The sequence below is a fragment of the Caballeronia glebae genome, assembly GCF_001545035.1.
Taxonomy (GTDB): domain Bacteria; phylum Pseudomonadota; class Gammaproteobacteria; order Burkholderiales; family Burkholderiaceae; genus Caballeronia; species Caballeronia glebae.
This window is the reverse complement of sequence record NZ_FCOJ02000050.1, coordinates 1-54,833: the sequence shown is the minus strand read 5'-3', so window position 1 is coordinate 54,833 and position 54,833 is coordinate 1. Positions and strand designations below refer to the sequence as shown.

The 54,833-nt window shown below is 62.2% G+C and carries 51 protein-coding genes and 1 pseudogene; 25 read left to right on the top strand and 27 right to left on the bottom strand.

Annotation, left to right across the window (positions count from 1 at the left end; translation table 11 throughout):
• On the top strand, positions 1-630 hold a 630-nt coding region (locus AWB82_RS27395), incomplete at its 5' end, for a beta-ketoacyl synthase chain length factor (protein WP_086972476.1).
• Positions 627-1,094 (top strand): hotdog family protein, encoded by a 468-nt coding sequence (locus AWB82_RS27390; protein ID WP_086972475.1) that lies wholly within the window; start codon positions 627-629, stop codon positions 1,092-1,094. The genes AWB82_RS27395 and AWB82_RS27390, both read left to right, overlap by 4 nt.
• Here AWB82_RS27390 and AWB82_RS27385 read toward each other — a convergent pair.
• The 4 genes from AWB82_RS27385 to AWB82_RS27370 form a co-directional block, all read right to left on the bottom strand.
• Positions 1,067-1,852, bottom strand: a complete 786-nt coding sequence (locus AWB82_RS27385; protein ID WP_086972474.1) for a class I SAM-dependent methyltransferase — start codon at positions 1,850-1,852, stop codon at positions 1,067-1,069. The two genes, AWB82_RS27390 and AWB82_RS27385, sit on opposite strands and share 28 nt — an antisense overlap.
• A gap of 67 nt (positions 1,853-1,919) precedes the next feature.
• The gene (locus tag AWB82_RS27380; protein WP_086972473.1) at positions 1,920-2,519 is read right to left on the bottom strand and encodes a LysE family translocator; all 600 of its coding nucleotides are present in this window, start codon (positions 2,517-2,519) and stop codon (positions 1,920-1,922) included.
• Positions 2,520-2,594: 75 nt separating this feature from the next.
• Positions 2,595-3,296, bottom strand: coding sequence for a hypothetical protein (locus tag AWB82_RS27375; RefSeq protein WP_235023460.1), 702 nt, complete (start codon positions 3,294-3,296; stop codon positions 2,595-2,597).
• A 241-nt stretch (positions 3,297-3,537) separates the two neighbouring features.
• A complete protein-coding gene (locus AWB82_RS27370) occupies positions 3,538-4,119 on the bottom strand; it encodes a flavin reductase family protein (protein ID WP_086972472.1) in 582 nt (193 codons plus the stop codon).
• A 151-nt stretch (positions 4,120-4,270) separates the two neighbouring features.
• On the opposite strand from AWB82_RS27370, the gene AWB82_RS27365 reads away from it, so the two are divergent.
• Entirely contained in the window at positions 4,271-5,011 is a 741-nt protein-coding gene (locus AWB82_RS27365) for a PadR family transcriptional regulator (protein WP_407643052.1), read from the top strand.
• A 16-nt stretch (positions 5,012-5,027) separates the two neighbouring features.
• Entirely contained in the window at positions 5,028-5,858 is an 831-nt protein-coding gene (locus AWB82_RS27360) for a siderophore-interacting protein (RefSeq protein WP_086972471.1), read from the top strand.
• Between the two features lie 4 nt (positions 5,859-5,862).
• Here the strand turns inward: AWB82_RS27360 and AWB82_RS27355 are convergent, their stop codons facing one another.
• The gene (locus AWB82_RS27355) at positions 5,863-7,410 is read right to left on the bottom strand and encodes a UxaA family hydrolase (RefSeq protein WP_086972470.1); all 1,548 of its coding nucleotides are present in this window, start codon (positions 7,408-7,410) and stop codon (positions 5,863-5,865) included.
• 109 nt (positions 7,411-7,519) lie between these two features.
• Between AWB82_RS27355 and AWB82_RS27350 the strand changes: the two genes are divergently transcribed.
• Positions 7,520-8,395: a LysR family transcriptional regulator gene (locus AWB82_RS27350; protein ID WP_086972469.1), complete on the top strand. Its 876-nt coding sequence runs from the start codon at positions 7,520-7,522 to the stop codon at positions 8,393-8,395.
• Between the two features lie 147 nt (positions 8,396-8,542).
• A complete protein-coding gene (locus tag AWB82_RS27345; RefSeq protein WP_086972484.1) occupies positions 8,543-10,300 on the top strand; it encodes an IlvD/Edd family dehydratase in 1,758 nt (585 codons plus the stop codon).
• Between the two features lie 24 nt (positions 10,301-10,324).
• Here AWB82_RS27345 and AWB82_RS27340 read toward each other — a convergent pair whose 3' ends face one another.
• On the bottom strand, positions 10,325-10,825 hold the full coding sequence (locus tag AWB82_RS27340; RefSeq protein WP_086972468.1) for a universal stress protein: 501 nt from the start codon (positions 10,823-10,825) through the stop codon (positions 10,325-10,327).
• 159 nt (positions 10,826-10,984) lie between these two features.
• On the opposite strand from AWB82_RS27340, the gene AWB82_RS27335 reads away from it, so the two are divergent.
• From AWB82_RS27335 to AWB82_RS27325, 3 genes are all read left to right on the top strand, one after another.
• Positions 10,985-12,253, top strand: a complete 1,269-nt coding sequence (locus AWB82_RS27335; RefSeq protein WP_086972467.1) for a LysR family transcriptional regulator — start codon at positions 10,985-10,987, stop codon at positions 12,251-12,253.
• Positions 12,254-12,372: 119 nt separating this feature from the next.
• Positions 12,373-13,038 carry an O-methyltransferase gene (locus AWB82_RS27330; RefSeq protein ID WP_086972466.1) on the top strand — a complete coding sequence of 222 codons (666 nt, stop codon included), beginning with the start codon at positions 12,373-12,375 and terminating at the stop codon, positions 13,036-13,038.
• Between the two features lie 176 nt (positions 13,039-13,214).
• Complete coding sequence (locus tag AWB82_RS27325) at positions 13,215-14,054, top strand: alpha/beta fold hydrolase (RefSeq protein ID WP_086972465.1); 840 nt, start codon at positions 13,215-13,217, stop codon at positions 14,052-14,054.
• Here the strand turns inward: AWB82_RS27325 and AWB82_RS27320 are convergent.
• Positions 14,044-14,898, bottom strand: a complete 855-nt coding sequence (locus AWB82_RS27320; protein WP_086972464.1) for a polysaccharide deacetylase family protein — start codon at positions 14,896-14,898, stop codon at positions 14,044-14,046. The two genes, AWB82_RS27325 and AWB82_RS27320, sit on opposite strands and share 11 nt — an antisense overlap.
• Entirely contained in the window at positions 14,895-15,980 is a 1,086-nt protein-coding gene (locus tag AWB82_RS27315; protein ID WP_086972483.1) for a glycosyltransferase, read from the bottom strand. The genes AWB82_RS27320 and AWB82_RS27315 overlap by 4 nt, the downstream gene beginning before the upstream one ends.
• Before the next feature lie 520 nt (positions 15,981-16,500).
• Here AWB82_RS27315 and AWB82_RS27310 point away from each other — a divergent pair.
• Positions 16,501-16,911 (top strand): hypothetical protein, encoded by a 411-nt coding sequence (locus AWB82_RS27310; protein WP_086972463.1) that lies wholly within the window; start codon positions 16,501-16,503, stop codon positions 16,909-16,911.
• 15 nt (positions 16,912-16,926) lie between these two features.
• Here the strand turns inward: AWB82_RS27310 and AWB82_RS27305 are convergent, their stop codons facing one another.
• Complete coding sequence (locus tag AWB82_RS27305) at positions 16,927-17,673, bottom strand: FadR/GntR family transcriptional regulator (protein WP_086972482.1); 747 nt, start codon at positions 17,671-17,673, stop codon at positions 16,927-16,929.
• A 59-nt stretch (positions 17,674-17,732) separates the two neighbouring features.
• Here AWB82_RS27305 and AWB82_RS37330 point away from each other — a divergent pair, with 59 nt between their 5' ends.
• Positions 17,733-17,927 (top strand): hypothetical protein, encoded by a 195-nt coding sequence (locus tag AWB82_RS37330; protein WP_143756878.1) that lies wholly within the window; start codon positions 17,733-17,735, stop codon positions 17,925-17,927.
• Positions 17,928-18,270: 343 nt separating this feature from the next.
• Positions 18,271-18,693 carry a hypothetical protein gene (locus tag AWB82_RS27300; RefSeq protein WP_086972462.1) on the top strand — a complete coding sequence of 141 codons (423 nt, stop codon included), beginning with the start codon at positions 18,271-18,273 and terminating at the stop codon, positions 18,691-18,693.
• A gap of 30 nt (positions 18,694-18,723) precedes the next feature.
• Here AWB82_RS27300 and AWB82_RS27295 read toward each other — a convergent pair whose 3' ends face one another.
• Positions 18,724-18,999: a hypothetical protein gene (locus AWB82_RS27295; RefSeq protein ID WP_407643051.1), complete on the bottom strand. Its 276-nt coding sequence runs from the start codon at positions 18,997-18,999 to the stop codon at positions 18,724-18,726.
• Positions 19,000-19,122: 123 nt separating this feature from the next.
• On the opposite strand from AWB82_RS27295, the gene AWB82_RS27290 reads away from it, so the two are divergent.
• The gene (locus tag AWB82_RS27290) at positions 19,123-21,789 is read left to right on the top strand and encodes an excinuclease ABC subunit UvrA (RefSeq protein ID WP_096031467.1); all 2,667 of its coding nucleotides are present in this window, start codon (positions 19,123-19,125) and stop codon (positions 21,787-21,789) included.
• On the opposite strand, the gene AWB82_RS27285 is transcribed toward AWB82_RS27290, so the two are convergent.
• Together AWB82_RS27285 and AWB82_RS27280 are read right to left on the bottom strand one after the other, a co-directional pair.
• Complete coding sequence (locus AWB82_RS27285) at positions 21,765-22,325, bottom strand: HD domain-containing protein (protein WP_086972461.1); 561 nt, start codon at positions 22,323-22,325, stop codon at positions 21,765-21,767. The two genes, AWB82_RS27290 and AWB82_RS27285, sit on opposite strands and share 25 nt — an antisense overlap.
• Before the next feature lie 46 nt (positions 22,326-22,371).
• Positions 22,372-23,088, bottom strand: coding sequence for a YdcF family protein (locus AWB82_RS27280; protein ID WP_086972460.1), 717 nt, complete (start codon positions 23,086-23,088; stop codon positions 22,372-22,374).
• A gap of 414 nt (positions 23,089-23,502) precedes the next feature.
• On the opposite strand from AWB82_RS27280, the gene AWB82_RS27275 reads away from it, so the two are divergent.
• The 5 genes from AWB82_RS27275 to AWB82_RS27255 all read left to right on the top strand — a co-directional run bounded on the left by AWB82_RS27275 (position 23,503) and on the right by AWB82_RS27255 (position 29,621).
• Positions 23,503-23,754 (top strand): acyl carrier protein, encoded by a 252-nt coding sequence (locus AWB82_RS27275; protein ID WP_086972459.1) that lies wholly within the window; start codon positions 23,503-23,505, stop codon positions 23,752-23,754.
• On the top strand, positions 23,751-25,004 hold the full coding sequence (locus AWB82_RS27270; RefSeq protein WP_086972458.1) for an acyl-CoA dehydrogenase family protein: 1,254 nt from the start codon (positions 23,751-23,753) through the stop codon (positions 25,002-25,004). The genes AWB82_RS27275 and AWB82_RS27270 overlap by 4 nt, the downstream gene beginning before the upstream one ends.
• A gap of 4 nt (positions 25,005-25,008) precedes the next feature.
• On the top strand, positions 25,009-26,076 hold the full coding sequence (locus tag AWB82_RS27265; protein ID WP_096031466.1) for an amino acid--[acyl-carrier-protein] ligase: 1,068 nt from the start codon (positions 25,009-25,011) through the stop codon (positions 26,074-26,076).
• Entirely contained in the window at positions 26,073-27,077 is a 1,005-nt protein-coding gene (locus tag AWB82_RS27260) for a DUF1839 family protein (protein ID WP_086972457.1), read from the top strand. Before AWB82_RS27265 ends, AWB82_RS27260 begins: the two co-directional genes overlap by 4 nt.
• 69 nt (positions 27,078-27,146) lie before the next feature.
• Positions 27,147-29,621 (top strand): glycosyl hydrolase 2 galactose-binding domain-containing protein, encoded by a 2,475-nt coding sequence (locus AWB82_RS27255; RefSeq protein WP_086972456.1) that lies wholly within the window; start codon positions 27,147-27,149, stop codon positions 29,619-29,621.
• An 11-nt stretch (positions 29,622-29,632) separates the two neighbouring features.
• Here the strand turns inward: AWB82_RS27255 and AWB82_RS27250 are convergent, their stop codons facing one another.
• The 3 genes and pseudogenes from AWB82_RS27250 to AWB82_RS27240 all read right to left on the bottom strand — a co-directional run bounded on the left by AWB82_RS27250 (position 29,633) and on the right by AWB82_RS27240 (position 34,746).
• Positions 29,633-30,571: a Gfo/Idh/MocA family protein gene (locus AWB82_RS27250; RefSeq protein WP_086972455.1), complete on the bottom strand. Its 939-nt coding sequence runs from the start codon at positions 30,569-30,571 to the stop codon at positions 29,633-29,635.
• A 99-nt stretch (positions 30,572-30,670) separates the two neighbouring features.
• Positions 30,671-31,204 (bottom strand): annotated as a pseudogene (locus tag AWB82_RS27245) (MFS transporter); the annotation flags it as partial.
• A 5-nt stretch (positions 31,205-31,209) separates the two neighbouring features.
• Positions 31,210-34,746 carry an indolepyruvate ferredoxin oxidoreductase family protein gene (locus tag AWB82_RS27240; protein ID WP_086972454.1) on the bottom strand — a complete coding sequence of 1,179 codons (3,537 nt, stop codon included), beginning with the start codon at positions 34,744-34,746 and terminating at the stop codon, positions 31,210-31,212.
• Between the two features lie 104 nt (positions 34,747-34,850).
• On the opposite strand from AWB82_RS27240, the gene AWB82_RS27235 reads away from it, so the two are divergent.
• Positions 34,851-35,756: a LysR family transcriptional regulator gene (locus tag AWB82_RS27235; RefSeq protein WP_086972453.1), complete on the top strand. Its 906-nt coding sequence runs from the start codon at positions 34,851-34,853 to the stop codon at positions 35,754-35,756.
• Between the two features lie 20 nt (positions 35,757-35,776).
• Here AWB82_RS27235 and AWB82_RS27230 read toward each other — a convergent pair whose 3' ends face one another.
• From AWB82_RS27230 to ampC, 4 genes are all read right to left on the bottom strand, one after another.
• Positions 35,777-37,219, bottom strand: a complete 1,443-nt coding sequence (locus AWB82_RS27230; protein WP_096031465.1) for an MFS transporter — start codon at positions 37,217-37,219, stop codon at positions 35,777-35,779.
• Positions 37,220-37,281: 62 nt separating this feature from the next.
• Complete coding sequence (locus AWB82_RS27225) at positions 37,282-39,243, bottom strand: aconitase family protein (protein WP_086972452.1); 1,962 nt, start codon at positions 39,241-39,243, stop codon at positions 37,282-37,284.
• Positions 39,244-39,336: 93 nt separating this feature from the next.
• Positions 39,337-40,239 carry a LysR family transcriptional regulator gene (locus AWB82_RS27220; protein WP_086972451.1) on the bottom strand — a complete coding sequence of 301 codons (903 nt, stop codon included), beginning with the start codon at positions 40,237-40,239 and terminating at the stop codon, positions 39,337-39,339.
• 11 nt (positions 40,240-40,250) lie between these two features.
• On the bottom strand, positions 40,251-41,414 hold the full coding sequence (ampC, locus tag AWB82_RS27215; RefSeq protein WP_086972450.1) for a class C beta-lactamase: 1,164 nt from the start codon (positions 41,412-41,414) through the stop codon (positions 40,251-40,253).
• A gap of 109 nt (positions 41,415-41,523) precedes the next feature.
• Here ampC and AWB82_RS27210 point away from each other — a divergent pair, with 109 nt between their 5' ends.
• Positions 41,524-42,405 (top strand): LysR family transcriptional regulator, encoded by an 882-nt coding sequence (locus tag AWB82_RS27210; protein WP_086972449.1) that lies wholly within the window; start codon positions 41,524-41,526, stop codon positions 42,403-42,405.
• Here AWB82_RS27210 and AWB82_RS27205 read toward each other — a convergent pair.
• The gene (locus AWB82_RS27205; RefSeq protein ID WP_086972448.1) at positions 42,402-43,163 is read right to left on the bottom strand and encodes a YoaK family protein; all 762 of its coding nucleotides are present in this window, start codon (positions 43,161-43,163) and stop codon (positions 42,402-42,404) included. The two genes, AWB82_RS27210 and AWB82_RS27205, sit on opposite strands and share 4 nt — an antisense overlap.
• 141 nt (positions 43,164-43,304) lie before the next feature.
• Between AWB82_RS27205 and AWB82_RS27200 the strand changes: the two genes are divergently transcribed.
• The 5 genes from AWB82_RS27200 to AWB82_RS27180 are packed head-to-tail and all read left to right on the top strand — an operon-like array spanning position 43,305 to position 48,596.
• Complete coding sequence (locus AWB82_RS27200; RefSeq protein WP_086972447.1) at positions 43,305-43,814, top strand: MarR family winged helix-turn-helix transcriptional regulator; 510 nt, start codon at positions 43,305-43,307, stop codon at positions 43,812-43,814.
• A gap of 4 nt (positions 43,815-43,818) precedes the next feature.
• Positions 43,819-45,930: an FUSC family protein gene (locus tag AWB82_RS27195; protein ID WP_086972446.1), complete on the top strand. Its 2,112-nt coding sequence runs from the start codon at positions 43,819-43,821 to the stop codon at positions 45,928-45,930.
• A 34-nt stretch (positions 45,931-45,964) separates the two neighbouring features.
• On the top strand, positions 45,965-46,174 hold the full coding sequence (locus tag AWB82_RS27190; RefSeq protein ID WP_086972445.1) for a DUF1656 domain-containing protein: 210 nt from the start codon (positions 45,965-45,967) through the stop codon (positions 46,172-46,174).
• On the top strand, positions 46,171-47,136 hold the full coding sequence (locus AWB82_RS27185) for an efflux RND transporter periplasmic adaptor subunit (RefSeq protein WP_086972444.1): 966 nt from the start codon (positions 46,171-46,173) through the stop codon (positions 47,134-47,136). Before AWB82_RS27190 ends, AWB82_RS27185 begins: the two co-directional genes overlap by 4 nt.
• A gap of 14 nt (positions 47,137-47,150) precedes the next feature.
• A complete protein-coding gene (locus AWB82_RS27180; RefSeq protein ID WP_407643050.1) occupies positions 47,151-48,596 on the top strand; it encodes an efflux transporter outer membrane subunit in 1,446 nt (481 codons plus the stop codon).
• A gap of 121 nt (positions 48,597-48,717) precedes the next feature.
• Here the strand turns inward: AWB82_RS27180 and AWB82_RS27175 are convergent, their stop codons facing one another.
• From AWB82_RS27175 to AWB82_RS37315, 7 genes are all read right to left on the bottom strand, one after another.
• Positions 48,718-49,749, bottom strand: a complete 1,032-nt coding sequence (locus AWB82_RS27175) for a hypothetical protein (RefSeq protein WP_235023459.1) — start codon at positions 49,747-49,749, stop codon at positions 48,718-48,720.
• 361 nt (positions 49,750-50,110) lie between these two features.
• Positions 50,111-51,508 carry a hypothetical protein gene (locus AWB82_RS27170; RefSeq protein ID WP_086972442.1) on the bottom strand — a complete coding sequence of 466 codons (1,398 nt, stop codon included), beginning with the start codon at positions 51,506-51,508 and terminating at the stop codon, positions 50,111-50,113.
• Positions 51,505-51,765, bottom strand: coding sequence for a PAAR domain-containing protein (locus AWB82_RS27165; protein ID WP_086972441.1), 261 nt, complete (start codon positions 51,763-51,765; stop codon positions 51,505-51,507). The genes AWB82_RS27170 and AWB82_RS27165 overlap by 4 nt, the downstream gene beginning before the upstream one ends.
• A gap of 102 nt (positions 51,766-51,867) precedes the next feature.
• The gene (locus AWB82_RS37325; RefSeq protein WP_159462631.1) at positions 51,868-52,605 is read right to left on the bottom strand and encodes a T6SS immunity protein Tli3 family protein; all 738 of its coding nucleotides are present in this window, start codon (positions 52,603-52,605) and stop codon (positions 51,868-51,870) included.
• Between the two features lie 242 nt (positions 52,606-52,847).
• A complete protein-coding gene (locus AWB82_RS37320; protein WP_143756874.1) occupies positions 52,848-53,447 on the bottom strand; it encodes a T6SS immunity protein Tli3 family protein in 600 nt (199 codons plus the stop codon).
• Between the two features lie 126 nt (positions 53,448-53,573).
• Positions 53,574-53,912, bottom strand: coding sequence for a DUF3274 domain-containing protein (locus AWB82_RS27160; protein ID WP_086972440.1), 339 nt, complete (start codon positions 53,910-53,912; stop codon positions 53,574-53,576).
• A 157-nt stretch (positions 53,913-54,069) separates the two neighbouring features.
• Positions 54,070-54,672, bottom strand: a complete 603-nt coding sequence (locus tag AWB82_RS37315; protein ID WP_159462630.1) for a T6SS immunity protein Tli3 family protein — start codon at positions 54,670-54,672, stop codon at positions 54,070-54,072.
• Positions 54,673-54,833: the final 161 nt, after the last annotated feature.

Below are 54,833 nucleotides of genomic sequence, written 5' to 3'. Positions count from 1 at the left end.
CCGGTCGTGCGCGCGGCGCTCGCGGCCGCGCACGAAGCGGTCGCGCAGAGCGGCCGCGACGCCGCGACGCTCGCCGCCGTGTTCGCGGCATCGGGCGGCGATGGCGGGAATTTTCACGCGATCTGCGAAACGCTCGCGAGCGACGAACCGCAACTCTCGCCGACGCGCTTTCACAACTCCGTGCACAACGCGCCCGCGGGCTATTGGAGCATCGCGACGCGCGCGATGGCCGCATCGAACGTGCTGTGCGCTTACGACGGCAGCTTCGCGGCGGGCTTGCTGGAAAGCCTCGCGCAAGTGAGCGTCGATGGCGTCGCGACCTTGCTCGTCGCCTACGACACGGATTATCCCGAGCCGTTGCGCCGGGTGCGCCCCATCGCCGATGCGTTCGGGCTCGCGCTGGTGCTCGCGCCGCACAGGAGCGAGCGGACGCTCGCGCGCATCGAAGCGCGCCTCTCGGATGCGCACGCGTTCACCTTCGCCGATGCCGGTCTCGAAGCGCTGCGTCTGTCGAATCCGGCGGCGCGCGCGCTGCCGTTGCTCGAAGCGCTGGCGCGCGGCGCGGCATCGAATGTCGTGCTCGATTATCTCGACGACACGCGCCTCGCCGTGGATATCGATCCGTCATGAGCGCCGCGCAAGTTCTCGATCGGGCGTGGATCGCCGCGCGCATTCCGCACGGCGGCGCGATGTGTCTGCTGGACGCCGTTGTCGCGTGCGATGCGCAGCGCATCCGCTGCACGGCGACGAGTCATGTTTCGCCCGACAACCCGCTGCGCTCGAAAGGCCGCCTCGCCTCGGTGTGCGGCATCGAATACGCGGCGCAGGCGATGGCGGCGCATGGCGCGCTCCTCGGCGCGGAAGGCCGCCGCCCGCGCGTCGGCATGTTGACGAGCGTGCGCGGCGTGCAGATCCACGTCGATCGGCTCGACACGCTCGACGGCCCGCTCGATGTCGAAGCCGAACGCATCGGCGGCGACGACAACACGGTGCTCTACCGCTTCACCATTCACAACGCGGGCCGCTTGCTGCTGAGCGGGCGCGCCGCCGTGATTCTCGACGCCGCTCACGCCGCCGGTTTCGTCGCGCAATAAGCAGAGAAGATGCCGAGTTCGACATCGCGGCGCACGTTCGCGAACCCCGCGCGTTCGATTGCGGCGATCACCGTATCGGGCGGCACGCAGGCCTCGATCGTGTCCCAGTAATAGCGCATCAGTTCGACGCTTTCCCCTTTCCTGCCGACGATGCGCGCGATCATCGGCACCACGCCGCGCATGTAGAACTTCAGCGCCGCGACGCCCACGCCATGCGCGGGCCGCGTGATCTCAAGCACGCAGAGCCTTCCGCCGGGCGCGAGCACGCGGAAGTATTCGTCGAAGGCCTTCGCGAGATCGCTCACGTGGCGCAGCGCGAAACCCATGCTCAGAAAATCGTAGGCGGCGCTGTCGCACGGCAAATCCTCCGCCGTGCCGATGCGCGTCTCGACGCCGACCGGCAAATGCGCCGCGCCGACCATGCCGGGACTCGGATCGACGCCCGTGACGAGCGCCGGATCGCCCGTGATCGCGACTGCTTCCCGGGTGACGAGCCCCGTTCCCATGCCGACATCGAGCACGCGCATGCCGCGCGCGAGCCCCGCCGAGCGCAGCGCGCGATTGCGATACCAAGGGCCGGAGCCGAACGCCATCGCGCGTTCGATCGCGTCGTAATCGGACGCGGTGCGGTCGAACATGCCGCGCAGCCAGAGACGCCTTTTCGATTCGTCGGCGTAATAGGCGGTGAGCGGCTCGTGCGGGGCTTTCTGGTCGATCGGGTCGATCGGGTCGATCGGCTCGCGCCTTCGGGAAGTCATTCGGTCTCCAGTTTTTTACTGTGCCGCGGATCGTTTATTTGCCGCGTTTAGCAGGGCGCGCGCCCGCTCAATGAAGCGTCGTCCACGCGAGCGCAATGGAGAACGTCGCGAGCACGATCGACGCGCCGCGCTGCACGCGCTCGGGACTCAGCCACGCCAGACGTCCGGTGCCGAGCGCCGCGCCGAATGTGATCCACAGAAAGCCGATGGGAATCAGCGCGGCGGCGAAGATCGACATCGTCCGCACATAGACGATGGAGTCGCCGAAAGCGCTGGCCGGAAAGATCGCGCTTGCGAACAGCATCGCCTTGGGATTGAGCAGCGTCGTGACGAAGAGCGCGCGCATGCCGACTGCCCTTTGCGCGGACGTCGGCAATGAAACGGCGGTGCGCCACATCGCGACGGCGAGATACGCGATGTACACGCTGCACACGATGCGCATGAACGTCGGCAACCAGGTGAGGAAACCGGCCGCGTGCGTGACGAGATAACCCCAGACGGAAATCGCGATGAAATAGCCGGCGAGTTCGGCGGCCATGAGCGGCGTGGCGCGCCTGATGCCACGGCGCAGACCCGCCGTTGCAAGCAGCGTGTTGGTCGGTCCGGGCGTGATCAGGATGATGACGATGCCGAGCAAAAGCAGCGTCGCTTGCGAGTTCGAATGCATGGAACGGTTTTGAATTTTGGATGCAACGTGCTTAATACCATAATTCGATGTCGTTCCTTTCGCGCGGGCACCGCGTTAGTCGGCCACCGCCGCCAGCACATCCGCCGCCGCGCCCGCGACGACCGCCCTCGACACGGCGATCTCCCGCGCCGGCGCCGGCAACGCCCGCGTCGACGCCTTGCGCGCGCGCATCATCGAATTACGCACGCGACGCTCCGGGCGGCTGAACATGCCGCCGCCGACCAGCGCGACGAACGACGCGATCAGCGGCACCGCGAGCAGCATCGTCGCGAACTTGAAGAGGCCGAGTTTCAACGGACTGCGCGATGCCCATGCGGACCATCCGAGCGCGAATCCGATATAAGCGATGCCCGCAGGCGCGCCCGCCAGTTCGGGCATGCCGATACGTTCCGCAAAAGGCATCGGGAAAATCAGAACGAGGAGCGCGACGCTCGACATCGCGTGCACGAGCAGCGTGCGCCGCCGCTTCAGAACGCCCGTGATCGACCAGAACGCCAGCACCAGCACGAACGGCGGACACGCGGCCACGACAGCCGCGAGCGCGAGATACACCACGACTCCGCTCATCAGGTTACGCAGATAACCCTCGGACGACGCGTAGTACACCATGTACGCCGCCGCAACCGCCGCCACGCACGCGAAAAAAACCGTAATGCCGCCCCGTCCGTCCGGCGAAACGACGAGTCTCAGCATTGGAAGACTCGTGAAGCCGGCGAGATAGACCATGAACCGCACAACCGAAAAATGCTGTTTCATCCCGCACCCCTTTCCCCTGACGGTGCGAGCGCTCGTCATGACGGTCTCGCACTGTCGGAGACTTTATGAGAGCTGTCCTCGCCCATCTATCGCCCGCGTCCGAACTCGAATGACGGATCGCGCGCTCAAAAGCGCCGCCGCGAATAGCCTTGCGGTCCTTCGCGGTCGACGTCTCTTTATCGACGGGCAAACGGGGAATCTTTACCCTTCGGCTGCGGGCTATAGGGGCGCATCGACTGCGTCAGCGCACGAGCGGCTTCGCCTCTTGCATCGACGACGCGCGCACGAACTTGCCCGCGCCGAGATGATGAATCGTGTGCAGCGGCTGATTCGATTCGTCGATGGTCCAGTGGCCGTCGACGAACACGCGCGCATCGGCCGCCGCCGCGACGACTTCGGCGAAACAGGTGTCGTAGGCGTCTTCCGTGTGCTTCTCGTCGATGAGCCGGCATTCGAGCCACGCCGCGCAATTCATGTCGATGAGCGGCAGACCGAGCACCGGCCCTTGCACAGTGTCGATGCCGAAGGCCTCGAACTTGTCGATCTCGCGCCCGCTCGTCGAGCCGACCGCGTAAGTGAGATCGATCATCGCCGCGCCCGGAACGATGATGCCGAACGTGCCGCTCGCGGCGGCAAGTTCGCGCGTGTAGGTGCGCTTGTCGATCACCACGGCGATGCGCGGCGGCGTGAATTCCACCGGCATCGACCAGGCGGCGGCCATCACGTTGCGGCGTCCGCCGTGCGCGCTGGTGACGAGAACGGTCGGACCGTGGTTAATGAGGCGGCTGGCGTGCTCCAGCTTGACGGAACGGAAATGGCTCATGGTTTTATGTATGCAAAAGACAATGCGGTCAATTGTATTCGGCGTTCAAAATGCGCGCGTTCGTCTGATCGAACCCCGAAAAACCGGCTTGACAGGCACTCTTACGATATATATCTTTAGATATGTTTTACGACATATCTGGAGTGCTCATATGAAATCCCGTTGCTTTCAACGCACGCGTGAAGCCGGCTTCCGCGCATTCGACTTTGATTTTCCGTTCGACGCGCCCGAGTGGGCCGAGCGTCTTGCTTTCGAACGCTGGAGCATGATCGGCCGTCATCGGCATGGTGGCGGCGGGCGCTTCGGTGGTGGCCCCGGTGGTCCTGGTGGAATGGGCGGCATGGGCGGATTCGGCGGTGAGGATGGCATGCCGCGTGGCCGCAAATTCTCATCGGACGACCTGCAATTGCTGCTTCTCGCGATGCTCGCGGAAGCGCCGCGCCACGGCTATGAACTCATCAAGGCGCTGGAAGACCGCTCGAACGGCTTCTACGCGCCGAGCCCCGGCATGGTCTACCCCGCGCTCACGTATCTGGAAGAACTCGGCTATACGACCGTCGAGCTGGAAGGCAATCGCAAGCGCTACGCGCTTTCCGACGCGGGCCGCGAATACCTGGCGTCCAATCGCGAACGCGTGGACATCATGCTCGCGAAGCTCACGCACTTCGCGCGCAAGATGGATCTAGTGCGCCGCGCATACATGGGCGAGGAAGTGGACGACACGGCCGCCGATAGCGGCTGGGCGCCCGAGTTGATCGCCGCGCGCCGGGCGCTGAAGAAGGCGCTGCTCCTGCGCACCGACGCATCGCAGGAAGAGCAACGCCGCATCGCGGCGATCCTTGCCCGTGCGACGGCGGAAATAGAACAGAATCCCGCGCCGAAGCAGGCGTAAGAAGGAGCCATACACGATGACCGATTCAATCCTCCAAGACCGGCCCGATCTCGAAGTCACGCGCGTGCGCCACGCGCTCAAGTTTCGTCTGCTGCAAGTCACGCGCGTCGAGGCGCTCAATCCGCACTTCGTGCGCGTGACCTTCACGGGCGACTCGCTCGAAGATTTCGTCAGCGCATCGTTCGACGATCACGTGAAGCTGTTTTTCCCCGCGCCCGGCGAAACGATGCCCGCGCTGCCGAACGCGGGTCCCAACGGTCCCGAGTTCGATACGTCGAAGCCGCGTCTGATCGCGCGCGATTTCACGCCGCGCCGTTTCGACCGTGAGGCCCGCGAGCTCGACATCGAATTCGCGCTGCACGAAGCCGGCCCCGCGACGGCCTGGGCCACGCAAGCCGCGCCGGGTCAGTATCTCGGCATCGGCGGGCCGCGCGGTTCGTTCGTGATCCCGCCGCACTTCGACTGGCATTTGATGATCGGCGATGAAACCGCGCTGCCCGCCATCGCGCGTCGTCTCGAAGAGTTGCCTGAAGGCACGCGCGTCGCGACCCTGATCGAAGTGGCCGATCCATCCGCGCGCATCGAATTCGACACGCGCGCCGATCTGTACGCGCAATGGCGCTATCGCAACGAGAGCCCGCACCCCGGCGGCGCGTTGCTGCTCGCTCTACGCGAAACCTATGTGCCCGATGGAGAAGGCTATGTATGGGCGGCGGGCGAAGCCACGCTCATGCGCGCGGTGCGCAAGCTGTTGTGCGATGAACGCGGCGTCGACAAGAAACGCATTCGCGCTTCCGCTTACTGGAAGCGCGGCGAGCAAGGCGTGCACGAAACGATCGACGGCTGATCCATCAACTCATGATGCCGATCTGCCACGGCACGAACTCGTGATCGCCCAGTCCAAGCAACTCGCTTTGCGTGCGTTGACCTGACGCGGCGGCAAGGATCGCGTCGAAGATCGCGCGGCCGGTGCTCTCGACGGACGCCACGCCATCGAGAATGCCGCCGCAATTCAGATCCATGTCTTCGATCAGGCGCTCGTACATCGGCGTATTGGTCGCGAGCTTGAGCGATGGCACCGGCTTCGCGCCGAACATCGAGCCGCGTCCCGTCGTGAACGCGATAAGATTCGCGCCGCCCGCAATCTGTCCGGTCGCGGAAACGGGATCGAAGCCCGGCGTATCCATGAAGACGAGTCCGCGTCGATTCACCGGCTCGGCATAGCGATAGACCTCCATCAACGGCCCTGTGCCACCCTTCATCGACGAACCGATCGACTTCTCGAAGATATTCGCAAGCCCGCCAACCTGATTGCCCGGGCTAACCTTGCCGTTGATCTGCACATCGCGCCCGACCGAATACTCTTCCTTCCACCAGCGAATCCGATCGAGCAATTTCTCGCCGACTTCTCGGCTCACCGCGCGACGCGTCAACGTGTGTTCGACACCGTAAATCTCGGGCGTTTCGGAGAGAATCGCGGTGCCGCCATGACGCACGAGCAGATCGACGGCTGCGCCGAGCGCGGGATTCGCCGTGATCGACGAAAAGCCGTCCGAGCCGCCGCATTGCAAGCCGATCTTCAGATGACTCGCACCGACCGTCGTGCGCTTAACGCGATTCGCGTCGGCCAGCAACGCGCGCACCGCCGCGATGCCCGCTTCGATCGTTCTTCGCGTGCCGCCGCTTTCCTGCATGATGAAGGTATGCAGCCGCGAGCTTGCGCTCAAGCCTTCCTGATCCATCAAACCGGCCAATTGATTGCGTTCGCAACCAAGTCCGACGACGAGCGCAGCGGCGAGATTCGGATGACGCGCATAGCCCGCCGTCGTGCGGCGCAACAGCGCCATCGGTTCGCCGCTCATCTCCATGCCGCAGCCGATGCCGTGCGTGAACGCAACGACGCCATCGACGTTCGGATAGCCTGCGAGACGCTCCGGCGTGAACCATTCGGCGATCTTGTGCGCGACGGTAGCGGAGCAATTCACCGTCGACAAGACGCCGATGTAATTGCGCGTCGCGACCTCGCCGTTCTCGCGCACGATGCCTTGAAAGGTCGCGCGATCTTTATCCGCGATCATGTCGACCGCGCGATAGTCCGCGCAAAACGCATGATCGCGGTCGAACTCGCGGAACTCGATGTTATGGCTATGCACCATCGTGCCAGCCGCGATATCCGCATTCGCGAAGCCAATCGTCACGTTGTACTTGCGCACGGCATCGCCTTTTCTGAGTGCGCGCGCCGCGATCTTATAGCCCGCCGCGACCTGGCTTCTGCACACGAAGTCTTCGGACGGTACTGGCGTGCCAATCGCGACATCGGTGCGCGCGATCACGACGTTGTCTTCGGGATGCAGGCGAATCACCGGACCCGCGATGGATTTCTTGACTGTGTCCAGCATGATTCGACCTCAGGCTAATTTTCATTAGTTGTGAACGCAATCAGTTTGATGGCACGCGATCGCTATAAGAAGTATCCTTTGGCTTCTTCACACCCAAAAAATTTTATCGATGGACTCGCGTTACTTGCAGAGTTTCGTGTTCGTCGTGGAGCTTGGTTCCATTGCCGAAGCCGCGCGCAGGCTTGATCTCACGCCTGCCGCGGTTGCCCAAAGAGTGAAGATGCTGGAAGCCGAACTGGGCACGACACTCGTGCGACGCTCGGGCCGCACCGTCGGCGCGACGGAGGCTGGCGAGCGCATTCTGGTGCGTGCGCGCGCCGTGCTGCACGACATTCGCGATCTGCGCGCGGACATCGATAACCCTGAGCAATTGGGTGGCCAGCTACGTCTCGGCGGAATGGCGACGATGATGGCGGGCCTCATTCCCGATGCGCTCGCGGCGCTGCTGAACCGCTATCCGCAAATGGATTTCTATCTGGAGCCAGGCACGTCGCTCGATCTCTATCGCAAGGTGACGAGCGGCGATCTCGACGCCGCCGTGATCGCACAACCGCTCTTCAATCTGCCGAAGAGTTGCGACTGGCATACCTTTAGAAAGGAATCGCTGATTCTCTTGACGCCCGCGTCGATGCATGTCGCCGACGTGCACGTCACGCTGCAGACCGAGCCGTTCGTGCGTTATGACCGCAATGTTGTCGGCGGACAGCTTGCGGATGCGTATCTTCGGCAACACGGCATCAAACCGCATCAGCGTTGCGAACTCGATGGCCTCGCCGCGATTGCTACGTTGGTCGATCGCGGCCTCGGCGTGTCGCTCATTCCCGATTGGGCGTCGCAGGAATTGAGCGGGCTCTCACTGAAGAAATGGGCATTGCCGCACGCGGCGCCCAAGCGGCTCGTCGGTTTGCTTTGGGGGCGTTCATCGGCCCGACTGCGTCTGGTGCAGGCATTCCTCGCGGCGGCCGAATCCGTCGGACGAAACTAATGACGAGGTTATCCATTAGCGATTTCCGCTTTCGAAAGCAAAAATCTTTATGGTTTGAAGCAAGCGTCACGTGCGCTCAAATTCGCCGTGAAACCGCGACAATCGAGGCGCGCAGACATTCAACGCTCATCGAACGGTAACGCAATCATGACCGACACCTTCAAGAAAAAGCCCGGCGAAGAACCCACGCAACCGGGCGGCCTGCGTAAATCGCTGACAAGCTATGGAGACAATGGCTTTTCGCTCTTTCTGCGCAAGGCATTCATCAAAGGCGCAGGTTATACCGACAGCGCGCTCGATCGCCCCGTGATCGGCATCGTCAATACGGGCAGCGCGTATAACCCGTGTCATGGCAATGCGCCGCAACTCATCGAAGCCGTCAAACGCGGCGTGATGCTCGCGGGCGGCTTGCCGATGGATTTCCCGACGATATCGATCGCCGAATCGTTCTCGCAACCGACGAGCATGTATCTGCGCAATCTGATGTCGATCGATACGGAAGAGATGATTCGCGCGCAACCGATGGACGCTGTCGTATTGATCGGCGGATGCGACAAGACCGTGCCCGCTCAGTTAATGGGCGCGGCATCGGCGGGTATTCCCTCGATTCAGCTCATCACCGGATCGATGCTCACGGGTGCGCATCGCGGCGAACGCGTCGGCGCATGCACCGATTGCCGGCGCTATTGGGGCCGCTTTCGCGCGGAGGAAATCGACGAAGCGGAGATCGCGGCGGTGAACAACCAACTCGTCGCGAGCGTGGGCACATGTTCGGTAATGGGCACGGCCAGCACGATGGCATGCATCGCCGAAGCGCTCGGCATGACGGTGCCGGGCGGCGCATCGCCGCCCGCGGTGACGTCGGACCGCATGCGCATCGCCGAACTCACCGGCACGCAAGCTGTGCGGATGGCGCACGATAACCTCACCATCGACAAGATCCTCACGGCGGAAGCATTCGAGAACGCAATGCGCGTGCTGCTCGCGATAGGCGGCTCGACGAACGGCATCGTGCATCTCACGGCTATCGCGGGACGCATGGGCTATGACGTCGATTTGAAGGCGCTCGATCGCATGGGACGCGAGACGCCCGTGCTCGTGGATCTGAAGCCTTCCGGATCGCATTACATGGAGGACTTCCACAAGGCCGGCGGCATGGCTGCGCTATTGCGCGAATTGAAGCCGCTTTTGAACCTGAACACTTTGACGGTTACGGGCCGAACGCTCGGCGAAGAGATCGAGGCCGCGGGTCCCGCTTTCGAGCAGGACGTCGTGCGTCCTTTCGACAAGCCGATCTATCCGCAAGGCGGCATCGCGGTGCTGGAGGGCAATCTCGCGCCCCGCGGCGCGATCATCAAGCAATCGGCGGCGGATGCGAAGCTGATGGAGCACGAAGGGCGCGCGGTCGTATTCGAGAACGGCGCCGATCTCGCGGCGCGCATCGATTCCGATGATCTCGATGTCGCGCCCGACGATATTCTCGTGCTCAAGAACATCGGACCCAAAGGCGCGCCGGGCATGCCGGAAGCCGGATATATCCCGATACCGCGCAAGCTCGCGGTGAAGGGTATCAAGGATATCGTGCGTATCTCCGACGGACGCATGAGCGGCACGGCGTTCGGCACTATCGTGTTGCACGTGACGCCGGAAGCAGCGGTGGGCGGTCCGCTCGCGCATGTTCGAACGGGCGACCGCATTCGCCTGAGCGTGTCGAAACGCGAGATCAGTCTGCTCATTAGCGATGAAGAACTTGCCGCGCGTGCAAAGGCGTCGCCGGTCACGATTCCCAGTGCCGATCGAGGTTATCTCAAGCTGTTTTATGACACGGTCACGCAAGCGGACAAGGGCGTCGATTTCGATTTTCTGCGCGCGACGCAGACCCGAGGCGTGACACCGCGCGGATAGGCGCGAACAGGCACGTTAGAAACCTTAAGCGTGATGCGCCTGCAACGCCGTGCCGCGAAAGTCGATTACGTGGGCCGTTTGCGCGACACATGCGGTCGCGATCAACACCTCGCGATTCGTATGGCGACACACGACATTGCGCACGTGGTTCATGCCGAAGCCGAAAAAGCCGCGCTTCCTTGCGCCGAGCACCACCAGATCCGCATCGACGCGATGGGCTTCATCGGCGATCACGCGCCCGATGCTTCGGCCGTCTTGCGGCAGACTGCGCGTTTGCCAGTTAGCGTCGATACCCGCGCGCTGAAGCAGCTTCTCGCTGTTGCGCCGAATCACGAGCGCAAGCTGATTCACGAGCGCCGGCAGATCGCACAGACATTCCATTTGCCAGCCCGCCCACCACGGCGACGATTCGATTACATGCAGCACGGTCAGACGCGCATTGCATTCGCGCGCCCGTGCAATGGCGGTCGACAAGGCGGCTTCGCTGAAACTCGGACCCACTGCAACAAGGATATGCTGATACATGGCGCAACCCTCCGATCATTTGACGGCTCCCTGTTCGGGCGTCCGTCGTTTGTGCATGACGTCATGATCGGCGTCGACACTTAGCGGAGAATGAGCGCGAAACACAGAAGCCTGTACCAAGCGATAAATTAAACTGATGGCATCCTGGCGCCTTCTCACATGGACAATCGAGAGCTGCTCAATCTCGCCTATCTGCGCGCATTTCGGCTCGTCGCGCAAACGGGCAGCGCCACGCGCGCCGCCGCTGCGCTATTTCGCGCGCAATCGGCGGTCACGCGCTCCCTGCAGGAACTCGAAGCGGCGGTCGGCGAGATATTGCTGGAACGTCGTCCATCGGGCATGTTGCCTACACCCGCAGGACGCGCCGTGCTGTTGCGATGCCAGCGCATCTTCGCGGAACTCGAAGAACTGGCGCAATGGTGCGCGACGCGGCAATCCCGGCGCCGAACCGCGACGGGCGGCGCGCTTCCCGCGTTTCTGCTCAACACGCGGCGGCTGCAATTGTTCTCAGCACTCGCGCGCCACCGTCATATGCCGAGCGCGGCGCAAACATTGGGGCTGAGTCAACCGGCCGTCAGCAGCGCGATACGCATCATGGAAACGGGCGCCGGCATGCAATTGTTTTATCGCAGTCCGCGCGGGTTGCTGCTCACCAGCGAAGGCGAGACCTTTGTCCTGCACGTGCGGCGCGCGCTGAACGAACTGCGCCATATTCCGGATGACCTCGCGGCGCTGCGCGGCACGATTCAGGGTTATGTCACGGTCGGCGCGCTGCCGCTCGGCAGAACGCTGATCCTTCCGGGCGCGATCGCGCGCGTGGCCGCGCAATATCCGGGCATGCGCATCGTCACCGACGAAAGTTCGTATGAAACGCTCGTCGCGGGACTGCGTGCGGGCGATATCGATTTCGTGCTCGGCGCGTTGCGTCCAAACGATGCGTCGAGCGGCCTCGTCAATGAGCGTCTCATGTCGGAAGACATCGTCGTGATCGCGCGTCGCGGGCACCCGCTTGCAGCGCGAAGCGGATTGACGCTGAAAGAGTTGATCGCCGCTCAATGGATCTTGCCGCGCAGCCAGGCGCCCGCGCGCGGGATGTTCGAAGCGCAGTTCAAGCGATCGAAGCTCAAGCCGCCGATGCCGACCGTCGAGACCGCGGACCTCGCCGTCATTCGCGGTCTTTTAATGCATACGGACATGCTCGCTGCCGTATCCGCGCAACAACTGCACTACGAATGCGAATCGGGTCAGCTTGTCGTATTGGACATTCCGCTGCAAACCACGCGCCGTGAGATAGGGCTCACGATGCGCGCGGGCGGCACGCCATCGCCGGCAGCGCGCGCATTGATCGACGCGATCCGACTAACCGTCGATCAGCTCGGTCATGAGTTGCGGCGCGAGTCGCCGGGTATCGTCAAGGCAGTCGTGTGATGTGGCGCAGACGAGCGTTGATTGCAGATCGTTTGCGGGGCCATCTAAATTATTTATCGCGCTAACGCGTTTTTGTGCCGGCCGGCACGCTTCGACAACCGCAGCGGCAAGGAGATGCAATGAACGAACAGCAATGGATTGCGATGGACGAATACCTGTGCGATCGAACGCAAACGCCGGACGAAGCGCTCGAAGCCGCGTTGAAATTGAGCACGGAGGAAGGACTGCCCGCGATAAACGTCGCTCCAAATCAAGGCAAGCTGCTGCAGATGCTTGCGCAGATGCGCGGTGCGCGACGCATTCTCGAACTCGGCACGCTCGGCGGCTACAGCACGATCTGGCTTGCGCGCGCCCTGCCAGCCGACGGCACATTGCTTACGCTCGAAGCCGTGGAGCATCGCGCCGACGTCGCCCGCAGGAATATCGAACGCGCGGGCTTGTCGCGCGTGGTGTCGGTGGTCGTCGGTGACGCGGTCGATACGCTCGAAGCCTTCCTTCGCGACGGCGTTCCGCCTTTCGATTTCGTCTTTCTCGACGCCGACAAGAAAAGCTATCCCGAGTACCTGCGCCTCGTGTTGCGTCTGAGCCGGCCGGGCACGGTGATCGTTGCGGACAACGTAATTCGCCAGGGCCGCGTTGCGGACGCCGGCAGCGGCGATCCGGATGTAATCGGCGTGCGCACGTTCTTCGACATGCTCGCAGCCGATAGCCACGTCACTTCCACCGCGATTCAGACGGTCGGCAGCAAAGGATGGGACGGATTCTCGATTTCGATCGTTTCCTGAACGACGACTACCGCAATTCGTTTTCTATCGGTATCAAAGACGGCGGAATAAAATGCGAAAGATCTTGTTCACATATCGAGAGGCGCGGCGCCGACTCATGCGCTGATCAGGTTTTCAAGGCGCATGCGCGGCGGTCTGATAACCTTTAGCGCTTCACGCTCAGCCTTCGAAAACACATGACCGATCCGGCAGCAAGCATCGACACGACGCGTTTCGTCGAATTGACCGGCGCCGCTTATCCGGTGCGCATCGAATATCAGTGGTTGAATTCCGAACGCGCCGATGCGCCCATTGCATTGTTCTTGCATGAAGGACTGGGCTCGATCGCGCTATGGAAAGGCTGGCCGCAAATGCTCTGCGATCGCCTGAATTGCCGGGGACTTGTTTATTCGCGGCCCGGTTATGGACGGTCCACGCCGCGACAGCCCGCTGAAAAATGGCCGGTCGAGTTCTTGAGTTTGCAGGCACGTGAAGTATTGCCCGCATTGCTCGATGCGCTCGGCATCGACGCACGGGAACGCTCGCGCATGTGGCTCATCGGGCATAGCGATGGCAGCACGATCGCCCTGCTTTATGCAAGCGCGTTTCCCGAGGCGCTGGCCGGCCTCGCCGTGCTGGCCCCGCATGTATTCGTCGAGCCGATGGCCGTGGAAGGCATCGAAAAGGCTCGCATATCCTATGAAACGACATCGTTCAGAGAGAGGCTGCAGGCGTATCACGACGATGTGGATTCAGCCTTTTACGGATGGAACGACGCGTGGCTGAATCCGGCGTTTCTGCACTGGAACATCACGGAAGAGATATCGTCGATCAGACGGCCATTGCTAGCCATTCAAGGCTATGACGACGAATACGCGTCGATGCTGCAACTTGACGAAATCAAGGCGGCAGTCGGGCACACGCAACTCGTCAAGCTGACGCAGTGCCGACACTCGCCGCATCGCGACGCGACCGATGCGGTGAACGATGCGATCGCCGCTTTCGTGCGAGCGCATCAGCGTGGAATCAGCGCTTGATCTTCAGATAGGCTCGGCTGATCGCAGGCCGCGTATGCACCCACATGCGCGATGCCAGCCACGAGGCCGGGCGGTCGCGCACTTCGAGTCGTTTGATCGTGCGCCCGGTGTCGCCGGATGCATGGCGATCCAGCGAATTCGCGCCGACGTTCGTTCCCGTATGGCACGAATAGAAATGCCTGAATCCCGCGTTCAACGCGATTTCCCGATAGTCGTCGTCGTAATAGCCTTGCGGCCAGCATAGATGATCGGATACTTCGCCAAGACGCGTGCGCAATGCAGCACGCGCGGCGCTCAGATCGTTTTGCAGCCCCTTGCGCTTCTCGTCGCGCGATTTTGCGACTTGGTCCCAGCGCACATGCGAATGGGTATGGCTATGAAATTCGAACGTACCGGCTTCGCGCATCGCTTCGATTTCGGACCAGCGCAGGATTACATCGTCGGCGTTTCCATTCTCGATTGCGCGTTCACCCGCATGATGATCGAGCAAGCGCGGCAGACGCGCCATAGCATTCGATGCATTCGGACGCACACCGCCCTCGCCGGGCCAACTGCTAACGAGAAAGCATAGCGCCGTGAAACGATGGCGCTTCAATACCGGATGCGCATGCACCCAGTTGTCGAGATAGCCATCGTCGAAAGTAATGACGAGCGATCTCGCCGGCATGTCCTCGCCGCTCAGGAAACCGGCGAGTTGCGCCGAGCCGATCGTGCGATAACCCGCGCTCGCAAGGTAGTCCATTTGCGCGGCGAAGTTATCGGGCGTCACCGTGATCATGCCGGGCGACGTGCTGACGTGGTGATACATCAGCACCGGAACGGCGCGGGCCCGCTTTGCGTTCATCTGCGATGGCCTCGCTCGTGCAACGCGCGTCGATAGAAACTCGCCGTTTCGTGCGCCATATCGTGCACCGTGAAGCCACGTTCGGTGATGCGCAGGCTTTCGTCACGCAGGCGTCGACGCAGCGCCGGATCGTCGATCATGCGCGTGATCGCCACACGCAATGCGTCCGGATCGTGCGGCGGCACGAGCAGCCCGTTCACATTGTCTTCGATGAGTTCGGGCACGCCATCGACATGCGTGCCGATCACGGGCAAGCCCGCGGCCATCGCCTCGATGAAAGCCTGGCCGAGCGCTTCCTGATGTGTGGGCAAAACGAACAGATCGGAACCGCGAAAGATGTTGGGAATATCGGTGCGAAAGCCCAGCAGATGAATGCGATTAGCAAGCCCAAGGTTATCGACGATCCCCTTGATGCGGTCGAAACTGGGACCGTCTCCCGCCATTACGACATGCAGGTTGGGATACGTGTCGATCAGCGGGCGCACCGCGGCGATCAAATCTTCATGACCTTTCTTGTCGCGCATGATCGCGACCATGCACGCAACGAACGCGTCTTGTCCGAGACCGAGTTCGTCGCGTAAAGTCGAATGCGCGACGGGCTGCGGCTTCACGATGCCGTCGTAGATCGTCTGCACGCGCTTCTCCGCGACGCCGGCGGAAATCAGATAGCGGCGCACGTAGTGGCTCACGGCGATCACACGATGCGGGAGCCACGCATAAGTCGCGAGCGACGAGATAGGTAACGCCAGATGCCGCGTGCGCACGATGAGCGGCGTGCCCGCGAGCCGCCCCGCCGTGCCCGCGACGAGACTGTCGTGGCCACTATGCGTGTTGAGCACGTCGAATGCGCGGCGACGTAAAAGAGCCTTGATACGCAGCATCGATCGCATATCGCCGCCGCCTCGCATGCGCGCGTGATGCACCGCGAATCCGAGCTCGGCGCAATGTTGCCCGAGGCGCGCATCGCTCGGGCAGATCAGCTCGACGGTATGGCCGCTTTCGCGCAACGCGACCATTTCCTTCAACGTGCGTATCTCCTGACCGCCCCATCCCTTCGAGGACTCGCTATGTAAGATCTTCAAACGCCTGGTCTCCATAACTCCAACACCATTCCTGCTGGAAATATTTCGTAATATTCAAAATAGCTTTCTGTCCTTGGCGGTTCGTAAAAAGAATGCAAGGAAATTAGCTCAAGCCTCGAACGAGGCTATTGAAAGAGAAGCCGAGTTTGCAAGCGTGAGCGCGCGTTGCGGCGGCGCCCTGTCGATAAACGTTCGACGGGGCGACCGGATAACTTAATGGGCTAACGGCCGACTGACGTGTTCGGTTGACGTGGAACTGGCAATTCCGTCAGTTTGAGGCAGTAAGATCGTAGCGTGGAATTGGCGTAAACCGCATTAAACCGTCGGGCTTGCGGGTGCTTAAGCGGGGGATAAGAATTGGGAGAGTCGCGCAATCGTTTGTAGCGGGTTTGCCTATGAGAATCCGCAGTAATTCAAAGCATCGGCGGCGGCCATGACGCGCTTAATCGGTCAAACCTTCTCTATCGGCAAGCGCCGCTCAAGCGTGATAACTTCGATCGATATCTGGAGGAAAAAACTTATGCTGCTTTCCGATGAAGAACTGGCCCGCTTGCAGTCCGTCGCGCCGTTCCTGTGCAGCGAAGCGCACACGGCGCTCCAGCTGGAAGCGGACTACGAAGTGACAGCAGAACTCGAATCGCATCTGCAACCAGGCTTGCGTATTCGCGCACCGGATTCACCGCGAACGACGACCGCTTTCGATGCGCCGCCTTATGCGCTCGATCTGTTCGTCGGCTTGCCGTTGAACGAGTTGCGCGCACTCGCTCATGCCGACGACGCCACGCGCGAAGCGGAGATCGCACGTTTCGGCGCGCGCTTCTCGCCGCGTCTTCTGCGCGCGATCGCCAGAATGACGCCGCACGAGATCGACCTCGATGCAGGCGTGCAGAGCGCGGCCGGCACGCTATCGGTCATGCTCGACGAAGCGTAGACAACGCGACGACGATCAGTCGCCCTTCGACGCCGCTTCGTGCGCGCGCCGCAGCCGCTCGCGGCTGTTCGAAAGATGCATGCGCATGGCCGCACGCGCCGCCTCGGGGTCGCGGCGCTCGATTGCATCGTAAATGTCTTCATGCTCGCGATTCACGCGATCGAGATAGCCAGACGGATCGTTATGCGCGAGCGCCGCCGAATTGACGCGCGTGCGCGGAATGATCGTGTTGCCGAGCTGGCTCAGGATGCTATGAAAGTAGCGATTACCGGTAGCCTTCGCGAGTTCCAGATGGAACGCCACATCGGCCGCGACCGCGCTGCCCTCACCCGCCTCGATGAGCCGCTCGAAGTCATCGAGCGCGCGGCGCATCTGCGCGAGGTTGTCATCGGTTCGGCGCATGGCCGCGAGACCGGCCGCCTCCGCTTCGAGGCTGATGCGCAATTCGAGGATCGCCATCACGTCGCGCACGGTCAGATCGCCCGCCGCTTCGATCTGAAAACGCTCCTGATCGCTCGCTTCGAGCACGAATGTGCCGATGCCATGCCGCGTCTGCACGAGGCGCGCAGCCTGCAATCGCGAGATGGATTCGCGCACGACGGTGCGGCTCACGCCGAGCTGCGCCATGATTTCCGATTCCGTCGGAAGCTTGTCGCCGGGGTGCAGCGCGCCGCTGCGAATCCGCTCCGACAACTCGGCGACGACTTCCTCGGTGAGATTTCGGGAGCGGCGAAGCGCGCCGGACGCGAGTGCTTGGGACATTGAAAGGCCGATCTTGATGTGCTCGATGAGCAATTATAGGGCGCGGGACAGCTTGTACGATGACTATCGATTTCAATCCGAAATTCGGATTGCGACCGGCGCAATTTCTAGAAGCAATATTCGCTTTACTAAGTGGGCAGCGGCACACACTGCGGACAACATTAAACGGCGCTTCAGCCATGATGGAAAACCCCATCGAAATCATGCGAATAGGGACAAAGCAAGGCGTTGATAAACCGTTTGTTGCGGCGTAAAGTTCAAGTACCGCATGAAGTGAAACCGCGCTGGCCCTACGGCATCAGCCGCACACAGGCAGTCGTATTCGTCAGACATATAACCAGTTCGTTTCATCTTCCGGCTCGCGAGTCCCTGCCGCATCCGTTGGATTCGCCATCATTTCGCGCTGTCGCGAGCCCGAACACAGCGGTTCACCGGTCTTTCGCCGCGCATGTCTATGCGTTGCACCACACGCCTTGCGCCTATCGCGCGTCTCGCTCATCGAACGGGCGGCAACCGGTGGACATCCGTATTCACATTCGCGATTTTCACGGCGATACTGAGGCGCGGCATCGAGGTTGGCAGCAAGGAGACGAGCAAATGATGCGTGAAGTAATCGGAGCGTTCCACGGCTCCCGTAAGCTGGATGAAGCACTCGAAGATCTGCGCGCGGAAGGCATCGCGGCCGACCGCGTCCGCGTGGCGAGCATGAGCGGCTTCGCCGATTTCCATGCTTCGCAAATACAGAGCAATAATGCCCAGATGCAATGGATCGCGGCGGAATACGCAGGGCATGGGGAGCATCTGGGCGTGGTCGATACGCACGAGTATCCCTTCGGGCTCGACGTATCGAGCAACGATATCCTTCCCTCGTTCGGCGCGGACGGCGGCGACGCCGACATCGAATGCGGCATCACGCGCGTCATCGTGAGCATTCGCGACGAAGCGGAGATGCGCGCGGTGTGCGATATCTTCTCCCGCCTCGGCACCGACGACATCGACATCGAAGGCGCCGTGGCCTGATCCGCAATGCGCGCGCTTACGTTCGCCCCGTCACTGGGGCGTCGTCGTCGCGGGCTTCGCCTTCTTCTTCTGCTTGAAGTGATGGCCTCCCTGATGTGCGCTGCCGGGCGCGGACGTATTGTCTCCGCCGACGGTCGGCCCGGCCGTCGCGGCGCCGTGAGCGTTGCCGCCGCCCGATCCGCCATTGCCGTTGCCGCCTGACTGAGCCATCGCCAAGCCCGACACGCCGATCGTCGCGCCCGTCGTCAGCGCGATTAAAAACCGCAATCCAGCTGTCCTCATTTCGTCCTCGTCGATCAGGTTCATCTCCGGTCTGCGTGCATTTCGCATGCAAGATGCATAACGCAAAATGCCATCTGGTATCTGGCATGCTGCATGCTCGCCTATAAACTTCCGTTGCTGCGACCGCCGAGAAAACCCGCCCGACTCATGGATGCCCGTAAAACCAGACGCGAATCAGCCGAACGCGACGATGCCGCGCCTCTGTCGAGAGCAGGTTTCGTGCGCGTGCGTGGCGCGCGCGAGCACAACCTGAAAAACGTCGATGTCGACGTGCCGCGCGACGCCCTCGTCGTCTTTACCGGCGTATCCGGTTCCGGCAAATCGTCGCTGGCGTTCGGCACGCTCTACGCCGAGGCGCAGCGCCGTTATTTCGAATCGGTTGCCCCGTATGCGCGGCGGCTCATCGAACAAGTCGGCGTGCCGCAGGTCGATTCGATCGAAGGCTTGCCGCCCGCCGTCGCGCTTCAGCAGCAACGCGGCGCGCCGAATGCGCGTTCTTCGGTCGGCAGCGTGACGACGCTTTCCAGCCTCGTGCGCATGCTCTATTCGCGCACCGGCAGCTATCCGCCGAAGCAGCCCATGCTCTACGCGGAAGATTTTTCGCCGAACACGGTCCAGGGCGCATGTCCCGTGTGTCACGGTCTCGGACGGGTCTACGAAGTCACGGAAAAGTCGATGGTGCCCAACGATTCGCTCACGATCCGCGAGCGCGCCGTCGCTGCCTGGCCGCCCGCATGGCATGGGCAGAATCTGCGCGACATACTCGTGACGCTCGGCTATGACGTCGACACGCCGTGGCGCGACTTGCCGAAGAAGGACCGCGACTGGATTCTCTTCACCGAGGACCAGCCGACAGCGCCGGTATACGCGGGTCTCACGCCGAAGGAGACGCAAGCCGCCTTGAAGCGCGGCGCCGAGCCGAGCTATCAGGGCACCTTCACCGGCGCGCGCCGCTACGTGCTGCACACCTTCGCGCACACGCAAAGCGCGCTCATGAAAAAACGCGTATCGCGCTTCATGGTCGGCAGCGATTGCCACGCGTGCCACGGCAAGCGGCTCAAGAAGGAAGCGCTGTCGGTGACGTTCGCCGGGCTCGACATCGCCGAATTTGCGCGTCTGCCGCTGGGCCGACTCGCGGATCTGCTCGCGCCCATCGCACGCGGCGAATGGCCTGCTCTCGACGACGCACCGACGCCCGCGCTCGCGAAGAAAGACCGGATCGCGGCGACGGCCAGGCGCGTCGCGGCGGGCGGCTCGGCGCACAAGGCCGCGCCCGACGTCCGCCGCACGGCCAATCTCTCCGACGAGAAACGCGCCGCCGCCGAACGCATCGCCGCAGATTTGCTGGAGCGGCTCGGCACGCTCATCGATCTCGGTCTGGGTTATCTGTCGCTCGATCGCGCAACGCCGACGCTCTCCTCGGGGGAACTGCAGAGATTGCGGCTCGCGACCCAACTCGCGTCGCAACTCTTCGGCGTCGTGTACGTGCTCGACGAACCGTCCGCTGGGCTGCATCCCGCGGACAGCGAAGCGCTCTTCGCTGCCTTGCAGCGTCTGAAGGCCGCGGGCAATTCGCTCTTCGTCATCGAGCACGACGTGAACACGATGCGCCGCGCGGACTGGCTCGTCGATGTCGGTCCGGCCGCGGGCGAACTAGGCGGACACGTGCTCTATAGCGGACCGCCCGAAGGCCTCGCATCGGTCGAGCAATCGCAGACGCGCAGGCATCTGTTCGCGCCCAAGCAGACGATCGAACGCGTCGCGCGCGAGCCGCGCGGCTGGCTGCGGCTCAAGGGCATCACGCGCAACAATCTGCATGGCGTCGACGCCGACTTTCCGCTCGGCGCCTTCACGACCGTCACCGGTATTTCGGGTTCGGGCAAGTCGAGTCTCGTGAGTCAGGCGTTGCCGGAACTTGTCGCGCAGCGGCTCGGACGCACCGTCGACGATACCGACGAAGACGAGCAGGACCCGCTCTTCGCGCCGGCCGATGTCTCGGCTGGCGGACGCATCGTTGAAGGAATGGAGACGATCCGGCGTCTCGTGCGCGTCGATCAGAAACCGATCGGCCGCACGCCGCGCTCGAATCTCGCGACCTACACCGGCCTGTTCGATCACGTGCGCAAGCTTTTCGCCGGCACGCCCGCCGCGCGCAAGCACCGCTACGGCGCGGGACGTTTTTCGTTCAACGTCGCGCAAGGGCGCTGCCCGACGTGCGAGGGCGAAGGCTTCGTGAGCGTCGAGTTGCTGTTCCTGCCGAGCGTCTACACGTCATGCGCGACGTGCCACGGCTCGCGTTACAACCCGCAGACGCTGGAGATCGAATGGCAGGGGAAAAACATCGCGGATGTGCTCGACATGACGGTCGATACCGCATGCGAGTTCTTCGCCGATGAAGCCAGCGTGATGCGCGCGCTCGCCGCGCTGCGCGACATCGGCCTCGGTTATCTGCGGCTCGGGCAGCCCGCGACGGAGCTGTCGGGCGGCGAAGCGCAGCGCATCAAGCTCGCGACGGAACTGCAGCGCGCGCATCGCGGCGACACGCTCTATATCCTCGACGAACCGACAACGGGCCTTCATCCCGCCGACGTCGATCGCCTGATGGCGCAACTGGAGGGGCTCGTCGATGCGGGCAATACGGTGGTCGTCGTGGAGCACGACATGCGCGTCGCGTCGCTCTCCGACTGGGTCATCGATATCGGTCCCGGCGCGGGCGAGGATGGCGGCCAAATCGTCGTGACGGGCACGCCGCCGCAGATCGCGGAACATGCCGCGAGCCGCACGGCGCGCTATCTGAACGACGCGCTGACTTGAGGCGCAGCGTGTCCTGAAGGGACGCCTTTGCGATAAGTCTCGTCGAACGCGGCTTCGAGTCCCGCATGCGCGCCTCGCAATTCATCGACGACGCGCTTCGCCCAATCGAAGTATTCGCGCTTTCGCTCATCGCTCCAGTTGGACGGCGGCATGGCGAGGATATCGCGAAGATTGCAGATCTTGTCCGCGAGTTTCACGAGCTTTGCGCCGTGACTGATATGCGCCGCATGTTCGATCTGCAGACGCTTTCTCTCTGCCTTCGGCAGAGACTTGTCGTCGGTCACTTCAGCGACGATGCGCGCGACTTGCGCGCCGAAGCATCGCACGAGTTCGTCGTGCGAGGTGTCCGTATCCTCGACCGTATCGTGCAGTATGGCCGCGATCAGAACGTGCTCGTCGTCGATGTCGCCTTCATTCGCGAGCACCTGCGCGAGCGCGATCGGATGATTGATATACGGCGACGCGTCCGCATCCTTGCGGCGCTGCTTGCGATGTTTGTCCGCGGCGAATGCAACGGCCCGTATAAGCTGATTCATTGCATGGTCTCCCGGATAGCCTTTACCCGGAAGTATACGTCGCACCTCAATACAGGCCGATCCATCGCCACACATAAAAGCGCGCGATACCGACCAGTTCATGCAACGCGCTATTCGAATCGAACCATCCTTTCGGATGCGGACGCCACCAGGTGAATTGCGGACGGATAAAGGCAACCGTGGGCTGCGGATGCAGACCGAAGGCCTCGAACGCGAGCATCGCGCGGTGCATATGAAGCGACGACGTGATAAGCACCGAACTGTCGTAAGGCCGCGACCGTAGAATTTTCTCCGTATTGCGCGCGTTCTCGTAAGTATCGAGGCTCTGGTTTTCAAGAATGAGATCCGCGCGCTTCACGCCTGCGTCAAGAAGCAGGCTTCCATATAAATCCGCTTCGCTTTGCTCGTGATGCTGGGGATTGCCCCCGCTCACGATGACAAAGCACTCCTTCTCCATCTCGGCGCAGCGCTTATAGAGCGACGCCGCAAGATCGATGCGCGTGATCGCGTCGCCCTTGGGCACGAGACGCCGCTGGCGATCGTAAGAGGTCCCGCCGCCAAGCACGATGATCGCCATGCGCGAGCCGAAGGCCGGTTCGTTCATCGACGTGTAGTGATCGTTCGCGAGCCGCACGAGCGGCCCCGGAAGCCAGCTCCCGAGCACCCAGAAGACGCCGGCCGTAACGAGCAGGATCATGCCGCGCCGTTTTTTCCAAAGGAAGAACAGCGCTATGAAAATCAGCAGCAGCGATATTAGTACCAATTACCTCACTCCAAAAAGTTATCGTTTCAAAAAGCTTTCACCGTGCGCATCGTTTTTGCATGTCGCTCATTCGACCACGCGCAAGAGTTACCCGTTCATAGCCCATAAGCGGCTGGCGTGAGTCTGAATCATCGCGTCCGATTGCGACGTGCTGGATATCGCACAAAACGGCGGTTCCTCAACGAAGCTCTTCGTGCGCCATCGCACGGACGTAGAGGGTCGCAAATTCGTTAAATACGATCAAAGAAAAGTTATAAGAAACAGTGCGTGCGAGGGCTCTCGTGGAACCGTCTTCACGGGACAACAACAACACCACTGCCGATTCGCACCGGTGTTAGCGACATTCGATAAAAATTCATCGTCGCGATCCGGATAAGTTGCACCAATGGCCGGGTACAAGGGAAAACACAGAAAATGAAAACTGAATTGCGCCGCATCCTCGCCGAGTCCGCTCGTCTCGACGTGCCCATCGACACGCTCGCCGACGCCGACGATCTCTACGCCGCCGGTCTCTCCTCGCTTGCCACGGTCCACGTGATGCTCGCGATCGAAGACGAATTCGGCATCGAGATTCCCGATCACATGCTCACGCGTCGGCTCTTTTCGAGTGTCGATTCGCTCGCATCGGCCGTCAACGAACTGCGTCGTTCGCAGGCGGCGGCATGAACGCGCCCGCTCAAGAGCTTGAAGTGGCCGAGCTCACGCAGAGCGCGAACCCGCGCAGCGAAAGCGAGCTGATCGAAGCCGCGAAGCGCGTGGCGGCCGTCGCCGCGCAGCACGCCGACGCGGTCGATCGCGAAGCGCGCTTTCCCGCCGAAGCGGTCGCGGCGATGCGGACAGAGCGCCTCTTCTCCGCGATGATCCCGCAGGCATACGGCGGCGACGGCCTGTCGCTCACCGGCGTCGCGCGTCTGTGCGAGGCGATGGCGCAAGGCTGCGCTTCCGCCGCGATGATCTACGCGATGCACCAGAGCCAGGTTGTGTGCATCGTCGATCATGGCGTGAACGTGGCCTGGCAGCGCGACTTCCTCGCGCGCATGGTCAGCGAGCAATTGCTGCTCGCGTCGGCGACGTCGGAAGAGAACATCGGCGGCAACATGCGCACGAGCGCCTGCGCGGTCGATCTCGTCGACAACGCTTTTCGCATCGAGAAGCTCGCACCGACCATTTCGTACGGCAAGTATTCCGACTGCATTCTCGTGACGGCGCGCCGTCATCCGGATGCGCCGCCCTCGGATCAGGTCTTGATCGTGGCGCCGCGCGATACCTTCACGCTGGAACAGCGCGGCACGTGGGACACGCTCGGCATGCGCGGGACGTGCAGTGAAGGCCATCGGCTCGTCGCGAGCGGCATCGCCGAACAGATCCTGCCGACGCCGTTCTCAAAGATCGCCGACGAAAGCATGCTGCCCGTATCGCATACCTTGTGGTCGTCGGTGTGGTGCGGTATCGCGAGCGACGCGGCGAACCGCGCGCATCAGTTCTTCCGCAATCAGGCGCGCGGCAAGCCCGCGTTGCCGCCTTCGGCCGCGCGCCTTTCGCAAGTGCTCACGCTCATCAAGATGATGCAGGCGCGTCTGCGCGAATCGCTCGCCAATGTCGAAGCGGCGCAGGCCGAACGCGCGACGCGCAAGGCGAGCCTGAGCAATGACGACGACGCGCCGCTCGCGGCATCGATCGGCATCAACGCGGATCTGAACATGCTCAAGCTGGCGATCTCGCAGTCGGCCGTGCATGTCGTGCAAGAGACGCTGATGATCTCGGGCATGGCGGGCTACAAGAACGACACGCCGTTCAGCGTGGGGCGCCATCTGCGCGATCTGCATTCGGCGCCTCTCATGATCAGCAACGATCGAATCGAATTGAACACGGCGAATCTGCTGCTTGCGCAGCGCACCGCAACGGGGACCCTTTGACGATATGAACATGCCGACGGAACAGGCCGCCATGATGCAGGCCGAAGCACAAGCACAAGCACAAGAGACTCAGGCACCGTACGACAAATCGGACTTGACCTTGCGCGATCGACTGATCGAAGCCGGGATTCTGCTCGACACGGGCGAAGACGGTCTCTATGGCCGCAGCGAAGTTTTCGAGGACGTGGTCGAGCGGCTCAATCAGGCGATCACGGCGCTCGGCGCGGATCAACACGCGGAAGTGCTGCGCTTTCCGCCCGCGATGCGCCGCCGCGATTTCGAAGACAGCGAGTACCTGAAGAGCTTCCCGAATCTCGCGGGCACGATCCACTCGTTTCAGGGCAACGATCGCGGGCATCATCGCCTGCTCGAAGCGCTCGACAAGGTCGTGCATGTCGGTGAAGAGGAAGAGCGCTCCGACGAATGGATGGATCAGCAAAAGCCCACGCGCCTCGTGCTCACGCCGGCCGCATGCTATCCGATCTATCCGCTCGTCGCGAAGCGCGGCAGTCTCGCTGAAGACGGCGCGATCTTCGACGCGTTCTCGTACTGCTTCCGTCACGAGCCGTCCATCGATCCGGGCCGCATGCAGATGTTCCGGATGCGCGAATACATTCGTGTCGGCAGCCCCGAACAGGTTATGGCGTTCCGTCAGAAGTGGATCGAGCGCGGCTCGCTGCTCGTGAATCTGCTCGAACTGCCCTTCGAGATCGATCTCGCCAACGATCCGTTCTTCGGGCGCGGCGGCATGATCGTCGCGGATAGCCAGCGCGCGCAACAACTGAAGTTCGAACTGCTCGTGCCCGTTGCGACGCCCGATCGTCCCACCGCGTGCCTGTCGTTCAACTATCACCAGGATCACTTCGGCGAACTCTGGCATATCCGTCAGGCAGACGATCAGGTCGCGCATACCGCGTGTGTCGGTTTCGGCATGGAGCGCACGACGCTCGCGCTCTTCCGTCACCACGGTCTCGATGTCAAGGCGTGGCCTGCGAAAGTGCGTCAGCTGCTCTGGGGCGACAAGGCGCCGCTCATCGAGGAAGGCCTCGCGAACCTGGAAAACAAGGCATGAACGCACGCTCGCCGGCAGAAGCCGTGACCGACACGTCCATGCCTGCGGACACCGCTTACAGCCAGCACGCGCTGCATCGTGAAGAGCGCGTCTGGCTGGAGACGAACTGCTACGTCGATTTGTGGATCGAGCTGCTGCATCACTACGGCTGCGATCCGCATGCGGCGCTCGCATTCACGGTGACGCAGGCGTTCGAGGGCGATCAGTTCACGTTCCCGAAGTTCTCGCTCGACGATATCGCGCGGCTCTACGGCCTGCAGGCTCAAGAGCTCGCGATCTACGACACGCTGGAAGCGCACGTGCGCGAGCAGACGCGTCGCGGGCACATGGTGGTGGCCGAAATGGACTCGTACTATCTGCCCGATACGCGCGCGACCGCGTACCGGCAGACGCATACGAAGACGACCATCGCCATCGACGCCATCGACACGCAAGCGAAGCGCATCACGTACTTCCATAACGCGGGTTACTTCGCGTTATCGGGCGAGGACTACGACGGCGTGTTCCGTCTGATGCCCGGACTCGCGAGCGATGTGCACGCGCTCTTCCCGTACGTCGAATTCGTGAAGCGCGCGCGCGCGCCGCTTGAAGGCGATGCGATGGTGCAACGCTCGGTCGAGCTGCTCAAGCTGCGCCTCGCGGAGCGTCCGGCGGCGAATCCGGTCGCACAATGGCGCGCGGAATTTCCCGAGCATCTGCGTGCGTTGCTCGAACGCGATCCCGCGTACTATCACCTCTACACGTTCAACGTGATGCGTCAGATCGGCTCGAACTTCGAGTTGCTGTCGAAGTATCTCGGCTGGCTGAATCAGCACGGTGTGGAAGTGTCGAGCGAGATTCGAACGAGCGCTCAGGCCATTGCGAGCGAAGCGATGGTCATGCAGTTCCGTCTCGCGCGCGCCCGCATGCGCTCGCGCTCCGATTCGTGCGAGGACTGTCTAGCCTCGATGCAGGCTTCGTACGACAAGGTCATCGAGCCGCTCGCCGCGCGCTTTCTCTGAGCGTCGTCAAAGCCGCGCGCGGGTCGCGCGGCTTTGGCGTTCCTCGAATTTCATCGACGAGGTAGGTTCATGCACGTCCTGTCCGCGCACGCGCCGCGGCGTCTCTCCGATGGCTGGCAGTGCGTGAGCACGCCCGCGGGCGCGAGCGCCACGCCCGCATCGCTCGATACGCTCGATACATTCACAAAGTGGATCGATGCGCCCGTGCCCGGCACGATCGCTTCGGCCTTGCGCGCGACGGGCGTCGACGACGAAGCGCTCGCGCGGCCGTTCGCGCATTCGGATCACTGGTATCGCGTGAAGCTATCGGGCGACGGCAAACGGCGCTTGCGCTTCAACGGCCTGGCGACCATCGCGGAAGTCTGGCTCGACGATCGCAAGCTGCTCGAATCGGATTCGATGTTCGTCGTCCACGATCTCGATGTCGATCTCAACGGCGAGCACACGCTTTATCTTTGCTTTCGATCGATCGCGCCCGCGCTCGCCTCAAAACGCGGACGCGCGCGCTGGCGTCCGAAGCTCGCGCAACCGGCCACCTTGCGCAACGTGCGCACGACGCTGCTCGGCCACATGTCCGGCTGGTGTCCGGCGATTCAACCGGCGGGCCCGTGGCGCGCGATCGAAATAATCGGCGAATCGCGTGCGTGCATCGCCGACGTGGATCTGCGTACGAGCGTCGATGGCAGCGATGGCGTTCTCGATGTCACCGTGCGCTACTTTCATGCACAGGAGCCAACGCCGGTTCCGATCGAATGCGGCGATGCGCGAGCCACGATGCAATGGCACGATGCACGCACGCTCAAAGGCCGCGTGCGTGTGCCGAATGTGCGTCTGTGGTATCCGCATACGCACGGCGAGCCGTCGCGCTATGCAGTGAAGCTCGGCGATGTCGAACTCGCCGAAGTCGGCTTTCGTGTGATCGAAATCGATCGTGGCGCGGACGGCCAGGGCTTTCAGCTCGTTGTGAATGGCGTGCCCGTGTTCGCGCGCGGTGCGTGCTGGACGTCGGCGGATATCGTCGCGCTCGATGCGCCGCGCGAAAAGCTCGATCACATCTTCGGGCTGGTTCGCGATGCGGGCCTCAACATCGTTCGCGTGAGCGGCATCACGCTCTACGAATCCGACACGTTCTACGAACTCGCCGACAAACACGGCGTGCTCGTGTGGCAGGACTTCGCGTTCGCGAACTTCGATTATCCGGACAACGAAGCATTTCGCGCGAGCGTGCAACGCGAAGCCGAGCAGTTCCTTTCACGCACGCGCCGCTTCGCATCGCTCGCGGTGCTGTGCGGCGGAAGCGAAGTGCATCAGCAGGCGGCGATGCTCGGCCTGCCCTTCGACGCGTATCAGCAACGCCTCTTCACCGAACTCCTGCCGAACGCGATTGCAGCGCAACGGCCGGACGTCACGTATGTCGTGAATTCGCCGAGCGCGGCGCCCGGCGACAAGGAATCGATGCCCTTCGGCACCCGCGGCGGCATCACGCATTACTACGGCGTGCCGGCGTATCAGCGTTCGTTCGACGACGTGCGCCGCGCGCAAGTGCGCTTCGCCTCCGAATGCCTCGCGTTCGCCAACGTGCCCGACGATGCCGCTCTGCGCGCGATACCGAACCCGCGCGCGCATGAACCGCGCTGGAAGACAGGCGTGCCGCGCGACCCCGGATCGGCATGGGACTTCGACGATGTGCGCGAACACTACATGCAATCGCTCTATCGCGTGGACGTGCCGCGTTTGCGCTATGAAAATCCCGAGCGCTATCTGGAACTGTCGCGCGCCGTGGTCGCGGATGTGATCGGCGCGGTGTTCTCGGAATGGCGTCGTGAAGGGTCGAGTTGCGCGGGCGGCATCGTATGGAATCTGCTCGATGTGCGTCCGGGCGCGGGCTGGGGCGTGATCGACGTGCTCGGCGCACCGAAGAGCGCGCTGCACGGACTCGCGCGCGTGCTGCAACCCGTGCAGGTGCTGATCCTCGACGAAGGTCTCGATGGCCTCGACGTTCATCTCGTCAACGAGACCGCGCGCGAGATTCGCGCACGCGTCGAACTGACGTGTCTGCGTGAAGGCGCAGTGAAGGTGGCGGGCGGTTCGCGCGATGTCGTATTGCGACCGCGCAGCGTGCAACGTGTGTCGTCGAATGCGTTGATCGGCGCATTCTTCGATATCGCCTACGCGTATCGCTTCGGCCCGCGCGCGCACGATGCGACGCATGTCGTCCTGCGCGACGCCCACACGAACGAAGTGCTATCCGAAGCGTTCCATTTCCCCGATCCGTCCATCGGCGAGCGTCGCGATATCGGCCTGAGTGCGGACATCGAGAAGGACGATGAAGGCTTTCATCTGGTCGTCGAAACAGCGCAGCTTGCGCGCTGGGTGCACGTGGTCGATCCGAACTACTTCGCGCGCACCGACTGGTTCCATCTTGCGCCGGGAAGCACACGGCGCATTCCGCTCGTCGCGCGGCACGCGCACGTGAGCGCCGCGCCCGAGGGCGAGGTATCCGCGGTCAACGCGATCCGAAGCGCGACGTATCGCGCTACATGAGTCCCGGCGAATCAGCGGCCGAATGGTTCCGTTTCGACGCGCCGCCCGGTGAGAAACGCATCGGCGACGAGACGCAACGGACGCACATCGACATCGCTCGTTTTCGTTTCGATGAGCGCATGAAAGTGCTCGTATAGCGCGGGATATTCGCGTTCGGCTCCGAGATCGATCGCCTTGCCCGCGATCGTCAGACGCTTGCCGCCTTCGCGCATCGAGAGGCGGCCCGCGTCCGTTTCGACGTCGATGTCCCACTCCTCGACGGGCCCGTGACGCCAGTCGAACACCGCGCGCACCGCCGCGCCATTCGTGGCGACGCAATCGAGCTCGGCGGCGATCGGCGTGGACGTATCGCTCGGCATCGTGAGCGTGGCCGCGCGCAGCGCGACTTCATGCGGCAGGATGCGCGTGACGATCGATAGCGCGTTGATGCCCGGATCGAACACGCCGAGACCGCCCGGCTCCCAGATCCATTGTTGCCCCGGATGCCAGCGTCGCACGTCTTCCTTCCAGCGCACTTCGACCGAACGGATCGCGCCCGCATCCTTCGACGCGAGCCACGCGCGCGCCGGAACGACTGCACTCGCGGCGCGCGAATGCCACGACGCGAAGAGCGTGCAGTCGCGTGAGCGCGCGATGTCGTGCAAGGCTTCGACTTCGCTCACGCTCGCGCCCGGCGGCTTTTCGAGCATCACGTGCTTGCCTGCGTCGAGCGCGGCGAGCGCCTGCGCGTAACGCACCTGAGGCGGCGCGCAGAGCGACACCGCATCGATCGACGGCTCGGCGGCGAGCAGCGCGCCGATATCCTGATAGTTGCGCACGCCTTCCACGCTTGCATTGCGGCTCGCGCACGCGACGAGTTCGAACCCCGGCTGCGCGGCGATCGCGGGCAAGTGCTGATCCCGCGCAATCTTGCCCACGCCGACGACGGCGAGCTTATAAACGCCTTTCATGCGATGTCTCCTTTAGGCTCCGCGTTTGTCTTTGAGCGTAAAGATACCCTATCGCCGCCAGCGCAACACGAGCGTATCGATTCGTGGGACTGGTCATGCTCATCCGGCGCGCGGCCTCTCCAGCGCGGCGCGCACCGCGAAGGTGACGATCACCGCGACGAGCAGCGTCGCCGCGAGAAAGTACAGGCCGGCGGTAAGGCTGCCCGTGCGGTCCTTGATGAAGCCGACGCCTGCCGGCCCGAAATAACCGCCGAGATTGCCGATCGAATTGATCGCCGCGATGCCGACCGCCGCGCTCGCGCCCGTCAGAAACTCTCCCGGCAATGCCCAGACGACGGGCTGAATCGCATAGAGCGAAAACGCCGCGAGGCAGATGAAGGCGAATTGCAACTGGGCGCTGCCGGCCCATGCGCTCGTGGCCAGCATGACCGCGCCGAAGCTCGTCACCGCGACGATATGCCAGTAACGCTCGCGCTTTTTGTCGGAATGGCGCGGCACGATGCACAAGCCGAGCACCGCGAAAAGATACGGCACGCCGGACAGCAGGCCCGTCGTTGAATCGGTGACGCCGAAGCCCTTGATGATCGTCGGCAGCCACATCGACAGGCCGTAAATCGCAAGCGGAAACGGCACCGCTATCAAGCCGTCGCCGCCATCTCCACCGGCGCGCGATAAGCATCCACCAATCGCTCGCGCTTCTTCGCGACGGCCGCCATGTTGCGCTCCTTCACATGACCGAAGCCACGAATCTCGTCGGGCAGCTTCGCGAGCTTCAGCGCGGCGTCGAAGCGCTCTTCATCGAGCGTCGCGACGAACTCCTCTACAAGCGCGACGTACTCCGCGATCATCCGGCGCTCCGTGCGGCGCTCTTCCGTCTTGCCGAACACATCGAGCGATGTGCCGCGCAAACCCTTCATCTTCGCGAGCACGCGAAACGCGGGAAGCATCCACGCGCCGAAGCGCTGCTTCACGAGATGGCCGTGCTCATCGCGCTTTGCGAAAAGCGGCGGCGCGAGATGAAACGCGAGCTTGTAATCGCGGCCCGGCTCGCCTTCGAACTGCTGGCGCAGCTTGTCGAGATACGCGGGATCGGCATAGAGACGCGCGACTTCGTACTCGTCCTTGTAGGCCATCAGCTTCGCGAGATTCACGGCGACGGCGCGCGTGAGCGGCAGCTTCGCGTCCAGCGGCTTTTCCTTCTCGCGAATGCGCTCGACCACGCTGCGGTACGAACGCGCATACGCTTCGTTCTGATACGCCGTGAGCAGCGTTTCGCGCGTCGCGATCACGTTTTCCAGCGACTCGGGCATCTTCACGATGACCGCGTGTTGCGTGGACTTGAGCAGATCGCCCACGCCACGATGCGCAACGAGGCGGCCCCAGTTGAACGCGAGCACGTTCTTCTCCACGGCCACGCCGTTCAGTTCGATCGCGCGCGTGAGGCTCGCGAGTTCGAGCGGCAGCCAGCCCTTCTGCCATGCGAAACCGAGCAGCAGCGGATTCGAATAGATCGTGTCGCCGAGGAGCTTCAGCGCGAGCGCATTGGCATCGACGAATTCACATCCCGCGCCGATGCTTTCCGACAACGCCTGCTCCGTCTGCGCCGCGGGAAACGTCCATTGCGCGTTGGTGACGAATTCGGCGGTAGGCGTCGCGCCGCTGTTGATCGCGGCATGCGTGATGCCGTGACGCGTGCGCGAAAGCACATCGTTCGATGCGGACACGATCGCGTCGCAACCGATGACGAGCCGCGCTTCGCCCGTCGCGATGCGCGTCGCGTGCAGCGCCCGCGGCTCCGGCGCGATCTGCACGTGGCTCAGCACCGCGCCGCCCTTTTGCGCGAGACCGGCCATATCGAGCACGGTCACGCCCTTTCGTTCGATATGCGCCGCCATGCCGATCAATCCGCCGATCGTCACGACGCCCGTGCCGCCGACGCCCGTCACGAGCACGCCGTAGGGCTTCGACAATGCGGGCAACGAAGGCAACGGCAGGTCATCGAAATCGGGCTTCACGCCGCCGGCCGCGCGGGGCTTGCGAACCTGCGCGCCTTCGGCCGTGACGAAGCTCGGACAAAAGCCCTTCACGCACGAGAAATCCTTGTTGCACGACGACTGATTGATCTTGCGCTTGGTGCCGAGCGGCGTGTCCATCGGCTCGACGGAAAGGCAGTTCGACTGCACCGAGCAATCGCCGCAGCCTTCGCAGACGGCATCGTTGATGAACGCGCGACGCGCCGGATCGGGATACGTGCCGCGCTTGCGGCGGCGGCGCTTTTCCGTCGCGCAGGTCTGATCGTAGATGAGAACGGTCGTGCCTTGCGTATCGCGCAGCTCGCGCTGAATACGATCGAGTTCATCGCGATGATGCACGTCCACGCCCTGTGGCAACGCAACGTTCGCATCGTATTTCTGCGGCTCGTCCGTCACGATGACAATGCGCTTCGCCCCTTCCGCAAAGACCTGATGCGCGATCTGCGGCACGGTCAACACGCCGTCCACCGGCTGTCCACCGGTCATCGCGACCGCATCGTTATAGAGAATCTTGTAGGTGATGTTCGCGTTCGCCGCGATCGCCGCGCGCACCGCGAGCAAGCCCGAATGAAAGTACGTGCCGTCGCCGAGATTGACGAACACGTGTTTGTCGCCCGAGAAATGCATCTGGCCGATCCACGCGACGCCTTCGCCGCCCATCTGGCTGAAGGTCTCGGTCTTGCGGTCCATCCACATCGACATGTAATGGCAGCCGATGCCCGCGAGCGCGCGCGAGCCTTCGGGCACGCGTGTCGACGTGTTATGCGGGCAACCCGAGCAGAACCACGGTTTGCGCTCGACATCGATGCGCGGCTTGATCGCCTCGCGCTCCTTCGCCTCAATGGTTTCGACGCGCGACAACATGCGCGCACGCACGTCGTAAGGAAGATCGGCGCGTGCGAGACGACGCGCGACAGCCTTCGCGATCAGCGCGGGCGATAGCTCGTAGTGCGCCGGCAGCAGCCAGTCGCCGCGCGGCACGGACCATTCGCCGCCTTCGTTGTCGCGTTCGTCGAACTTGCCGTAGATGCGCGGGCGCACGTCCTCGCGCCAGTTATAGAGCTCTTCTTTCAGCGCGTATTCGAGAATCTGCCGCTTCTCTTCGACGACGAGAATCTCTTCGAGACCGGTCGCGAACGCGCGTGCGTCCTGCGCATCGAGCGGCCACACGCAGCCCACTTTCAGCACGCGCAGGCCGATCCGCGCGCAGGTTTCATCGTCGAGACCGAGATCGACGAGCGCCTGACGCACATCGAGATACGCCTTGCCCGCCGTGATGATGCCGAAGCGCGGCTTGTCCGAGTCGATCACGACGCGGTTCAGCTTGTTCGCGCGCACGTAGGCCAGGGCCGCGTACCACTTCTCGTCGAGCAGACGCGCTTCCTGCGCGAGCGGCGAATCGGGCCAGCGAATGTTGAGGCCGCCTTCTGGCATTGCGTAGTCGGTCGGCGTGACGATCTCCACGCGATCCGGATCGAGGTCGATCGATGCGGTCGATTCCACCACGTCGGTCACGCATTTCATCGCGACCCATAGACCGGAATAGCGGCTCATCGCCCATCCGTGCAGACCGTAGTCGAGATACTCCTGCACGTTCGACGGATACAGCACCGGAATGCCAGCCGCGATGAACGCGTGATCCGACTGATGCGCGACCGACGACGACTTCGCCGCGTGATCGTCGCCCGCGAGAACGAGCACGCCGCCGTGCTTGTCGCTGCCGGCGGAATTCGCGTGCTTGAAGACGTCGCCCGTGCGGTCGACGCCCGGACCCTTGCCGTACCACATGCCGAACACGCCGTCACGCGTCGCGCCCGGCCATAGATTGACTTGCTGCGTGCCCCAGATCGAGGTCGCAGCGAGATCCTCGTTCACGCCCGGCTGAAATACGATGTCGCTTTCTTTCAGATGCGCCTTCGCCTTCCACAGCGACTGATCGAGCGCGCCGAGCGGCGAGCCGCGATAGCCCGAGATGAATCCAGCCGTATTCAGCCCCGCCTTGCGGTCGCGCGCTTTTTGCAGCATCGGCAGACGCACGAGCGCCTGCGTGCCGCTGATATAAACGCGGCCGTTCTCCAGCGTGTACTTATCGTCTAGCGAAACGGTTGCGGCGGCTAGCGCGGCGCGATCGGGTGCATTCATGAGGGACACGTCTCCAGGTTCGGGAATTTGTTTTTTGCCGAGTATAGGAAGCCGATTCGAGATCGTAAAATCACGAATAAACAACTCTGGTATCTGAAAATCAGATGGCCTTCGATCTCACGCTCAGGCAATTGCGCTACTTCGTCGCCGCCGCGCAAACCGGCCAGTTCTCGATGGCGGCGGCGAACGAACATGTCTCGCAATCGGCGATCACGAATGCGGTGCTGGCGCTCGAAAGCGCGCTTGGCACGAAGTTGTTCGAGCGCCTGCCGCAAGGCGTCGCGCTGACGCCCGATGGTCAGGACTTTCATAACCACGCGCGCCGCGTGCTCGACGCCGCGCGCGACGCGATGCACATGCCGCCGTTTCGCGCGCACGATATGCGCGGCGTCGCGCGAATCGCGGCGTCCTATACGGTGCTCGGGTATTTCCTGCCGGAGCTGCTAGCGCGCTTTCGTGCGACGTATCCGTTTATCGATTTCGATCTGCGCGACATGGAACGGCCGCAGATCGAGGAAGCGGTCGCGAATGGCGAGGTCGATATCGGCGTCGTGCTGCTATCGAATCTGCAGCGCCCGAATCGCTTCGACAGTCAGGTGTTGATGCGCTCACGCCGGCAATTGTGGGTTGCGCCCTCGCATCCGCTCGCGCAGCAGCAGGCGGTATCGCTGAAGGATATCGCCGCGCATCCTTACATTCTGATCACCGTCGATGAAGGTGAGCAATCGACGATGCGCTATTGGCACAAGAAACGCATCGAACCGAACATCGCGTTTCGCACGAGTTCGATGGAGGCGCTGCGTGGACTCGTGGCGCACGGCTTCGGCGTCACCGTGCTATCGGATATGGTGTTCCGGCCGTGGTCGCTCGAAGGCAAGCGCATCGAAGCGCGGCCCGTGAACGACACCATTCCTCATATGGAAGCGGGCATGATCTGGCGCAAGGGCGCCACGTTGAGCGCCCCGTCCACCGCCGTGCAGCAGTTCCTGATTCACGCATGCGGCGGCTAGTTCGAGCGTGAATCGCGCGCTCAGTGAGAAATGCTTTCGAGCGATCGGCCGAGCGTGCGCGGTCCCATCGATCCGATGCAGATCATCACCAGAAGCATCGCGCCCGCAATGAAGCTGAATACGCCGGTCACGCCCGCCTCCTTCAGCACGAACGCGATCACGAACGAACTGAACACCGCCGATAGCCGGCTCCATGAATAGACGAAGCCCACGGCGCGGGCGCGGATCGCTGTCGGATAAAGCTCCTGCTGATACGTGTGATACGTGAACGAGATGATGTTGCCCGCGAGCGTGAGCAACACGCCGAGCGTGACGATCATCACGGCCGCCGACGCCTGGCTGAACAGCAAGCCCGCGACGATGTTCACGGCCGCCATGAACACGATCACGTGCTTACGCTCGAAACGATCGGCGATCCAGTAGCCGAGCAACGGACCGATTGGCGCGGCGAGCCCGATCACGGTCGTGTAAAGCAGGCTCGACGTGACCGTCACGCCCTGCTTGACGAGCAAGGTCGGCACCCAGTTCGCGAAGCCGTAGAAGCCAACCGTCTGACAAATATGGAAGATGATCAGCATGATCGTGCGCTTGCGGTACGGCGGCTTCCACATGTCGGCGAAACCGGCCTTGCGCGCGATCGGATCGGACGGGCCCGGCGCGGGCAGCGGCTTGCCGTATTGCAACGCGACCGTGTCTTCGAGACGGCGCAGCACTTCGTCGGCTTCGTCCATGCGGCCTTTGCTCGCCAGCCAGCGCGGGCTTTCCGGCAGATTGCGCCGGAAGTACCAGACGAACAACGCGCTCACGCCGCCCGCCAATGCAACCCAGCGCCAGCCATCGAAGCCGAACGGCGCACGCGGCACGAGCAGATACGAAAGGAACGCGACCACCGGCACGGCGGAAAAGCCGATCGCCTGACATATGGCGAACGCCCTGCCGCGCAGATGTTTCGGCGCCAGCTCCGACATATAGGTGCCAATGGTCACGAGCTCCACACCGATGCCCAGCCCCGACACGAAGCGCCAGAAGTTGAGCCAGAGCGCCGCGTCCTGAAACGCCATCACGGTATTCGCCGCGACATACCAGAGCAGCGAGTACGTGAAGATCGCGCGACGTCCATAGCGATCGGCGAGAAAGCCGCACGCGATCGTGCCGATGAACAGACCGCAGAACAACGCGGCGATGAAGCTCGCGACGCCCGTCGTGCCGAAGAGACCGGCGGTCGTCGAGGTGAGAATGCCGCTCTTCACGAGGCCCGGCGCGATATAGCCGGTGAAGAGCAGATCGTATAGCTCGAAGAAGAAGCCGAGGCTCAGCAGAAAGACGAGCTTCCACACCGCGCGTGTCGCGGGAAGCCGGTCGAGGCGTGCCGAGATGCCCGCCGTGTCCGCGACGGCGGGCGCGTCCGTGAATGCGCTGCCGGCAGCGTCGTGCAGACGCGAAGTGCCCTGCATGATGGCCATTGCTTGTCTCCTGAATGTATTTTTGAAGCCGCGTCGATGGCGGCCCTGTCGTGCTTGCGCGCTTACTTCGTGAAGCGTTGCTGCAACTCCGCGAACGATGCGATGCGCCCGGCGAGCGCGCTCGCCGCAACCGTCGGCGGGCTTGCGAGCCATACTTTCCCCGGACCCGAACGGCCCGGAAAATTTCGGTTGATCGCGCTGATGGTGACTTGCTCCGCCTGCGTCGACGAACCCGGCCCGCAGTTCGCGCACGCGCCGCACGACGGCTGCAAGAGAATCGCGCCGACGCGCTCGAACGCATCGACATAGCCTTGCGCGATGCAATAGTCGCGCACGTCCTGCGTGCCGAATTGCAGATAAAGCTTCACGTTGCCGGGCACGCGCAGGCCGCGCTTCGCCGCCCACGAAAGCACCTCGTGATAGTGATCGAAGTCCTCGCGCTTGCCCGCCGTGCACGAACCGCCGTATGCGATGTCGATATCCGGCCTTTCATCGAGCGTCTGCAGCGCGATGCCGTTGCCCGGATCGCCGGGCGCGGCGAGCATCGGCGAGAGACGCGCGCAATCGATCGCGATGATCTCGGCGTAGCGCGCGCCTTCGTCGCTTCGCATCCACGGCTCGATCGTGAAGTCGACGCCGCGCCGCTCCTTCAGGAAGCGCACGGTTTCATCGTCGGGCGCGACGATGCCCGTGAAGCCGCCTAGCTCGGCGGTCATGTTGGTGAGCGTCGTGCGCTCGTCGGTCGAAAGGCTCGCGATGGCCGTGCCCGCGAATTCGAACACCTTGCCGACGCCCGCGCCCGCGCGTATGCGCGAATCCGCGAGCAGATGAAGCACGATGTCTTTCGCGGTGACGCCCGCCGGAATCGGTCCCGATAGTTCGATGCGCAACGATTGCGGCACCGTCATGCGCACCGCGCCGGTGACGAATGCGTTCGCCATGTCCGTCGTGCCGACGCCGAACGCGACGCAGCCGAGCGCGCCGCTATGTGGCGTATGCGAATCCGTGCCGACGATCACCTGACCCGGCAACGCGTAACGCTCGGCCATCATCGCGTGCGAGATGCCTTCGGAACCTTCGTCGCGTTCGCTATTGGCTTCGCTCAGATAGCCGTGATTGCGCACGTCGTAGTCATGCGCGAACGCGCGATGCGCCGCCGACAACTCGCGCACGTTCGGCAGCAGGCCGTTGCGAATATGCAGTTCGCTGCGATGCGAATACGACAGATGATCCTCGAACGCGAGCATGCTGCGCGGCTCGTGCAACGTCAGCGGACGGCCGAAGGTCGCGTGCAGCATGTGCGCGGCCATGCCGGTGTAGTACTCGTGGATGAAGCGCCAGTCCGCGCGCACGAAGATGCCGTTGCCCGGCACGAGCGCCGCGTTCGTCACGTCGGTCGTCAGTGCGTGGCGCGCGAGAATTTTTTCGACGAGCGTGCTAGGAGCGTCATCGTTCGATGCTTCGCCGATACTCACTCGTTGCATATGCAACTTTCCGTATCGCAGCAGGCCGCCGCTCTTCAGAATCGCCGCCGCCAACGGATCGCGATCCGCGACGAGTTCTTCGATATCGATCGTCTCGCCGCGCCGGATGCGCTCGATCAGGCCGAAATCCGTCGACGTGAAAAGCCCGAGGTTGTCCGCGTTCTGCCGATAAATCCGCTCGAAACTGCGCGCGATGACGAGCCGGATGCCCGCGCAATACTCGGCGAGCGGGCTGTGTTCGCGCGACGAGCCCTTCCCGTAGCGATTGCCCGCGACCGTCACCTGAAAGCGGCCCGCGCGCACCGCATCGTGGCCGATGGGATTGCGCCCGCCCGCATGACAGCCGACATACGGACATTGACCGAGACGCTCGTCGAAACGCGTGAGCACGCTAATCGGCGTGATCTCGTCGGTGGAGACATCGTCGCGCAGCGCGCCCGCTTCATCGAGCGTCAGGTCAACGCCCGCAAGCTGCCGCTCGACCTTCGCCGCGTCCGCGCCGAGAAATAGGATTCGCCCGCTTACATCCAGACTGGCCATCGCACTCTCCTTCGACGCCAATCTAGACGCACCCGCGCGCGCGCATGAAGTGTTCGTTCAGCACAGGGGGCATCGCGAGATGCGATGTCCGCGTTAACCCTCGTCGATAAGCGTATCGATAAGCGTATCGATCAGCGCCTGCACCGCCTTCAGGCGCGACGACTTGCGCGGCGCATGCACGTGCAGGCAACGGCCGCTGCCCCACGTTTCGCGCAACGGCACACGCACGAAGTTGCGCGATCCCGCGAACGCCGACGCGGCGCTCGTCGGCACGATGCCGATGCCGAGGCCCGCCTCGACCATGCGGCACTGCGCGTCGAAGCTGTTGACGGTGACGGTCACGTTGAGCGGCATGCGCGCGGCATCGGCGTGTTCTTTCAAGGTCTGATCGAGCGAGCCTCCCGCCTGCAACGCGACGAGCGCAAAGCGCGTCACTTCGGCAAAGCTCAACGAGTCCGCTTGCGCGAGTTCGTGATCGGGCGGCAGGACGACCATCAGCGGATCGTCGACGAAGCGCCATGAATCGAGTCCCGCGTGTGCCTTCGTGCTCGCCGATATGCCTACATCCGCGCGATCGTCGAGACAGGCGCGTATCACTTCGTCGCTGATCTGTTCCGTCAGCGCGATCTCCACGAGCGGATAGCGCGTCTTGAAGAGCGTCAGACGTTCGGGCAGGAAGCCCACGATCGCCGATGCATTCGCATGCAAACGCACGACGCCCGCGATCTGGCCGCTCATCGACTGGACTTCGCGCGCCATGCTCTCCAGCTGGCCATGAATGGAGCGCGCGCTGGAATAAGCGTGCTGCCCCGCTTCGGTCAGTTGCACGCCCGAAGGCGAGCGGATCAGGAGCGCGACGCCGATGGCCGCTTCGAGATCCGCGATGCGCCTGCTCAATGCCGACGCCGCGATGTGGCTGCGGCTCGCGGCGCGCGCGATCGATCCCTCCTCGACGACCGCGATGAAAAGTTCGAGACTGTAGGGATCGATCCGCATGGTTGTTGTGTTTATCGTCCGCCGGCTAACGACGCGATGATTGCATACGCGGCCTTCACGCGCTCTTCGTTCGGGATGTTCCGGTTCGCGAGCATCACGATGCCCACGCGCGCCTTCGGCACGAACGCGATATATGCGCCGAAACCATTGGTCGAGCCGGTCTTGTTGATCCACACGTCGTCGCGCGGGGCTTGCGGCGGATCGATGCGCGTGACGGACATCGCGTTCGTGATCATCGAAGCCGCGTTTCCTTCAAGCAGCGGCTGCAACGCGACCGGATACGGATACTGCTCCCAGATAAGGTCCTGCGTCAGCGGACCCGCCTGAAAATAGGCCGTGTGCGTGGCGTCGACGGCACGCTGGACCGCCGGATCGATACGCACCATGTTCATGTTGATCTGCAGGTAGCGCGTCATGTCCGCCGCCGTAGATCTCACGCCGAAAGCTTCCGCCGAGAGCACGCCGCCTTTCATGCGAATCGGCGTGTCGTCTTTCGTATAGCCTTGCGCGTAATCGCGCTGCTTAGATGCGGGCACGTCGATATAACTGTGCTTCAACCCGAGGGCGGGAAAGAGGCGCGTTTGCATCAGCGGGGTGAAGTCCTGCTTCATGCTCTTCGCGGCAATCAGACCGAGCGTGCCGATGCCGGGATTCGCATACGTGCGGATCGTGCCGGGCGGCTGAGCCGGACGCCATGTCCTGAAGTACTGCATCAACTGGTCGTTGTCGTGAATGTCATCGGGCACTTGCAGCGGCAGGCCGCCCGGCGTGTGCGTGCCGAGATTCAACAGCGTCACCTTGCCGAACTCGGTGCCGTCGAGCGATGGAAGATATTTGCTCACCGGATCGGTCAGCGAGAGATCGCCTTCGACCTGCGCGTAGGACGCGAGCGTCGCGGTGAGGGTCTTGCTGATCGAGCCGACCTCGAAGAGCGTATCGCGCGTGACGGGCTGGTTAGTCGCCTTCGACGCCACGCCGTAGTCGAACACATAAGGCTTGCCGTCCACGACGACGCCCACCGCCATGCCGTGAATGCCGTGCAGCGCCATCAACGGCTTGATGGTCTGATCGACGGTCGCCCGGATGCTCGCGACATCGCTTGCATGCGCGGCGCCGGACATCGCGCCAAAAGAAAAAATGCTTGCCGCCAAAAGGCTCAGCGCACGAAACTTCATTGTCTTGATCCTTCGTTCTGGTTGGTGTGACTTGGAACGAAGCGAAATATCCGCTCTTTTGCGCGCTTGCACAATCGAGGATAATTTACCGCTGGCAATAGAAAAACTTATGGGAACCATGCGACCTCATCTTCCGCTGAACGCGTTGCGCGCGTTCGAAGCATCGGCCCGGCACTTGAGCTTCACGCGCGCCGCCCAGGAATTGAACGTCACGCAGGCGGCCGTCAGCCAGCAAGTGCGCGCGCTGGAGGAACGGCTCGGCACGCCGCTCTTCAGACGCCTGCCGCGCGGCCTGAGCGTCACCGACGAAGGGCGCGCGCTGCTGCCCGTGCTGAGCGACGCGTTCGGCCGCATCGAAGCCGTGCTCAAGCAATTCGACGGCGGCCACTTTCACGAGGTGCTGACGGTGGGCGTCGTCGGCACATTCGCGGTCGGGTGGCTGATGCCGCGGCTGAAAGCGTTTCGCGAGACGCATCCGTTCGTCGAGTTGCGGCTCCTCACGCATAACAATCTCGTCGATCCCGCGTCCGAAGGACTCGACTTCGCCATCCGCTTCGGCGCGGGCACGTGGCCGGCGACACACAACGCGCGCCTGCTCGATGCGCCGCTCGCCGCGCTATGCGCACCCGACATCGCCCGGCGTCTCGGCAAGCCGTCCGATCTCGCCAACGAAGTGCTGCTGCGCTCCTATCGCGCGGACGACTGGATCGACTGGTTCGACGCCGCCGGCCTCGACGCGTGGACAATGAACGGCCCCGTCTTCGATTCGTCGCGTCTGATGGTGGAAGCAGCGGTGCAAGGCGCGGGCGTCGCGCTCGCGCCGCCGCGCATGTTCGTGCGCGAGTTGCAGGGCGGGCTGCTCGTGCGCCCGTTCGAGATCGAAGTGAAGACCGGCGGCTATTGGCTCACGTGGCTCAAGTCGCGGCGGCTTTCGCACGGCATGACGCTGTTTCGCGACTGGATCGTCGCAGAAGCCGCCGAGGCCGTCTAGCGGCGCGCCCGACGTCTGCCGGCCGCGAGATCGTCCGCGAGCGGCACGCACGAGAACAGCAACAGCACGGCGGCGAGCGGCACGGTCGTCGCGAAGCCGAAATGCGCGAAACCGATCGCGCCCGCGAAACCGCCGAGCATGAACATCGCGAAGAGCGAGCTCAGCAGCACGAGACGCGCGTAATTCGCGCGCACGTAGGCGGCGTCGTCACGCGACATGCCGCGGTTCCAGTACAGACTCTTGCCGATTTCGATGCCGATGTCGGTCACGAGTCCCGTCACGTGCGTCGTGCGAATCTCGGCCTTCGATATCTTCGTGATCATTGCATTTTGCAGGCCCATCACGAAGCAGAGCAACGCAACGGTCAACGGTACGTCCCACACGCGATGCGTCTCCAGATTCGCGCCGAGCATGCCGAACACGAGCAGAAGCGCGGCTTCCAGCAAGAGCGGCGTTGCAAACACGCTATGCGCGCGCCGCTGCCGTCCCCAGTTGATGAGCACCGCGGAGGTCGCCGCGCCGCCGAGAAACGCGCCGACCGCGGCGATCGCGGAGAACACGAACGCTATCTGGCCGAGCACGAGGTTATCGGCGATGGAAGAAACCAGTCCCGACATGTGCGACGTGTATTGCCCGACGGCGAGAAAGCCGCCCGCATTGGCCGCGCCCGCGACGAAGGCGAGCGCGCAGCCGAGGCGCCGGTTGGCGGAATCGGTGCGGCTGGGCGAGGTCAGGCCACGAAGATAGGCGATCGGCATGGCGGCGCGGGCGAAATGATCGAGCCGAAAAGATAGCACGCCGATATGCGCATGCGCCCATGCCTTACGTACGCAATCTGAAAGAAAATTCGTAAGTAGATAGCATGCTAACGAATAAACTTCTCGCTATAATCCCGCCGCATGACTCAACTCGATCTTCTGCGCCGCTCCGTGAGCAGCACGCTCGTGCTTGCCGCGCGACGCTGGCGCCGCACGAGCCACGGCGTGCTCGCCTCGTATGGCGTGTCCGAAGCGTGCGCCGTACCGCTGCTCACGGCCAACCGGCTCGGCGCGGCGGTGCGTCAGGTGACGCTCGCGGAGCATGTCGGCATCGAAGGGCCATCGCTCGTGCGGCTGCTCGATCAGCTTTGCGCGGCCGGTCTCGTGCGGCGCGACGAAGATCCGGAAGACAAGCGCGCCAAGACCATCACGCTCACCGACGAAGGCCGCGCCGTCACCGCGCGCATGGAAGAGCGTCTCGTCACGCTGCGCGCGCGGCTCTTGAAAGGCGTGAGCCGCGCAGACCTGGAAACGACGCTGCGCGTGCTCGAAGCATTCAGTGCGTTGCCGGATGCGAAACTGCTCGCCGCATTGGACGCGATCGACGAAACCGCCCAGCCGGCGCGGCCGGCCGCAAAGCGCGGAGCCTAGCGCCATGTCCTTTCCTTCCGCGCGCGACTGGCTCTTTTCCGCCAAGACCTTCGCCGCCGCGATGATCGCGCTTTACATCGGCCTCGCGCTCGAATTGCCGCGTCCTTATTGGGCGATGGCGACCGTTTATATCGTGTCGAATCCGTTCGTCGGCGCGACGCGCTCGAAGGCGCTGTATCGCGCCCTCGGCACGATGATCGGCGCATCGGGCGCGGTGTTGATCGTGCCGCCTTTCGTCGAGTCGCCGTTTCTTTTCAGCGTGATCGTTGCGTTGTGGACGGGCACGCTGCTCTATCTTTCGATGTTCGACCGCAGCGCGCGCAGCTACGTGTTTCTGCTCGCGGGCTACACGCTGCCGCTGATCGCCCTGCCCGCCGTGACGAATCCGACGGCCGTCTTCGATCTCGCGATCGCGCGCACCGAAGAGATTCTGCTCGGGATCGTGGTGGCGAGCATCGTCGGCAGCGCTGTGTTTCCGAGCCGCCTCGCGCCGACGCTCATCCTCCGAACGGATGGATGGTTTCGCGACGCCATCTTCTATGCAAGCGAAACGCTTTCGGGGCGCATCGCGGGCGCGTCGATATCGGCGGCGCGCCAGCGGCTCGCGGCCACCGTCAACGGGCTCGAAATCCTGCTGAGCCAGTTGACCTACGATCACACGCGGCCCGACATCATCCGTCGCGCGCGCGCGTTGCAGGGACGCATGCAGATCTTTCTGCCGCTGATTTCGTCGATGGCCGATCCGCTCATCGAACTGATCGCGAAGCACGGCAAGCATCCGGCGGGGCTCGAAGCGCTCCTGAAGGATGTCGCCGCGTGGGTCGCCTCGCCCACGCCGCGCGCTGAACTCGACGTTGAAAACGAGCGCGAGCCCGATGCGCTGCGCGAACGCGCTATCGCGATGCGTCCGCCGGTCGAAGCGCTGGCGAGCGCGGACGGCGCGCTGCTGTCGAACGCGCTGTGGCGGCTCGGCCAGGTCATCGACGTATGGCAGGACATCCGTGCATTGCGCGCGGCCATTCTCAACGAGACGAGCGAATGGCGTCCGCACTTCCGGCACTGGCGTCTCGGCGGCACGGCGCGCTTTTTCGATCGCGGCATGATGCTCTTTTCGACGGGCGTCGCGGTGAGCGCGATCATCGTCGCGTGCGGCCTGTGGATCGAATCCGGATGGAACGACGGCGCGGGCGCCGTGACGCTCGCCGCCGTCGCGTGCTGCTTCTTCGCCGCGCTCGACGAGCCCGCGCCGCAAGTGTTCACGTTCTTTCTCGCGACCTGCCTGAGCGTCGTGCTCGCCGGACTCTACGTGTTCGCCGTGTTGCCGCACGTACACGACTTCCCCATGCTCGTGATGATTTTCGCGGTGCCGTTTCTTATCATCGGCACGCTTATTCCACGGCCCCGCTTCACGCTCGTGACGATGCTCACGGCGGTCAACACCGCGACGTTCATCAGCATTCAGAGCGCCTACGAAGCGAACTTCTTCGTGTTCATCAACAGCAATCTCGCGGGCGTCGCGGGCCTGCTCTTCGCGTTCATCTGGACGCGCATGACGCGTCCCTTCGGCGCGGAGCTGGCGGCCGCGCGTCTCACACGTTCGGCGTGGGCGGATATCGTGTTGAGCGCGTCGTCGTCGGTGGTTATCGAGGATCAGCGCAATCTCTATGCACGCATGCTCGACCGGCTGATGCAGCTTCTGCCGCGTCACGCGGCGACGGACTCGCATCGTCATCCGTCCATCGAGAGCTTTCGCGATTTTCGCGTCGCGCTGAATGCGCTCGATCTGCGCCGCACGCGCCGCAAGCTGCCGATCGATATTCAGACTTCCGTCGACGATACGCTCGACGCGTTGCGCCGCTACTTCGAACTGTGCATCGCGCGACGCGCACGCCAGAGCGTGCCGCCCGAGCTGATCCGCAGCATCGATGCGACGAGTGTACAAGTCACGTCGCGCGCGCTCGCGCAATCGCAGAACCCCGACGCGGTCGTGTCCGAACGCTGGCTGCGCGACACGCTGCATGCGCTCGTCGGCATGCGCCTGTCGTTGCATCCGCCCGCTACGCAGGCGCAACCGAAGGCCGCCGACGGCGCGCCGCCGCGCGAGGAACCGGCATGATCTTCGTCCTTCATTTTTTATCGGAACGCCACATATGATCGGCGAAATCGACATTCTCGGCGTGTTCGTGCCGGCCGTGCTCGTGCTGATGTTCATCGCCTATCTTTTGAATCTGGCGATTCGCAACGTGCTCGCGCGCGTCGGCTTTTATCGTTTCGTGTGGCATCGTTCCATCTTCGATCTCGGCATCTATGTTCTGTTGCTGGGAGTTGTCGTCATCGTTTCGCAGCGGCTCATCTCGTGAAAAAAACCTGGTTCTCCCTCGGGCAGATTCTGCTTACGCTCATCGTCGTCGCGATCGCGTGCGTCGTGTTGTGGAAGCTCGTCGACTACTACATGTTCGCGCCGTGGACGCGCGACGGCCACGTTCGCGCCGACGTCATCCAGGTCGCGCCCGACGTGTCCGGCCTCATCACCGACGTGAAGGTGGCCGACAATCAGCAGGTCAAAAAAGGCGATGTGCTCTTCGTGATCGACCGGGCGCGTTACACGCTTGCGTTGCGCAATGCGCAGGCGAGCGCGCAGCAACGCCGCGCCACGCTCGATCAGGCGCGCCGCGAAGATGCGCGCAATCGCGCGCTTGGCAATCTCGTCGCGCGCGAAGTGGTGGAGGAAACGCAGTCGCGAGTCGAGCAGGCGACGGCCGCGCTCGCCGATGCCGACGTCGCGATCGATACCGCGCGTCTGAATCTGCAACGCACGGAGATCGTGAGTCCCGTCGATGGTTATCTGAACGATCGCGCGCCGCGCACCGGCGAATTCGTGGCGGCGGGGCGCGCGGTGCTTTCGGTGGTCGACATGAACTCGTTCCGCGTCGATGGCTATTTCGAGGAAACCAAGCTGGGCGGCATCGATATCGGCCAGCCCGTCGATATCAAGGTGATGGGCGAGGCCGGCATTCTGCGCGGCCATGTGCAGAGCATCGTCGCGGCGATCGAAGACCGCGACCGTCAGCAAAGCCCGAGTCTGTTGCCGAACGTGAATCCCGCGTTCAGTTGGGTGCGGCTCGCGCAACGCATTCCCGTGCGCGTGACGCTCGATGAAATCCCCGCTGATTTCCGCATGATCGCGGGCCGCACGGCGACGGTCTCGGTACGCGGCATCGGGCCGAAGATCGGCAAGCGCGCGGCGTCGGAGACTTCTCCGGCGTCCGCGCCCGCGCCGACTTCGAGCGTGTCGGTCCCGGCATCGGGCGCGTCGCGATGAACGGCGTGCGCATCATGAAAGCGATCGCTATCGCGGCTTCCTCGGCCTTTGCGCTGTTCGGCTGCACGACCGTCGGACCGGACTACACGCTTCCCGGACACGCCGCGGTCAACGCGCCCTACGCGAACGGCGCCATCGACGGCGCGGATCGCGCGCCCGTCACGCAGGGCGAAGTGCCCGCCAAGTGGTGGCGTCTCTATGACGATCCCGTCGTCGATCAACTGGTCACGCAGGCGCTCGCGTCGAACACGGATTTGCGCATCGCCGCCGCGAATCTCGCGCGTTCGCGCGCCGAAGTCGAATACGCGAATCAGCAAGGCGGATTCTCCGGCAAGACATCGGCCGCGTTTCAGCGCGCGCAGGAATCGGCGGAGCAATATCTGTTGACGGAGAAGCTTCCCGTCGTCAACGAGGGCGCGCTCGATCTTTCCATTTCCTATGAGCTCGATCTGTTCGGCAAGCTCAGGCGCGGCGTCGAAGCGGCGAACGCGGACGATGAAGCCGTCGAGGCCGCGCAGGATCTCGCGCGCATCACGGTGGTCGCGGATGTCGTGCACGCGTATGTCGAATCGTGCTCGGCGGCCGAAGAACTGGACATCGCGCAGAAGTCGCTCAACTTGCAGAAGGAGCGCGTGAAGCTCACGCAACGTCTGCGCGATGCGGGCCGTGGCAATCAGTCGGAAGTCACGCGCGGACAGACGCAGGCCGATACGCTCGCCGCCGACATTCCGCGCTTCGTCGCGCGCCGCCGCGTCGCGCAGTATCGGCTCGCGATGCTGCTCGCGCGCGCGCCGTCCGACTTGCCCAAAGCCGCCCTCGCCTGCCGGAAGCTGCCGAAGCTGCGCGCGCCGATTCCCGTCGGCGATGGCGCGGCCTTGCTGAAACGCCGTCCCGACGTGCGTCAGGCCGAACGGCAACTCGCGTCATCGACGGCGCGCATCGGTGTTGCGACGGCGGCGCTGTATCCGTCGGTGAGTATCGGCGCATCGGCGGGATCGGTCGGCATCGCGGAGGATCTGTTCGGCGCGAACACGAATCGCTGGGCGTTCGGGCCGCTCATTAGCTGGAGCTTTCCGATCAACGGTCAGCGAGCGCGCGTTCATCAGGCGGAGGCATCGACGAGCGGCGCGCTCGCGCGTTTCGACGGCGTGGTGCTGAAGGCGCTGCAGGAAACGCAAAGCAGCCTCGCGACGTATGCGTCCGACACCACGCGCGCCGACGCATTGCGCACCGCGTATCAATCGGCGATCCAATCCGCCGATGAAACGAACCGCTTGTATCGCGGGGGACGCGAGTCGTTCCTCAACGATCTCGATGCGACGCGCACGCTTACGAGCGTCGCGGCGCAGGTCGCGGCCGCCGAAGCTCAGGTGGCGACCGATCAGGTCAACCTCTTTCGCGCGCTTGGTGGCGGCTGGGAAACCGACGAAGCCATCGCGCAGAATGCGAAGGGGAAGTAGGGGGATTGGGAGGCGGTTCTAAAGACGAACGTGAAAGGCTTTGTTTTGCTGCGGCGGATTGAACTAGTCCAGCCCTGACCACCGATACCAAGGCAATGACTCGTGCGAGTCCACGCCGCGCTCAGCCATCGACGTCGTAACGCTTGCGCTTGGACCGGTTCTTCGTGCGATCGAGGATGGCGCAGTTCGGGCACCAGCTTCCCTTCTTGATGTTGTCCGGTATGGCCAGCCATACGTGCCCTAAACGACACTTCCATTCGAGTTTGGTTCTGCCGTGGATCACATCCGTCGAAAGACACGCTCCACCGCGCTCGGCCGCGATCGCTTGCATTTGTTCGATAGAGATACGTCGCTCGAAAACATAGCAGCGCTTACACCACACGCCTTGCCATATGTGCCGGGCCGCCTGCGTCCATTCGTGACCTCGGGCGCAACGAAACGCATAGCGATCCTTCGAACCCGTGTAGACCGTGGCCAGGCACTCGCCTTGATGCAATCTTGCAGCCTCGTGCAAGCGTTCCAAGCCATCCTGATGGAGCAGAGCTTCGGCGGCTCGACGTCCTAACGCAAGTTGCGCACATCGAAGACACCAACTACCTGCGGCGACATCTCCGCCCTTGGCCTCCCAGTGGTGCCCCTGCCCGCACTCGAAGGAATATCGGGCGTTTCTCCCTTCATATCGGTCGGAGAGACATCGCCCGCCTTTTGCTGCGGCAGTCGCTTGCAGTTCTTCGAGTCCATCGCTTTTGACTAGCGTGGGCCTGCCACGCCCGCATCGGTGGCACCAACGTCCGGCGTAGATATTGCGCCCCAGCGTTTCCCATTCGTGTCCCTTGGCACACCGCAAGCGATAGCGATCGCGCAATCCGGTGAATGTGCCCAGCAAGACGCCTCCACGCTGCGCAACAAGGGAAAGGCAACGCGCCTTTACCTGTTCGGCTTCGCACTCGGCGCATTGGGGAACGCTGTGTGTCTGTATGATCTGTTTCGCCGCACGATACAGACGATGACCGTTTTGGCATTCGAATTCATAGCGCGCACTGAAGCTCTTCCAATCGCTCGAACGACACTTCCAGCCGAGCGCAGCCGCATACTCATGCAACAGCTTTAATAACGATGACGGCTCCTGCAGTGAAACGGTTCTTTGGTCCATAGTTACGCTTAATCTTCGATACAGACAAACACTCGCCGCCGTGGCTGGCCGTGAGCGCAGGCATCGCCTCGAACACGATCACGATCAACCCGAGAGTTCCGGCAGCGTAACCAGATCGGGATCGTCAGTGATGCTTTCCTCCGACCGCCGCCTTCCTCGGACAGCACGATAGCGACGCCCTCGCTGCCAAAGCCCGCCACCACGATGGCGAGTATCGCGGTGACGGACAGCCACCGGCCCCGAATTAGATCTTCCACTTACCTTCCTCTGCCTGCTCTTATTTTGGGCACAACGAAAGCCGCGTCTACGGCGACCTTAGCGGCCATGAAGCGCAAGCGCCCGCGGCCCGAAAGGCAATTCATCAATAAAACGTCTCATGGAATGTCCGTGTGTCGTGCTCGCGGTCGAAGAACGCCAGCCCGGCCTGACACAGAATGAGCACCATAAATCCGATACACAGCCAGATCGTGAAGTCGACGCTCATCACGCTCGGCGCGATCTTGCGCAGGCACAACACAAAACCGGAGAGAAACAACATTCCCAACGCCCAGACGACGGACAGCAGCGGCACGTCCTCATCCTTCGGATATGGCACAGGTGGTGGCGCGACGCTCACCAAATTCAACGCCACGCCGCCGCGCTGTGGCGTGGCGACGAGTTGCGCACCCTGTCCGTGCTGAACCATCTCCGCTGCCAACGCTTGAATCAGCCAGCCGGTGATCGGCCCAGGCTGGCCGATTGCCCGGTCCAGATCCTGCTCGCGCACGTCAAGTTCCGCATCGCGTGCCGCAGCGACCGTGGAATTCTTCGCCAAGCTATTCAAGCGACTGAACCACAGGTTGCGGATTTTCTTTTGCGGCGCCTGTTCCGCGCGCAGCAAGCTCGCCATCGCCGCTCCCGCCGTATCCGGCTCTGCGAAGATTGGCCGCATGATGCAGGCGCGGGCTTTGAGGCTCTTGCTGCGCGCGAGGACCGCCGGTCGCGTGAAGAGCATAGCGACCGCCGCTTCCGAGAAAGCTGGCGCGTCCTCGCCCTGATGCAACTGGAAGGCGATTACCAGTCGGTAGTCCGGCAGGGGCTGGCCCGAAAACCACGCGTCGTTCAGCGGCAGCTCGTCGTCAAATGGCAGCCACGCAATGTTCGATGCGCTGGGCAGCTCAAGCTTGCGCCAGGATCGCTCCAGAAACAGCTTCTCCTCACGCCTGACCGCATGCAATACGATGTCGAACTTCCCCTCTTTTGCGACACGCCTAATCGAATCGGTAAGTGGCATCACTAGAGCCTCGATCACTTGCTCCTGCCTGCTCCTACTCCTCGAGTTGCCGAACTCTGCGAGCTGCAAGGCTTTGTCCGGATTAGCAGGCTCGGAGGGTGCCAGACCGAGCATGCGCTCGGCAAGGTCGTTTTCCGGTGTCAGAACGGTGCTGTCGAGCAGAACGAGATGCGAGCGCGTCCAGTGCTGCCAATCAGCAAATCGGCTTCTGCAAAGCAAGTTCCACCACTGAGTTTTATGCTGCCAGTCCTCAAATGTTCGGTTGTAGTACATGCAGCACAGCGCCAGCCAAAGCAACGAAGGCGCTACAAGTATTTCGAGCAAGAAGTCAGCCGACATCGTCGACTGACCTTTGGGCCACAGCCAGACTGTCACGACAACCGCAATAAGTTCCACCAGCACGTACAACAGGACATAGACCCAGACGGAGGGTGCCTTTGCTGCCTCCTGCTCCGGGATAATCGGCGCTCGCCAGGTCATGTTCATTTGATACTCACACCCTTGCCGCTGGCGATCACCTGACTGCCGCAGCGCGTGCGGCACATATGTACAGCCCACTTGCGGCCATGCTCGCTATAGCCCTCTGCAGATTCGATGATCGGGTTGTCGCCATGTTCAGGGCACGACACCATATCGTCAATTAGCGCGACCTTGCGCCGGCTTTCAAGGAAGTAGCTGGACGACGCGGTAATGACCTTGCCGCCATGCGTAGTGGCATCACCTAAAGAAACGGGCTTTGTCATGATTTTTGGACTCCTTTCGTGGAGTGGACTTATACACAGGTTGCGTTCCACCGAGATCCCCGAGGACATACGCTGCTCTCTTACGGTTCGCGTCGGTTCTTCCTAATCTCCGCTCGTTGGCAGGATCGATGTATCGCAGATGTAGTGGTCTTGGCCGGACGGAGTGCGAACACCAGAAAGAACGCCAGGTCTTATCGACATGCGAAAGGCATCACCTTCTATTCCTTCTGGATATGGTCGATTGAGGTCGACTCCCTTAACTAAAGGATACTGTATTGCATGCCCATCTTGCCCTTCCTGATCGCGTTGAATGACATACATGCGATCTTTCAAAACAACGAATTGATAACGCCGCGAACTTCTAACTGGATCGTAAGAAATGCTATTACGGTCGTATTGCATCCAATTGAAGGTTTTTCCGCCATCAGTCGAATAGGCCACGTAGTCCCTACATCCTCGATCGCCACACGAACCAGTTGTAACTGTTGGAACAGCAACATTCATCCCCGTCTGATCATCAATTATCAGCTTTCCTAAAAAACCATTTGGCGAGGTATGACCGACTCTCGTCCTCACGCCGCTCTTCGTGTCGTTGTACCAAGTCTCGCCCGAACAATTGTCGTAGCTTTCCAGTGTAATGAAGCGATGGCCATCAATTTTGTAAATTACCTGAGGGGGTGTATTGTATTTTTTCCAGTTCTCGGAAATCATCAATGCGGGCTTCGCGTCTGGCAACGGCATGTCGCTATACGTGTAACGCCCTGTATCTGGCATCCTTGTTTGCTGACACGCTGTCAGAATCGTTAAACAAGATAGCACTATCAATGGCAAACGTTTCATGGGGTGTATACCGTTTTGTTTAGTTTTTTACGTTCTTTTTCCGCAGCCACGATTTCATCCGTCACCATCTCTGGATCGATTCCGCTCGGAACAGGCGGAACCTGGAACGCTCCTCAATTGCTTTTCCAGTTGATGAACCGATCCCAGACTCTTGGAGTGCGGCTTACATATGGTTGCGTTCAGTCAAGAACACCGAGGCCATACGCTGCGATCATACAGTTCATATTCTTAGTTAGTTCGTCCTAGTCGCCGTTCGTTGGCAGGATCGATGCATCGCAAATGTAATGATCTTGACCGGAGGGAGTATGCAGGCCTGACGGTATGCCGCTGTCGTAATTGAGACGTTTACCGCCAGGAATCGTGTTCATGCTTTTATTTGAAAGATCATCATCTAACGGATATCTATCGGTCACCGTTGGCCCATATTTCCCGGCTGAATAAGTGACAAATAGCGAGTCATTCGTGACAGCAAACACGTAGCGTTTAGAGCTGTTCATAGAGTTAGTGGTATGGTCATAGACGTCATACCGAAACCATTTAAACGTTCGGCCCCCATCCGTTGAATACGCTGCGTAATTTGTGCACCCCCGATCCCCGCACGAACCACTTGTAACCGTTGGAACAACAACATTCATTCCGGTCTTGTCGTCAATTATCAGCTTTCCTAAGAAACCATTCGGCCACGTATGACCGATTCTCGTCCTCACGCCGCTCTTCGTGTCGTTGTACCAAGTCTCGCCCAAACAATTGTCGTAGCTTTCCAGTGTAATGAAGCGATGGTCATCAATTTTGTAAATTATCTGAGGGGGTATATTGTATTTTTTCCAGTTCTCGGAAATCATCAACGCGGGCTTCGCGTTTGGCAACGGCGCATCGCTATACGTGTAACGTCCTGGGCTTGACACCTGCGTTTGCTGACACGCTGTCAGAATCGTTAAAAAAAAATAGCACCATCAATGGTAAACGTCTCATGGGGTATATACCGTTTTGTTTTGCTTTTGACGTTCTTTTTCCGCAGCCACGATTTCATCGGTCACCGTCTCTGGATCGATTCCGTTGGGAACAGGCGGAACCTGGAACGCTCCCGCATCAAAATACTCATCGGTAAACTGCGTCCAGTCCGCATCACGAATGAGGCCCAGCCAAAATTGAGGCAGATTGTAGGAGTCGCAAAAACCGATCGGCAAGTCCCACGCCGCTACTCGGCTCATGAACTCATGATGTTGCGGCAGCGTGCTATGGTTGGTCGGCATACGCTGATACTCCTCAAACCGCTTAATCATTTCATCGTGGTTTTCTGTTCGCATGACCGGTCCAGTTGTGTAGGGAGCGTTCCTCACTTGGTTCTCCATTTCTTGAACCGATCCAATATTTTTAGAAAGAGTTTATATATGGTTGCGTGCAATCAAGAGCACCGAGGCCATACGCTGCTCTCGTGCCGTTCAAATTTTTGGTAAATTCATCCTAGTCCCCGTTTGTTGGCAGGATCGACGTATCGCAGATGTAGTGGTCTTGGCCGGAGGGAGTGCGGTGACTCGTCAAGAGCTCAGGGTCAGCGGAAAGATTAAAAGAGCCGCCTCTAATACCCGGCGGATACGGCTTACCCAGATTAATTCCCGGAACGAGTGGATAGTAAGCAACGTAGGCGCGGCTTTCACGCCCCTCAACTACATACAAACGATCAGATGTTATCAAGAACGTATAGTCTTTCGAGTTTTTCTGTGAATCGAAAGTTATATTGCTTTCGTCGTAACGCATCCACGCGAATGTTTTCCCGCCGTCTGTCGAGTAAGCGGCATAATTCATACACCCCCGATCCCCACACGAACCAGTTGTAACCGTTGGAACGACTACATTCATCCCCGTCTGATCATCAATTATCAGCTTTCCTAAAAATCCATTCGGCGAAGTATGGCCGACTCTCGTCCTCACGCCGCTCTTCGTGTCGTTGTACCAAGTCTCGCCCGAACAATTGTCGTAGCTTTCCAGCGTAATGAAGCGATGGTCATCAATTATGTAAATTGTCTGAGGGGGTGTATTGTATTTTTTCCAGTTCTCGGAAATCATCAACGCGGGCTTCGTGTTTGGCAACGGCATGTCGCTATAAGTGTAACGCCCTGTATCTGGCATCTGTGGTTGCCGACACGCTGTCAGAATCGTTAAACAAGATAGCACTATCAATGGCAAACGTTTCATGGGGTGTATACCGTTTCGTTTAGTTTTTTACG

Coding starts and splice junctions, on each gene's coding strand:
- AWB82_RS27390 (WP_086972475.1), top strand. CDS start 627: ATGAGCGCCGCGCAAGTTCTCGATCGGGCGTGGATCGCCGCGCGCATT.
- AWB82_RS27385 (WP_086972474.1), bottom strand. CDS start 1,852: ATGACTTCCCGAAGGCGCGAGCCGATCGACCCGATCGACCCGATCGAC.
- AWB82_RS27380 (WP_086972473.1), bottom strand. CDS start 2,519: ATGCATTCGAACTCGCAAGCGACGCTGCTTTTGCTCGGCATCGTCATC.
- AWB82_RS27375 (WP_235023460.1), bottom strand. CDS start 3,296: ATGAAACAGCATTTTTCGGTTGTGCGGTTCATGGTCTATCTCGCCGGC.
- AWB82_RS27370 (WP_086972472.1), bottom strand. CDS start 4,119: ATGAGCCATTTCCGTTCCGTCAAGCTGGAGCACGCCAGCCGCCTCATT.
- AWB82_RS27365 (WP_407643052.1), top strand. CDS start 4,271: ATGAAATCCCGTTGCTTTCAACGCACGCGTGAAGCCGGCTTCCGCGCA.
- AWB82_RS27360 (WP_086972471.1), top strand. CDS start 5,028: ATGACCGATTCAATCCTCCAAGACCGGCCCGATCTCGAAGTCACGCGC.
- AWB82_RS27355 (WP_086972470.1), bottom strand. CDS start 7,410: ATGCTGGACACAGTCAAGAAATCCATCGCGGGTCCGGTGATTCGCCTG.
- AWB82_RS27350 (WP_086972469.1), top strand. CDS start 7,520: ATGGACTCGCGTTACTTGCAGAGTTTCGTGTTCGTCGTGGAGCTTGGT.
- AWB82_RS27345 (WP_086972484.1), top strand. CDS start 8,543: ATGACCGACACCTTCAAGAAAAAGCCCGGCGAAGAACCCACGCAACCG.
- AWB82_RS27340 (WP_086972468.1), bottom strand. CDS start 10,825: ATGTATCAGCATATCCTTGTTGCAGTGGGTCCGAGTTTCAGCGAAGCC.
- AWB82_RS27335 (WP_086972467.1), top strand. CDS start 10,985: ATGGACAATCGAGAGCTGCTCAATCTCGCCTATCTGCGCGCATTTCGG.
- AWB82_RS27330 (WP_086972466.1), top strand. CDS start 12,373: ATGAACGAACAGCAATGGATTGCGATGGACGAATACCTGTGCGATCGA.
- AWB82_RS27325 (WP_086972465.1), top strand. CDS start 13,215: ATGACCGATCCGGCAGCAAGCATCGACACGACGCGTTTCGTCGAATTG.
- AWB82_RS27320 (WP_086972464.1), bottom strand. CDS start 14,898: ATGAACGCAAAGCGGGCCCGCGCCGTTCCGGTGCTGATGTATCACCAC.
- AWB82_RS27310 (WP_086972463.1), top strand. CDS start 16,501: ATGCTGCTTTCCGATGAAGAACTGGCCCGCTTGCAGTCCGTCGCGCCG.
- AWB82_RS27305 (WP_086972482.1), bottom strand. CDS start 17,673: ATGTCCCAAGCACTCGCGTCCGGCGCGCTTCGCCGCTCCCGAAATCTC.
- AWB82_RS37330 (WP_143756878.1), top strand. CDS start 17,733: ATGACTATCGATTTCAATCCGAAATTCGGATTGCGACCGGCGCAATTT.
- AWB82_RS27300 (WP_086972462.1), top strand. CDS start 18,271: ATGATGCGTGAAGTAATCGGAGCGTTCCACGGCTCCCGTAAGCTGGAT.
- AWB82_RS27295 (WP_407643051.1), bottom strand. CDS start 18,999: ATGAACCTGATCGACGAGGACGAAATGAGGACAGCTGGATTGCGGTTT.
- AWB82_RS27290 (WP_096031467.1), top strand. CDS start 19,123: ATGGATGCCCGTAAAACCAGACGCGAATCAGCCGAACGCGACGATGCC.
- AWB82_RS27285 (WP_086972461.1), bottom strand. CDS start 22,325: ATGAATCAGCTTATACGGGCCGTTGCATTCGCCGCGGACAAACATCGC.
- AWB82_RS27275 (WP_086972459.1), top strand. CDS start 23,503: ATGAAAACTGAATTGCGCCGCATCCTCGCCGAGTCCGCTCGTCTCGAC.
- AWB82_RS27270 (WP_086972458.1), top strand. CDS start 23,751: ATGAACGCGCCCGCTCAAGAGCTTGAAGTGGCCGAGCTCACGCAGAGC.
- AWB82_RS27265 (WP_096031466.1), top strand. CDS start 25,009: ATGAACATGCCGACGGAACAGGCCGCCATGATGCAGGCCGAAGCACAA.
- AWB82_RS27260 (WP_086972457.1), top strand. CDS start 26,073: ATGAACGCACGCTCGCCGGCAGAAGCCGTGACCGACACGTCCATGCCT.
- AWB82_RS27255 (WP_086972456.1), top strand. CDS start 27,147: ATGCACGTCCTGTCCGCGCACGCGCCGCGGCGTCTCTCCGATGGCTGG.
- AWB82_RS27250 (WP_086972455.1), bottom strand. CDS start 30,571: ATGAAAGGCGTTTATAAGCTCGCCGTCGTCGGCGTGGGCAAGATTGCG.
- AWB82_RS27240 (WP_086972454.1), bottom strand. CDS start 34,746: ATGAATGCACCCGATCGCGCCGCGCTAGCCGCCGCAACCGTTTCGCTA.
- AWB82_RS27235 (WP_086972453.1), top strand. CDS start 34,851: ATGGCCTTCGATCTCACGCTCAGGCAATTGCGCTACTTCGTCGCCGCC.
- AWB82_RS27230 (WP_096031465.1), bottom strand. CDS start 37,219: ATGGCCATCATGCAGGGCACTTCGCGTCTGCACGACGCTGCCGGCAGC.
- AWB82_RS27225 (WP_086972452.1), bottom strand. CDS start 39,243: ATGGCCAGTCTGGATGTAAGCGGGCGAATCCTATTTCTCGGCGCGGAC.
- AWB82_RS27220 (WP_086972451.1), bottom strand. CDS start 40,239: ATGCGGATCGATCCCTACAGTCTCGAACTTTTCATCGCGGTCGTCGAG.
- ampC (WP_086972450.1), bottom strand. CDS start 41,414: ATGAAGTTTCGTGCGCTGAGCCTTTTGGCGGCAAGCATTTTTTCTTTT.
- AWB82_RS27210 (WP_086972449.1), top strand. CDS start 41,524: ATGGGAACCATGCGACCTCATCTTCCGCTGAACGCGTTGCGCGCGTTC.
- AWB82_RS27205 (WP_086972448.1), bottom strand. CDS start 43,163: ATGCCGATCGCCTATCTTCGTGGCCTGACCTCGCCCAGCCGCACCGAT.
- AWB82_RS27200 (WP_086972447.1), top strand. CDS start 43,305: ATGACTCAACTCGATCTTCTGCGCCGCTCCGTGAGCAGCACGCTCGTG.
- AWB82_RS27195 (WP_086972446.1), top strand. CDS start 43,819: ATGTCCTTTCCTTCCGCGCGCGACTGGCTCTTTTCCGCCAAGACCTTC.
- AWB82_RS27190 (WP_086972445.1), top strand. CDS start 45,965: ATGATCGGCGAAATCGACATTCTCGGCGTGTTCGTGCCGGCCGTGCTC.
- AWB82_RS27180 (WP_407643050.1), top strand. CDS start 47,151: ATGAAAGCGATCGCTATCGCGGCTTCCTCGGCCTTTGCGCTGTTCGGC.
- AWB82_RS27175 (WP_235023459.1), bottom strand. CDS start 49,749: ATGGACCAAAGAACCGTTTCACTGCAGGAGCCGTCATCGTTATTAAAG.
- AWB82_RS27170 (WP_086972442.1), bottom strand. CDS start 51,508: ATGAACATGACCTGGCGAGCGCCGATTATCCCGGAGCAGGAGGCAGCA.
- AWB82_RS27165 (WP_086972441.1), bottom strand. CDS start 51,765: ATGACAAAGCCCGTTTCTTTAGGTGATGCCACTACGCATGGCGGCAAG.
- AWB82_RS37325 (WP_159462631.1), bottom strand. CDS start 52,605: ATGAAACGTTTGCCATTGATAGTGCTATCTTGTTTAACGATTCTGACA.
- AWB82_RS37320 (WP_143756874.1), bottom strand. CDS start 53,447: ATGATTTCCGAGAACTGGAAAAAATACAATATACCCCCTCAGATAATT.
- AWB82_RS27160 (WP_086972440.1), bottom strand. CDS start 53,912: ATGCGAACAGAAAACCACGATGAAATGATTAAGCGGTTTGAGGAGTAT.
- AWB82_RS37315 (WP_159462630.1), bottom strand. CDS start 54,672: ATGATTTCCGAGAACTGGAAAAAATACAATACACCCCCTCAGACAATT.